54 protein-coding genes, 1 tRNA gene and 1 riboswitch (1 of these 56 cut by a window edge) are annotated in these 56,452 nt (G+C 64.5%); of the genes, 18 read left to right on the top strand and 37 right to left on the bottom strand.

The annotated features are described in order from the left end of the window. The 7 genes from AB6M95_RS06365 to thiS form a co-directional block, all read right to left on the bottom strand. On the bottom strand, positions 1 to 929 hold the 5' portion of the coding sequence (locus AB6M95_RS06365) for a 2,3-butanediol dehydrogenase (RefSeq protein ID WP_371385900.1). It extends 97 nt beyond the left edge of the window; the window shows 929 of its 1,026 coding nt (coding positions 1–929); the start codon lies at positions 927 to 929; its stop codon lies beyond the left edge, outside the window. Positions 930 to 1,334: 405 nt separating this feature from the next. Next, entirely contained in the window at positions 1,335 to 2,639 is a 1,305-nt protein-coding gene (gene thiC, locus AB6M95_RS06360) for a phosphomethylpyrimidine synthase ThiC (protein ID WP_371385899.1), read from the bottom strand. A 5-nt stretch (positions 2,640 to 2,644) separates the two neighbouring features. Continuing rightward, positions 2,645 to 3,298, bottom strand: a complete 654-nt coding sequence (gene thiE / locus AB6M95_RS06355) for a thiamine phosphate synthase (RefSeq protein WP_371385898.1) — start codon at positions 3,296 to 3,298, stop codon at positions 2,645 to 2,647. After that, positions 3,295 to 3,924, bottom strand: a complete 630-nt coding sequence (gene thiF / locus AB6M95_RS06350; RefSeq protein WP_371385897.1) for a sulfur carrier protein ThiS adenylyltransferase ThiF — start codon at positions 3,922 to 3,924, stop codon at positions 3,295 to 3,297. Before thiF ends, thiE begins: the two co-directional genes overlap by 4 nt. After that, positions 3,921 to 5,057, bottom strand: a complete 1,137-nt coding sequence (thiH, locus tag AB6M95_RS06345; protein ID WP_371385896.1) for a 2-iminoacetate synthase ThiH — start codon at positions 5,055 to 5,057, stop codon at positions 3,921 to 3,923. Before thiH ends, thiF begins: the two co-directional genes overlap by 4 nt. After that, positions 5,054 to 5,833, bottom strand: a complete 780-nt coding sequence (locus AB6M95_RS06340) for a thiazole synthase (RefSeq protein ID WP_371385895.1) — start codon at positions 5,831 to 5,833, stop codon at positions 5,054 to 5,056. The genes thiH and AB6M95_RS06340 overlap by 4 nt, the downstream gene beginning before the upstream one ends. A gap of 8 nt (positions 5,834 to 5,841) precedes the next feature. Further along, positions 5,842 to 6,042, bottom strand: coding sequence for a sulfur carrier protein ThiS (gene thiS / locus AB6M95_RS06335; RefSeq protein WP_371385894.1), 201 nt, complete (start codon positions 6,040 to 6,042; stop codon positions 5,842 to 5,844). Between the two features lie 78 nt (positions 6,043 to 6,120). Next, positions 6,121 to 6,224: riboswitch (TPP riboswitch) on the bottom strand. A 111-nt stretch (positions 6,225 to 6,335) separates the two neighbouring features. Between thiS and AB6M95_RS06330 the strand changes: the two genes are divergently transcribed. Continuing rightward, entirely contained in the window at positions 6,336 to 6,776 is a 441-nt protein-coding gene (locus tag AB6M95_RS06330) for a hypothetical protein (protein WP_371385893.1), read from the top strand. A gap of 68 nt (positions 6,777 to 6,844) precedes the next feature. Here AB6M95_RS06330 and AB6M95_RS06325 read toward each other — a convergent pair whose 3' ends face one another. The 22 genes from AB6M95_RS06325 to AB6M95_RS06220 all read right to left on the bottom strand — a co-directional run bounded on the left by AB6M95_RS06325 (position 6,845) and on the right by AB6M95_RS06220 (position 32,864). Next, positions 6,845 to 8,275 (bottom strand): SH3 domain-containing protein, encoded by a 1,431-nt coding sequence (locus tag AB6M95_RS06325; protein WP_371385892.1) that lies wholly within the window; start codon positions 8,273 to 8,275, stop codon positions 6,845 to 6,847. A 12-nt stretch (positions 8,276 to 8,287) separates the two neighbouring features. Next, the gene (locus AB6M95_RS06320; protein ID WP_371385891.1) at positions 8,288 to 8,797 is read right to left on the bottom strand and encodes an OmpH/Skp family outer membrane protein; all 510 of its coding nucleotides are present in this window, start codon (positions 8,795 to 8,797) and stop codon (positions 8,288 to 8,290) included. A 70-nt stretch (positions 8,798 to 8,867) separates the two neighbouring features. Further along, entirely contained in the window at positions 8,868 to 11,234 is a 2,367-nt protein-coding gene (gene priA / locus AB6M95_RS06315; protein WP_371385890.1) for a replication restart helicase PriA, read from the bottom strand. Positions 11,235 to 11,241: 7 nt separating this feature from the next. Continuing rightward, positions 11,242 to 11,967 (bottom strand): hypothetical protein, encoded by a 726-nt coding sequence (locus AB6M95_RS06310; RefSeq protein ID WP_371385889.1) that lies wholly within the window; start codon positions 11,965 to 11,967, stop codon positions 11,242 to 11,244. Between the two features lie 61 nt (positions 11,968 to 12,028). Further along, on the bottom strand, positions 12,029 to 12,901 hold the full coding sequence (gene galU, locus AB6M95_RS06305; protein WP_371385888.1) for a UTP--glucose-1-phosphate uridylyltransferase GalU: 873 nt from the start codon (positions 12,899 to 12,901) through the stop codon (positions 12,029 to 12,031). A 22-nt stretch (positions 12,902 to 12,923) separates the two neighbouring features. Beyond that, positions 12,924 to 14,276 (bottom strand): phosphoglucosamine mutase, encoded by a 1,353-nt coding sequence (glmM, locus tag AB6M95_RS06300; RefSeq protein WP_371385887.1) that lies wholly within the window; start codon positions 14,274 to 14,276, stop codon positions 12,924 to 12,926. Between the two features lie 31 nt (positions 14,277 to 14,307). Next, positions 14,308 to 15,213 carry a CdaR family protein gene (locus AB6M95_RS06295; RefSeq protein WP_371385886.1) on the bottom strand — a complete coding sequence of 302 codons (906 nt, stop codon included), beginning with the start codon at positions 15,211 to 15,213 and terminating at the stop codon, positions 14,308 to 14,310. Between the two features lies 1 nt (position 15,214). Beyond that, positions 15,215 to 15,964, bottom strand: coding sequence for a diadenylate cyclase CdaA (cdaA, locus tag AB6M95_RS06290; RefSeq protein WP_371385885.1), 750 nt, complete (start codon positions 15,962 to 15,964; stop codon positions 15,215 to 15,217). 9 nt (positions 15,965 to 15,973) lie between these two features. Then, positions 15,974 to 16,813 (bottom strand): dihydropteroate synthase, encoded by an 840-nt coding sequence (gene folP, locus AB6M95_RS06285; protein ID WP_371385884.1) that lies wholly within the window; start codon positions 16,811 to 16,813, stop codon positions 15,974 to 15,976. Between the two features lie 17 nt (positions 16,814 to 16,830). Next, positions 16,831 to 18,867, bottom strand: coding sequence for an ATP-dependent zinc metalloprotease FtsH (gene ftsH, locus AB6M95_RS06280; RefSeq protein ID WP_371385883.1), 2,037 nt, complete (start codon positions 18,865 to 18,867; stop codon positions 16,831 to 16,833). A 141-nt stretch (positions 18,868 to 19,008) separates the two neighbouring features. Next, the gene (gene argH / locus AB6M95_RS06275; RefSeq protein ID WP_371385882.1) at positions 19,009 to 20,394 is read right to left on the bottom strand and encodes an argininosuccinate lyase; all 1,386 of its coding nucleotides are present in this window, start codon (positions 20,392 to 20,394) and stop codon (positions 19,009 to 19,011) included. Positions 20,395 to 20,397: 3 nt separating this feature from the next. Continuing rightward, positions 20,398 to 21,630 (bottom strand): argininosuccinate synthase, encoded by a 1,233-nt coding sequence (locus AB6M95_RS06270; protein WP_371385881.1) that lies wholly within the window; start codon positions 21,628 to 21,630, stop codon positions 20,398 to 20,400. 25 nt (positions 21,631 to 21,655) lie between these two features. Then, positions 21,656 to 22,555 carry an ornithine carbamoyltransferase gene (gene argF / locus AB6M95_RS06265; protein ID WP_371385880.1) on the bottom strand — a complete coding sequence of 300 codons (900 nt, stop codon included), beginning with the start codon at positions 22,553 to 22,555 and terminating at the stop codon, positions 21,656 to 21,658. Positions 22,556 to 22,685: 130 nt separating this feature from the next. Next, positions 22,686 to 24,251: an AlbA family DNA-binding domain-containing protein gene (locus tag AB6M95_RS06260; RefSeq protein WP_371385879.1), complete on the bottom strand. Its 1,566-nt coding sequence runs from the start codon at positions 24,249 to 24,251 to the stop codon at positions 22,686 to 22,688. A 2-nt stretch (positions 24,252 to 24,253) separates the two neighbouring features. After that, positions 24,254 to 24,763, bottom strand: a complete 510-nt coding sequence (ybeY, locus tag AB6M95_RS06255) for an rRNA maturation RNase YbeY (RefSeq protein ID WP_371385878.1) — start codon at positions 24,761 to 24,763, stop codon at positions 24,254 to 24,256. Then, positions 24,760 to 25,689 carry a PhoH family protein gene (locus AB6M95_RS06250; RefSeq protein ID WP_371385877.1) on the bottom strand — a complete coding sequence of 310 codons (930 nt, stop codon included), beginning with the start codon at positions 25,687 to 25,689 and terminating at the stop codon, positions 24,760 to 24,762. Before AB6M95_RS06250 ends, ybeY begins: the two co-directional genes overlap by 4 nt. A gap of 52 nt (positions 25,690 to 25,741) precedes the next feature. Further along, on the bottom strand, positions 25,742 to 26,506 hold the full coding sequence (locus tag AB6M95_RS06245; RefSeq protein ID WP_371385876.1) for an ABC transporter permease: 765 nt from the start codon (positions 26,504 to 26,506) through the stop codon (positions 25,742 to 25,744). Beyond that, on the bottom strand, positions 26,500 to 27,234 hold the full coding sequence (locus AB6M95_RS06240) for an ABC transporter ATP-binding protein (protein WP_371385875.1): 735 nt from the start codon (positions 27,232 to 27,234) through the stop codon (positions 26,500 to 26,502). The genes AB6M95_RS06245 and AB6M95_RS06240 overlap by 7 nt, the downstream gene beginning before the upstream one ends. Positions 27,235 to 27,237: 3 nt before the next feature. Next, positions 27,238 to 28,164, bottom strand: coding sequence for an ABC transporter substrate-binding protein (locus AB6M95_RS06235; protein ID WP_371385874.1), 927 nt, complete (start codon positions 28,162 to 28,164; stop codon positions 27,238 to 27,240). Positions 28,165 to 28,283: 119 nt separating this feature from the next. Beyond that, positions 28,284 to 29,366 carry an SO_0444 family Cu/Zn efflux transporter gene (locus tag AB6M95_RS06230; RefSeq protein ID WP_371385927.1) on the bottom strand — a complete coding sequence of 361 codons (1,083 nt, stop codon included), beginning with the start codon at positions 29,364 to 29,366 and terminating at the stop codon, positions 28,284 to 28,286. Between the two features lie 80 nt (positions 29,367 to 29,446). Beyond that, positions 29,447 to 29,803, bottom strand: a complete 357-nt coding sequence (locus AB6M95_RS06225; protein ID WP_371385873.1) for an ArsR/SmtB family transcription factor — start codon at positions 29,801 to 29,803, stop codon at positions 29,447 to 29,449. Positions 29,804 to 29,918: 115 nt separating this feature from the next. After that, positions 29,919 to 32,864 carry an NAD-glutamate dehydrogenase domain-containing protein gene (locus AB6M95_RS06220; RefSeq protein WP_371385872.1) on the bottom strand — a complete coding sequence of 982 codons (2,946 nt, stop codon included), beginning with the start codon at positions 32,862 to 32,864 and terminating at the stop codon, positions 29,919 to 29,921. 228 nt (positions 32,865 to 33,092) lie between these two features. Here AB6M95_RS06220 and AB6M95_RS06215 point away from each other — a divergent pair, with 228 nt between their 5' ends. Both AB6M95_RS06215 and AB6M95_RS06210 read left to right on the top strand, forming a co-directional pair. Beyond that, a complete protein-coding gene (locus tag AB6M95_RS06215) occupies positions 33,093 to 34,037 on the top strand; it encodes a chemotaxis protein (RefSeq protein WP_371385871.1) in 945 nt (314 codons plus the stop codon). Further along, positions 34,034 to 34,435, top strand: a complete 402-nt coding sequence (locus AB6M95_RS06210) for an Hpt domain-containing protein (RefSeq protein ID WP_371385870.1) — start codon at positions 34,034 to 34,036, stop codon at positions 34,433 to 34,435. The genes AB6M95_RS06215 and AB6M95_RS06210 overlap by 4 nt, the downstream gene beginning before the upstream one ends. A 65-nt stretch (positions 34,436 to 34,500) precedes the next feature. On the opposite strand, the gene AB6M95_RS06205 is transcribed toward AB6M95_RS06210, so the two are convergent. From AB6M95_RS06205 to AB6M95_RS06195, 3 genes are all read right to left on the bottom strand, one after another. Further along, entirely contained in the window at positions 34,501 to 35,010 is a 510-nt protein-coding gene (locus AB6M95_RS06205; RefSeq protein WP_371385869.1) for a hypothetical protein, read from the bottom strand. Between the two features lie 11 nt (positions 35,011 to 35,021). Next, a complete protein-coding gene (locus AB6M95_RS06200; protein ID WP_371385868.1) occupies positions 35,022 to 36,866 on the bottom strand; it encodes a UbiD family decarboxylase in 1,845 nt (614 codons plus the stop codon). Positions 36,867 to 36,976: 110 nt separating this feature from the next. Then, positions 36,977 to 37,237: a hypothetical protein gene (locus AB6M95_RS06195; protein ID WP_371385867.1), complete on the bottom strand. Its 261-nt coding sequence runs from the start codon at positions 37,235 to 37,237 to the stop codon at positions 36,977 to 36,979. 248 nt (positions 37,238 to 37,485) lie between these two features. Here AB6M95_RS06195 and AB6M95_RS06190 point away from each other — a divergent pair, with 248 nt between their 5' ends. From AB6M95_RS06190 to AB6M95_RS06180, 3 genes are all read left to right on the top strand, one after another. Then, positions 37,486 to 37,890, top strand: coding sequence for a bacteriohemerythrin (locus AB6M95_RS06190; RefSeq protein WP_371385866.1), 405 nt, complete (start codon positions 37,486 to 37,488; stop codon positions 37,888 to 37,890). A 649-nt stretch (positions 37,891 to 38,539) separates the two neighbouring features. After that, complete coding sequence (gene cysC / locus AB6M95_RS06185) at positions 38,540 to 39,142, top strand: adenylyl-sulfate kinase (RefSeq protein WP_371385926.1); 603 nt, start codon at positions 38,540 to 38,542, stop codon at positions 39,140 to 39,142. 34 nt (positions 39,143 to 39,176) lie between these two features. Continuing rightward, the gene (locus AB6M95_RS06180; RefSeq protein ID WP_371385865.1) at positions 39,177 to 40,325 is read left to right on the top strand and encodes a hypothetical protein; all 1,149 of its coding nucleotides are present in this window, start codon (positions 39,177 to 39,179) and stop codon (positions 40,323 to 40,325) included. 159 nt (positions 40,326 to 40,484) lie between these two features. Here the strand turns inward: AB6M95_RS06180 and AB6M95_RS06175 are convergent. Then, a tRNA-Arg gene (locus AB6M95_RS06175) sits at positions 40,485 to 40,561 on the bottom strand. 140 nt (positions 40,562 to 40,701) lie between these two features. On the opposite strand from AB6M95_RS06175, the gene AB6M95_RS06170 reads away from it, so the two are divergent. Beyond that, positions 40,702 to 41,286: a UbiX family flavin prenyltransferase gene (locus AB6M95_RS06170; RefSeq protein ID WP_503366745.1), complete on the top strand. Its 585-nt coding sequence runs from the start codon at positions 40,702 to 40,704 to the stop codon at positions 41,284 to 41,286. Between the two features lie 10 nt (positions 41,287 to 41,296). After that, entirely contained in the window at positions 41,297 to 41,974 is a 678-nt protein-coding gene (locus AB6M95_RS06165) for a metal-dependent hydrolase (RefSeq protein ID WP_371385863.1), read from the top strand. A gap of 4 nt (positions 41,975 to 41,978) precedes the next feature. Here the strand turns inward: AB6M95_RS06165 and AB6M95_RS06160 are convergent, their stop codons facing one another. After that, entirely contained in the window at positions 41,979 to 42,824 is an 846-nt protein-coding gene (locus AB6M95_RS06160; RefSeq protein ID WP_371385862.1) for an aldo/keto reductase, read from the bottom strand. A 91-nt stretch (positions 42,825 to 42,915) separates the two neighbouring features. Next, the gene (gene uvrC / locus AB6M95_RS06155) at positions 42,916 to 44,730 is read right to left on the bottom strand and encodes an excinuclease ABC subunit UvrC (protein WP_371385925.1); all 1,815 of its coding nucleotides are present in this window, start codon (positions 44,728 to 44,730) and stop codon (positions 42,916 to 42,918) included. A gap of 280 nt (positions 44,731 to 45,010) precedes the next feature. Here uvrC and AB6M95_RS06150 point away from each other — a divergent pair, with 280 nt between their 5' ends. From AB6M95_RS06150 to AB6M95_RS06110, 9 genes are all read left to right on the top strand, one after another. Next, a complete protein-coding gene (locus tag AB6M95_RS06150; RefSeq protein WP_371385861.1) occupies positions 45,011 to 46,327 on the top strand; it encodes an outer membrane homotrimeric porin in 1,317 nt (438 codons plus the stop codon). A gap of 174 nt (positions 46,328 to 46,501) precedes the next feature. Next, on the top strand, positions 46,502 to 47,806 hold the full coding sequence (gene hisD, locus AB6M95_RS06145; RefSeq protein WP_371385860.1) for a histidinol dehydrogenase: 1,305 nt from the start codon (positions 46,502 to 46,504) through the stop codon (positions 47,804 to 47,806). 24 nt (positions 47,807 to 47,830) lie between these two features. Next, positions 47,831 to 48,727, top strand: coding sequence for a phosphoribosylaminoimidazolesuccinocarboxamide synthase (locus AB6M95_RS06140; protein ID WP_371385859.1), 897 nt, complete (start codon positions 47,831 to 47,833; stop codon positions 48,725 to 48,727). Positions 48,728 to 48,990: 263 nt separating this feature from the next. Further along, entirely contained in the window at positions 48,991 to 49,281 is a 291-nt protein-coding gene (gene rpsF, locus AB6M95_RS06135; protein WP_014321548.1) for a 30S ribosomal protein S6, read from the top strand. An 11-nt stretch (positions 49,282 to 49,292) separates the two neighbouring features. Further along, complete coding sequence (gene rpsR / locus AB6M95_RS06130; RefSeq protein WP_014321549.1) at positions 49,293 to 49,556, top strand: 30S ribosomal protein S18; 264 nt, start codon at positions 49,293 to 49,295, stop codon at positions 49,554 to 49,556. A 12-nt stretch (positions 49,557 to 49,568) separates the two neighbouring features. Continuing rightward, the gene (rplI, locus tag AB6M95_RS06125) at positions 49,569 to 50,108 is read left to right on the top strand and encodes a 50S ribosomal protein L9 (RefSeq protein ID WP_371385858.1); all 540 of its coding nucleotides are present in this window, start codon (positions 49,569 to 49,571) and stop codon (positions 50,106 to 50,108) included. Continuing rightward, the gene (gene dnaB / locus AB6M95_RS06120) at positions 50,080 to 51,531 is read left to right on the top strand and encodes a replicative DNA helicase (protein WP_371385857.1); all 1,452 of its coding nucleotides are present in this window, start codon (positions 50,080 to 50,082) and stop codon (positions 51,529 to 51,531) included. Before rplI ends, dnaB begins: the two co-directional genes overlap by 29 nt. Positions 51,532 to 51,554: 23 nt before the next feature. Continuing rightward, the gene (locus AB6M95_RS06115) at positions 51,555 to 52,844 is read left to right on the top strand and encodes a phenylacetate--CoA ligase family protein (protein ID WP_371385856.1); all 1,290 of its coding nucleotides are present in this window, start codon (positions 51,555 to 51,557) and stop codon (positions 52,842 to 52,844) included. A 9-nt stretch (positions 52,845 to 52,853) separates the two neighbouring features. Continuing rightward, positions 52,854 to 53,351, top strand: a complete 498-nt coding sequence (locus tag AB6M95_RS06110; protein WP_371385855.1) for a DUF456 domain-containing protein — start codon at positions 52,854 to 52,856, stop codon at positions 53,349 to 53,351. A 54-nt stretch (positions 53,352 to 53,405) separates the two neighbouring features. Here the strand turns inward: AB6M95_RS06110 and AB6M95_RS06105 are convergent, their stop codons facing one another. Both AB6M95_RS06105 and AB6M95_RS06100 read right to left on the bottom strand, forming a co-directional pair. After that, on the bottom strand, positions 53,406 to 53,756 hold the full coding sequence (locus AB6M95_RS06105; RefSeq protein WP_371385854.1) for a carboxymuconolactone decarboxylase family protein: 351 nt from the start codon (positions 53,754 to 53,756) through the stop codon (positions 53,406 to 53,408). 103 nt (positions 53,757 to 53,859) lie between these two features. Beyond that, positions 53,860 to 54,744, bottom strand: a complete 885-nt coding sequence (locus AB6M95_RS06100; protein ID WP_371385853.1) for a patatin-like phospholipase family protein — start codon at positions 54,742 to 54,744, stop codon at positions 53,860 to 53,862. A gap of 165 nt (positions 54,745 to 54,909) precedes the next feature. On the opposite strand from AB6M95_RS06100, the gene thrC reads away from it, so the two are divergent. Next, entirely contained in the window at positions 54,910 to 56,358 is a 1,449-nt protein-coding gene (thrC, locus tag AB6M95_RS06095; RefSeq protein WP_371385852.1) for a threonine synthase, read from the top strand. The last annotated feature ends 94 nt before the right edge of the window (positions 56,359 to 56,452 follow it).

Here is a 56,452-nt window from a genome sequence, read left to right as displayed (position 1 = left end):
CCCGTGATCAACGGTTCGGCCTTGAGCGCGCCGCCCGCCAGCAGGGCCGATACGCCGATGAAGTCCTCCAGGGTGTAGGCCAGGGTGCCGATGACGCGCTTGTCCGTGCCGCTCAGGCTGAAGAAGTTGAACTCGCTGGGCTCCTCGAAGATGCCCACGATGATGGCCCGGCCCGCGTTGCGGATGATGTCCACGGCCAGGGGGCCGGTCATCTTGTTGCCCACGCACTCGAAGGAGACGTCGGCCCCGGAGCCGTTGGTCATGGCCTTGACCTCGGCCACGGCATCGCATTCGCGGGGGTTGAGGACCACGTCCGCGCCGCACTCCTTGGCCTTGGCGACCCGGGCGGCGGACATCTCCAGGACGATGACCTTGCCCGCACCGGCGGCCTTGGCGGCCATCATGGTGCCCAGGCCGATGGTCCCCGCGCCGATGACCACGACCGTCTCGCCGAGGATGGACCCGGCCTCGCGCACGGCCTTGAACCCGGTGCCCAGCGGCTCGATGACCGCCCCGGCCTCCGGCGACACGCCCTCGGGCAGCACGAAGCAGAGTTCGGCCGGGACGTTGACGTACCGGGCGAACGCCCCGTCATTGTGCAGCCCGGTGAAGGCCAGCTTTTCGCAGACGTTGTAACGCCCGGTCCGGCAGGTGATGCACTCGCCGCAGTGCTGGCAGGCGTCCGGGGCGACCATGTCCCCGACCTTGACGTTGTTCACGCCCTCGCCGACCTCCACCACGATGCCCGTGAATTCATGGCCCAGAATAAGGCTGCCCTGCTTACCGGTCAGGGGATGGGGCGCGTCCACCGGGATGAAGATGGGACCGGCCACGTATTCGTGCAGGTCGGAACCACAGATGCCGCACCACTCGACAGCGATCTTGACCCAGCCCGCCGGGGGGAACGGGGGAACGGGAACGGTCTCCACACGCACATCCTTTCTGCCATGCCATACTGCGGCTCGCATTGTCTCAGTCATAGGTACTTCCTTTGATTTCAGGTTAAGGAATCCACGGTTGCGACCAGCGCGATTGTGACGGTACCCGCCGGATTGCACCCCTCATGCCGGGATGCGCGGGCGCGGCCCCTTGCCCACTCGTCCCGGGACGGGAACTCCAATGAAATCACGACACGAAAAAGACGGATTCCAATACCGGATTCAAACGGTCGACAATGCCGACCTGCCCGGAATTCGAACAGGGGAAGTGGAACTGTCTGCTTTCCGAACAAGTGACGATAACGGAGAATACTCCCGAAAATAATGCGCGGGCGCAAAAAAAAGACCCCGGAGGCGATGCCTCCGGGGTCGGATTCGATCTGGAAAGGGGCCGGGCTAGTCGTCCAGCTGGATGTCCTTGCCCTCGAGCACGCGGTTCATGTTGCGCACGGCGCACATCTTGCCGCACATGGTGCAGGAGTCCTTGTGCTCGGGCTCGGAGGACTTGCGGTATTCCACGGGCTTGACCGGGTCCATGGCCAGGGCGAACTGGGCGTCCCAGTCCAGGGCCGCGCGGGCCCGGGCCATGTTGTTGTCCCAGTCGGCCGCGCCGGGGTAGCCCTTGGCGATGTCGGCGGCGTGGGCCGCGATGCGGGTGGCCACGATACCCTCCTTCATATCCTCCAGGGTGGGCAGGCGCAGGTGCTCGGCCGGGGTGACGTAGCACAGGAAGTCCGCGCCGGACGCGCCCGCGATGGCCCCGCCGATGGCGGCGGTGATGTGGTCGTAGCCCGGGGCCACGTCCGTGACCAGCGGGCCCAGCACGTAGAACGGCGCGTTGTGGCACAGCCTTTTTTCCATCATCATGTTGCCGGGGATCTCGTTCATGGCCATATGGCCGGGACCCTCGATCATGACCTGGACGTTGCGCTCCCAGGCGCGCTTGGTCAGCTCGCCCAGGGTGATCAGCTCCTCCACCTGGCAGGCGTCGGTGGCGTCATACAGGCAGCCGGGGCGGCAGCCGTCGCCCAGACTCAGGGTCACGTCGTACTCCTCGCAGATGTCCAGCAAACGGTCGAAGTGCTCGTAGAACGGGTTCTCGGCGTTGTTGATCTCCATCCAGGTGAACAGCAGGGAGCCGCCGCGCGAGACGATGTTGGTCAGCCTTTTCGCGGTCTTGACCTTCTCGGCGGTGTGCTTGTTCAGGCCCGCGTGGATGGTCAGGAAGTCCACGCCGTCCATGACGTGGCGCTCGACCACCTTGAAGAACTCGTCCACGGTGATGTCCTGGAGGTTCTTGTCGTAGAAGCCCACCGCGTCGTAGATGGGTACGGTGCCGATCATGGCCGGGGACATCTCGACCAGTTTCTGCCGGAATTCCTGGGTCTTGCCGTAGCAGGACAGGTCCATTATGGCCTCGGCCTTCATGCCCAGGGCGGCCCGGACCTTGTCCAGTTCGGGCTCCACGTCGCAGCAGTCCTTGGAGATGCCCAGGTTGACGTTGATTTTGATGCGCATGCCCTCGCCCACGGCCTCGGCGTCCAGGTTCTTGTGGTTCTTGTTGGCCGGGATGATCACGGACCCCTTGGCCATCCGCTCCATGAGGTCTTCGACGCGGATGTTTTCCTTGCGGGCCACGGTCTCCATCTGGGGGGTGACGATGCCCTTGCGGGCGGCGTCCATCTGAGTGGTATATGACATTGGTTCTACTCCTTCGCCGCTTCCATCTGATTGCGGAGGGCGGTTATTTTGGCTGCGATATTCGCGTCCCCGACGATCTCGGTGACCAGGGCGGCGCAACGCGCGCCGTGCCGGACCACCTCGCCGAGGTTGTGTTCCTTGATGCCGCCGATGGCGACAAAGGGGATGTCGTGGTTGGCGACCACGTAATCGAGGTATTCGAGGCCCACCGGGTCGACCACGTCATCCTTGGTATAGGTCCGAAAGATGGGCCCCACGCCGATGTAGTCCGCGCCGCGCCGGATGGCGTCGCGAGCCTGCTCCGGGCCGTGGGTGGACAGGCCGATGGCCATGTCCGGGCCGACCAGTTGGCGCACGCACTCCACGGGCAGGTCCTCCTGGCCCACGTGCACGCCGTCCGCGCCCACCAGGATGGCGATGTCGATGTCGTCGTTGACGATGAAGGCGGCCCCGGCCTCGCGGGTCATCTCGCGGATGATGCGGCACTCGGCCAGCTTCATGCCCGCCTTCTTCTCCTTTTCGCGGTACTGGACGAGCCTCACGCCCGCGTCGAGCATCTCGCGGACCACCTCGATATTGGACCGTCCGTTGGAGAACTTCTCGGCGGTCAGGCAGTACAGGTCGGTGTCCAGGATGTTGTGCCGGTTGAAGGGGGTCATGCGCCCTCCTTGCTGTTCATGGGCCCGAGAAAATGGGCCAGGATGACGTCCGCCTGCTTGGCGGCGGCGATGCCCACCCTCGGCGACAGGGGCGGCGTGTCCAGGGAGCATTCGGTCACGCCGTCGCCGATGAGATAGAAGTTGTCGCGGACCTTGCGCGTGGCCAGCGCGTCGCCGTCGCCGCACCCGCCGATGCCGGAAGCCGAGACCACCAGCCTGCCCAGGGGCAGCAGGGCCTCCACCAGCCTCTTCTTGGCCGCGGCACGGTCGAAGGCCTCGACCACGGCGTCGCAGTCGCCGAACAGTTTTTTCACCCGGGCCACGTCGACCCGCTCGACATAGATGTCCAGGTCCAGGTCGGGGTTCACGGCGCGCATGTTGGCGGCCAGGGCCTCGGCCTTGAACTGCCCCACCTGGGAGCCGAAGAAGGCCTGGCGGTTGAGGTTGGAATACTCCACGCGGTCGAAGTCCACCAGGGTGAACCGGGTGAATCCGCTGCGCACCAGATGCATGGCGCAGTTGGAGCCCAGCCCGCCGCACCCGGCGATGCCGATCTTCACGCCTTGCAGCCGGGCCAGCCTCTCCTCGCCGATGTGGGCGGCGATCCCCTCTTCCACCTTGTTCATGCGCCTTCTCCCGTGGTTTCGAATATGGGCTCCCAGTCCTTGAAGACCGGCTGGTACCCCTTGTCGCGCAGAGCGGCGCAGACCTCTTCCACGCTGCGCGCGTCGCTGATATCGAACTGGCCGGTGTTCTCCTCGTCCATGGTCTCGTCCGCGTGGCCGCCCACGGCCGTGGACACGCCCGCCGACATGCGGGTCACGCCCAACGGCAGGATATTCTCACGGAACTCGGCATTCTCGCGGGTGGACATGGTGATGCCCACCCGGGGCATGAACAGCCGCAGGGCCATGAGGAACTGGACCATGTCCCGATCCGAGACGATGGTCGCGGGCTCCCAGTCGCCCACGTGCGGGCGCATGCGCGGCAGGGACACGGCGATGTCCGTCTCCGGGTACTTATGCATGAGGTATGCCGCGTGCAGGCCGGTCAGCAGCGCGTCGCGCCGCCAGTCGCCCAGCCCGAGGAGCGCGCCGATGTTGACCACGCGCATGCCAGCCTTGCAGGCCCGCTCCGGGGCGTCCAGCCGGAACCGGTAGTCCCGCTTGGGCCCCTTGGGATGGAGCACGGCGTAGAGCTTTTCGTCGTAGGTCTCCTGGAACATGGTCATGCCGTCCACGCCCGCCCGGACCAGCCGGGCATACTCCTCCTCGGTCAGGGCGAAGACCTCGATGGACACGGAAGGAAAGTGCCTGTTCAACACCCGGGTGCAGGCCTCCAGGTAGTCCACCCCGGTCTTGGCCGGGGCGTCGCCGGTGAGGATGAGCAGGTTCTTCAGCCCGGTGGCCGCGATGACCGCACCCTCCGCGTCCACCTCCTCCAGGCTGAGCATGGAGCGGTGGATCTTGTTGGTGCAGTTGAAGCCGCAATAGACGCAGTGGTTGGTGCAGATGTTGGCCAGGTAAAGCGGCGTGAACAGGCTGACGGTCCGGCCGAAGTGCTGGACGGTCAGCCGGCTGGCCTTCTGGGCCATCTCTTCGAGCAGACCGGACGCGGCCGGGCTCATCAGGGCCATGAAGTCCTCCACCGTGACCGTGGTCCGGTTAATGGCCCGGCGCACGTCCTCCTCGGAGAAATCGTCGAACCGCGCGTCGGGCAGCCCCTTGGCGTACGTCTCCACGAGCGGGTAAAAACTCATGCCGCGCCTCCCAGAAAGCCGGTCAGGGGCGAAGAGGCGTCGGCCAGGACGCGCTTGGCGCCGGGGCCGGAGAGATAGGCCTCGCGCCCGGCGCGGACCGCGCGGCCGAAGGCGCGGGCCATCATGACCGGGTCGCTGGCCGTGGCGATGGCCGTGTTGACCAGGACCGCGTCCGCGCCCATCTCCATGGCCTCGCAGGCCTCGGACGGACGGCCGATGCCCGCGTCGACCACGATGGGCAGGTCGATCTCCTCGATGAGGATACGGACCATCTCGCGGGTCTTGAGCCCCCGGTTGGTGCCGATGGGCGCGCCCAGCGGCATGACCGCGGCCGCGCCCGCATCCACCAGCGCCTTGGCCACGTAGAGGTCGGCGTTGACGTAGGGGAGGACGACGAAGCCCTCTTTGGCCAGGATCTCCGTGGCCCTGACCGTCTCGTAGCCGTCGGGCAGCAGGTAGCGGTTGTCCGAGATGACCTCGATCTTGATCCAATTTCCGCAGCCCATGGTCCGGGCCAGCCGGGCGATGCGCACGGCCTCGTCGGCGGTGCGGGCGCCCGAGGTGTTGGGCAGAAGCTGCATGTGTTTGGGAATGAAATCCATGACGTTGCCGGTGGAGGACTCCAGGTCCACCCGGCGCAGGGCCACGGTGACGACCTCTGAGCCCGAGGCCTCGCAGACGCCCGGAATGACGCTGTCGTCGCCGTATTTTCCGGTGCCGGTGAACAGGCGGCTGGTCAGGGTCCTGCCGCCGATCTCGAAAGTATCCTTGCTCATGTTTGCTCCTACCCCCCGCCCACGAAGCGGAGGACTTCCAGATGGTCGCCGTCGTCCAGGCTCACTTCGCCGAACAGCTCGCCGGGAACGATTTCCCCGTTGCGTTCGACGACCACCGCCCGGGGCGCGATCTCTCTTGATTCAAGCAAGGCGAGAATGGTCAGGGGCTCGTCAAGCTCCGCCGCCTTGCCGTTGATGGTGACGATCATGATGGTCTCCTTGCAGGCGCGGTGCCAAAAAAAAGCGCCTGCCTCTGATGTGGGGCAAGCGCGGCATGATGACGAAATCTCATCCTGTGGCAGCTTCCCTCCGTCGGTATTGCCCGAATCAGGTTCAAAGGGTCGGATCGACTCGATCCATCTCAGCCACAAGGGCCCCCCTAGCTGATGGAAACCCTATGCGGTTTTGCAAGACCTGTAAAGTTATTCATAAAGGCTAAAGTCTCGGCCCAACCCGGCCGATAAGGCACCCGTGGCATATAATACAACGGGGGATGTTGTTCATGTTTTCCACACTGTACCAGGCAACCGGTTTCAAGCGGGCTCTCGACCTGTTCGAGGCGGGCCGGTTCGACGAAGGAAAGGCGTTGCTCAAGAGCCTGCAGGACGAGTTCCTGGCGGTCTGCGACGAAAACCAGGCCCTGAAACAACAGCTGGCCGAGGTGGCGGAAGTCCTCGATCTGGCTGAAAAAGTCCAGTTCGACGGCCAGAAGTACTGGCTCGAGGAGGACGGCGAACGCAAGGGGCCGTTCTGCCAGGTCTGCTACGACCGCGACGGGTTGCTGGTCCACCTGCACCAGCGCGAAAACCACTGGGAATGCCAGAGCTGCCAAGGCTTGTACATGCTCCCCCGCGAAGCCGAAAAGTCTCCGCAGAAGAAGCCGCGCATGCGCACCGCCCAGGAAAAGACCGTTCCCCTGTTCCTTGAGCAGGAAATGGGCTGATCCGACCCGATGGAACGAAAAAGCCCCCGCACGAAGACCGTGCGGGGGCTTTTTTCCGTGGCTTCCTGCTACATGAACTTGGTCCCGAACAGGGTGGCCCGCCGGGTCCAGAGTTCGATCATGCCGTCGTAGTCGAACTTGACCACGCCCCAGGACAGGTCGTCCAGGTCCATGCCCGGCAGGTAGACCTCCACCAGCACGTTCTTGGTCACCCGCCGATGGTCCTTCCATAGGCTGGAGGCGAAGTCCTTCAGCGCCGCGCGGTCGGGCAGCTTGGAGGTGTCCAGGAAGACCTTGAGGGTGATCCAGACGTGGCCGTACGCGCGGTTCTCGGACTTTTCCAGGAACTTGTAGCGGTAGCCGTGGGCGTTCTGATCCGGAGAGGGATCGGGCCGCCTGGCGTTCTTGAAGGCGGACCGGTCGATGACCAGGGTCTGCTGCTTGCCCGTGGACAAAGGCCTGGCCTCGAAGGCCGGTTCGGGCGCGGCCGCCGGAGCCGGACTCGGGGAGCGATCGGCCTTGAGCGCCTCGGCCTTGAGGGCTTCGGCGGAGATCTCGGGCTTGGCGGGTGCGGACGGCGCGGCAGGTGCGACGGCCTTGGCGGGCGCGGGCGGCGTCACGGGCGAAACCACCACGCCCGCCTCGCGGGAATTGGCGTCCATGGCGGACTGCAGGGCGTAGCCGATGGAGCTGCTCTCCGACCGGATCATGTCGCTGGCCTTGAAGACCGCGTACCAGCCGTTGCGCAGCAGCCCGAGCTGGACCACGTCGCCGGGCCGCAGGGTCTGGACCAGCGGGGAATTGGTGGTCCGGCTCTGGTGCACGTTGACCTCGTTGGCCAGGGCCACCCGCCGGATGGCCGTGGACGGCTCGGGGACGCGCTCGGCAGGGGCTTGCGCAGCCGGTTCCACCGGTCGGCGGACCTCGGTCGAGGCGGGCGCGGGAGCCGGTTCCGGCTCAGGGGCCGGTGCGGGGGAGGCCGCTCCGGCCGGCTCCAGGTACTTGGTGCTGGCGTAGCCGATGCCGTTCAGCTTGGAGCGGATGGTGGCGCCGGAGGCGAAGACCACGGTCCAGTCGTCCTCGGGAAAGTCGACGAGCACGCGCTCGCCGGGTTGCAGGGTCCGGACCTTTTCGCCCCGGACGTTCGGTTTGGAGCGGATGTTCAGCTTGGTGGACGAGACGACCAGGTCGCCCCACTCCTTGGGCTCGTAACGACCCCGAGTGGGCTTGAGGAATTTGCTGTTGGAATAGCCAGCCGCCTTGGCCTCGCTCGGGTCCGTGGCGTCGGGCTCGTACACGGCCACCCAGCCGTCCTTCTCGTGGGCCACCCGGACCTTCTGCCCGGCGTAGAGGCTGCCGACCCATTCGGCTTTGGGGGAGCGGCCGTCGCGCAGGTTGAGCGGACGGTCCGCGTACAGGATCTGGCCGAAGGCGAAGGCCGGAGCGGAGGACAGGACCAGACAGGCGACGGCTACGATGAGGAAGGGAATTCTGCGCATGGATGTCACCGCCTAGTTCATGGAGTTGAGTTCTTTGATGACCCGATCGGTGATGTCCATGGAACTGTCCACGTAACCGATGATCTCGGGGTCGGTCAGGATCATGGTGAACCCCTGCTCCTTGGCGATGCCCTTGAGGATGGAGTCGGCCCGGCGCATGACGAACCGGATGAGCTGCCGCTCCTCCTGCTGGATCTCCTGGTTGCTGTTCTGGACCAGCTGCTCGTAGTCGCGCGCGGCCCGGCGCAATTCGGTCTCGCGGCTCTGCTGCTCGCTCACGGACAGGGCGTCCTCCTTGAGACCTTCCTGGAGCCTGTTGACCTTGTCCATGGCCTGGCGGACCAGGCGGTCCTTTTCCTTGCCCAGCCGGGCCAGGTCCTCCTGGGCTATCTTGCCTATCTTGGACTCGTTGATGATCCGCTGCGGGTTGACGAACCCGACCTTGGAGGCTTGGGCCAGGGCCGGAACCGCCGACAGGAGCAGGGCGGCGGACAGCCACAGGGACAGGGAAAGACGCTTCATAGGGGGTGATTACCTCATTGTCGTTGAAGAATTGGGACAGCCTAGCCGACAACCCGGCCCCTGTCGATACCTACAGGGTGGACAGGGGATCGAGGTCCAGGCCGGTGCGCACCGCGCGGGGGTCGGGGTTGGCCCGGACCATGGCCGCGTACAGCCCCCGGACCTTGCCCCAGTCGTCGGACTTGAGCAGGCAGTTGAACCGCTTGCGCCCGCGCAGCATGGACAGGGGCGCCGGGGCCGGACCGAGCACGTCGATGCCGAGCGCCCTGCCCTGCTCCCGAAGGAGCTGGCCCATGAGGGTCACGGCCGCCCCGCCGCCCTCGAAGTCGGCCGGAAAACTGATGCGCACCAGGGCCATGTGCGAGAACGGCGGGTAGCGGAACAGGGTCCGCCGGGAGACCTCGCGGTCGAAGAACCCCTGGTAGTCGGCCCCCAGGATTTCCTTCCAGATGGGATGGTCCGGGTTGCGCGTCTGGATGAGCACCCGGCCCGGATGCTCGCCGCGTCCGGCGCGGCCCGCCACCTGCACGAGCAGCTGGAAGGTCCGCTCCGAGGAGCGGTAGTCGGGCAGGTTCAGGCCGAGATCGCCGTCGGCCACGACCACCAGGGTCACGCCCGGAAAATGGTGCCCCTTGGAGATCATCTGGGTGCCCACCAGGACCTGGGCCTCGCCCCGGCCGAAGGCCCCAAGGATCTCCTCCAGCCGCTCCTGCCGCCGGGTCGCGTCGCGGTCCAGGCGCAGGACCTTGGCGTCCTCGGGCAGGAGCTCGGCCAGGGCCTCTTCGAGCTGTTCCGTGCCCTCGCCCATGGGGATGAAATTCACGCCGCCGCACTTGCGGCAGGTCAGCGGGTAGGAGTACGTCCGGCCGCAGTAGTGGCAGACCAGCCGCTCGCGGCCCTTGTGGTAGGTCATGCCCACCTCGCAGTCCGGGCAGCGCACGGTCTCGCCGCAGTCCAGGCAATACATGAGCGGCGCGTATCCCCGCCGGTTGAGCATGACGATGACCTGCTCCCCGGCCTTGACGGTCTCGGTGACCGCCTCGCGCACGCGGTTCGAAAGCAGCTGCTTGGATTTGCCGAGCTCCGCGATATTGACCAGTTCCACTTCGGGCAGCCGGGCGTCGCCCACCCGCTCCTTCAGGGTGGAAACCCGGATGCGTCCCGCGCTGGCGGCCTGGAAGGTCTTGACGTCGGGCGTGGCCGAGCCGAGCAGGAGCAGCCCCTTGCTCCTTCCGGTGCGGAACCAGGCGACCTCCTTGGCGTGGTATGCCAGCCGGTCCTCCTGCTTGAAGGACTCGTCGTGCTCCTCGTCCATGACCACCATGCCCAGGTCGGGCAGGGGCAGGAACACGGCGGACCGGGTGCCGACCACCAGAACCGGGTCCTGGCCACCGGCCAGCTCGCGGAAGGAGGCCTCGCGCTTCTTGGGGCTCTGGTAGCCGTGGTAGAAAATGGTCCGGACATGGGGGAACCGGCAGGCCACGTTGCGGTAGAGTTGGCAAGCAAGGGCCACCTCGGGCGCGAGGAAAAGCACGGACCGGCCCCGCTCGAGCAGCCGCCGGGCCATCTCCATGTAGAGCACGGTCTTGCCGCTGCCGGTCACGCCGTGGACCAGGTGCGCCCCGCCGCCGCCATCGAGGGTCTCGGTCATCTCGTCCAGGGCTGTCCGCTGTTCGTCGGTCAGGGAAAATTCGCAGCCGGGGTCCTCCGCCCCGTCCCGCCCCGCCCCGTCGATCTCGGCCAGGTGGTCGGCGGTCAGCTCGCCCAGCCGAACCACGCCCGCCCCTTCGAGCTTGGCGGCCGCCTCCGGGGCCCAGTCGCCCAGGGTATGGCGCAGGGAGTACAGGCTCTGCGGCCCGTTCTCCATGAGGTGTTCCAACAGCCTGAGCTGGCGCTTGGCGTTGGGCCGCACGGCCCACGGCGGGTCGGATTCCAGGGAGACGTACCGCTCCTCGGCCTCCTTCTTGGCGTTGATGCGCACGCGCATGCGCCCGTCCAGCCACAGCTCGACGAGGGCGGCCCGGTCCTTTTCCCCGGCCCTGACGATGTCGGGCGGACGCAGGGACGCGGGCAGGTTCCGTTCGGTCATGTGCCGGTCCACCTTGAAGGTCACGGCCGCCGTGCGCAGGCCGCGCGGCAGGGCGATCTCCAGGATGCGGCCCACGTGGACCATCTGCCGGGCGGCCAGGTTCACGGCCATGTCCACGAAATCCTTGTCCAGCAAGGGCGAGAGCTCCAGCGGCCAGATCATGTTCTTGATCTCGACGCCTTCGGGCGCGCGCTCGGCCGGACCGACCACCACGCCCGCGCGGTGTGACTTGCCGAAGGGAATGATCACCCGCTGCCCCGGCGAAAGGGGCGGGAAATGCGAAGGGAGCCCGTAGGTCCACGTCTCATAGGGCGGACTGACGAGCGTTACCTGCCAGAGATCGGCCATGGCGGATTTACTGGGCCCGGGGATAGCGGAAGGTCTGCCGCAGGAGGTCGAACGGCATGGGCGGCTCGGCGCACAGCGTGGGGTCGAGGGCGTCGCGGGCGTACAGCTCCTCGCCGTCCGCGCCGTTGATCCGGACCCACTCCACCCGGGCCGCGAGTTCGCCCAGGCTCGAGCGGACCGCAACCTGCTGCGGCACGGGGTAGCCCGCATAGGTCCGGTAGTCGGAGAATTCCACGGTGATCATGCCCGCGTCCGAAGGATAGCGGACCGTGAGCGGGGCCAGGTCTTCATTGTTCAGGTAGACCGTGGGCTTGGTCTCGTCGGCGGGGTCCGCGCCGAGCATGAGGCACGGGGCCTCGCCGCAGAAGCCGTAGCTGCCCGAGGTCACGTCCACGCCCCAGGACTGCCAGGTCTTCACCGGATGGGGGACCAGCCAGACGAACAGAGGCGACAGGGGAAAGGAACCCGCGGTGCACGCCCCGGCCACGTTGCCGAACGACCCCACGGCCACGGCCTTGTCGCCCGCCTGCCACTGCTGCCGCCACTTGCCGCGCGCGTACCACAGTTCCACGGACACGCCGGGATAGTCCGGGAAGGTCATCCTGGCCTGCCAGGAACGCAAGGGGCCGTAGCTCTTCTGCAACCGCGCGGCCAGTTCCTCGCCGTCGGGCACGAAGGCGAAGGCGGGCAACGCGGTCAGACTCAGCATAAGTATCGTCAACAGGGTCTTCATGTTCTCTCTGGATTCCGGATCGAAAAGACGGGCGCCCGCGCGCCCGCCGGTTCATTGCGCGTTAGGACGAGCAGGAAAGCAGTTCCTGCAGCCGCTTGACGAGGTCGTCGCGCAGCTCCTCGTCCTGGAGGGCGAAGTAGATGTTGGCCGTGAGATATTCCACCCAGTCGCCCGCGTCAAACCGCTGACCGGCCAGCCGGACCGCGATGAGCTTGTCCCGGTCGGCCAGTCCCTGGAGGGCGTCGGTCAGCTGGATCTCGCCGCCCACGCCCGCGCGCTGGTCTTCGAGGATGTCGAAGATCTCGGGCAGCAGGACGTAGCGGCCGATGATGGCCAGATTGGACGGGGCCTCCTCGGGCTTGGGTTTCTCCACCAGGTTGGTCACACGGTAGGTGTGGGAGTCGATGGGCTCGCCCTTGATCACGCCGTAGCGGCTGACCTTGGCCCTGGGCACCTCGATGACGCCGACCACGGCCTTGCCGGTCTCCTTGGCGGCCTTGAGCAGCTCGCCGATGCCGGCCTGCACGCCGAACATGAGGTCGTCGCCGAGCATGACCGCGAACGGCTCGTTCTGGCAGACCTCGCGGGCGGTGAGCACCGCGTGGCCCAGGCCGAGCTGCTCCTTCTGGCGCACGCCGATGACGTTGACCAGGCTGGCCACGCGCCGGACCTCTTCGAGCATGGAGGTCTTGCCCGCCCGCTCCAGGAGCTGCTCCAGGAGGAAGTTGCGGTCGAAGTGGTCCTCGATGATGGTCTTGTTCTGGTTGGTGATGAAGACCACGTCCTTCAGGCCCGCGGCGATGCCCTCCTCCACGATGTATTGCACGATCGGCTTGCGGAAGATGGGCAGCATCTCCTTGGGAACGTTTTTCGTGGCCGGGAGTGAACGGGTGCCCCAGCCTGCGACCGGGATGACGGCTTTGGTGATTTCCATATGATCCTCCGCTGTGGTTGTCCTACTTCAGATACTTTTCGCATGCCTCGACGATGTCGCCGGTATACTGCTCCACCAGCGCCGTGTCCTGTCCCTCGACCATGACGCGGCAGACCGCCTCGGTGCCGGAGTAGCGCAGGAGCACGCGGCCCTTGCCCTTGAGGGCGGCCTCCGCCTTGCGCACGGCCTCCTGGACCTCCGGGGCCTGGTCAAAGGGGATCTTGCGCTTGACGTGGACGTTCCGGAGCACCTGGGGAAACGGTTCGAGCAGTCCGGCCAGTTCGGACAGGGGCCGCTCCCGCTCACGCATGATGCGCAGCAGCTGCAGGGCGGCCAGCAGGCCGTCGCCCGTGGTGGCATGGTCCATGAAAATAAGGTGGCCTGACTGCTCGCCGCCCAGCGTCGCGCCTTCGCGGCGCATGGCCTCGACCACGTATCGGTCGCCCACGTCGGTGCGCAGCAGCTGCCCGCCGTGCTCCTTCATGAACAGTTCGAGCGCCATGTTGGACATGACCGTGGCCACGAGCATGTTGCCCGGCAGCCCGCCCTTCTCCATCAGCTCCAGGGCGCACAGGGCCATGATCTGGTCGCCGTCCAGGATGCGGCCGTTCTCGTCGCAGACGATGAGCCGGTCCGCGTCGCCGTCCAGGGCGATGCCCATGTCCGCGCCCTCCTCCACCACCATCCGGGCGATAACCTCGGGGTAGAGGGAGCCGCACTTCTGGTTGATGTTCAGGCCGTCCGGGGCCACGCCCACGGTGATGACTTCGGCCCCGAGCTCCTCGAGCACGTACGGGGCCACACCGTAGGCCGCGCCGTGGGCGCAGTCGAGCACGATCTTGACCCCGTCCAGGGTCAGGTGCTGGGAAAAACTGTTCTTCAGGTAGACGATGTACCGGCCGGGCGCGTCGTTGATGCGGTGGGCGCGGCCCACGTCCTCGGCCGGGGGGTAATCCCACTTGGTCTTTTCGCCCAGGACCAGTTCGCTGATCTCGTCCTCCACCTCGTCCGGCAGCTTGAAGCCGTTGCGGTCGAAGAACTTGATGCCGTTGTCCATGAACGGATTGTGCGAGGCGGAGATGACCACGCCGAGGTCGGCGCGCATGTTTCGCGTCAGGAAGGAGATGGCCGGGGTGGGCATGGGACCGACCAGGAAGACGTCCATGCCGTTGGCGCACAGGCCGCTGGTCAGCGCGGTTTCGAAGACATAGCCGGACAGCCGGGTGTCCTTGCCGATGACCACGCGGTGGTGCTTGTTGCCGTTGCGGAAATATTGTCCCGCGGCCAGGCCGAGCCTGAGCGCGATCTCGGGGGTCATGGGGAAGATGTTCCCCTGCCCCCGCAGGCCGTCGGTTCCGAAGAGCCTTTGTTTCATGGGATACTCCAACTTGCCGCCATGCGGGCGGCTAATTCTTCTTGATGACGATCGTGACCGTCTCCGGATTCTTTTTTTCGAGCCTGCACCCTTCGGGGAGAGCCACTTCGTAGTTCAGCTCGAACTGGCCTTCGGTCACCTTGCCGCCGAAGATCACCGAAGCCAGGATGGACTTGCGGTATTCGTCGTCGTGGAACAGGAAGACCGGGCCCTCGATGAGCAGGCGGACGTATCGTTGCTGGACCGAGACCTTGTACCCTTCCGGGTCCTGATACTCGATGGGCACCTTGACCCATATCTCGCGGGTCTTGGGTGCGAAAAACGCCTCCACGCTGACCTGGCCGGGCGAGGCCTCGATCTCGTCAGGGACCTCCAGGGCCACATTCTCGGCCCAGGACCGGGGCACGTCCTCGGGAAAATCGCCCTTCAGGACCACGCGGGTCTTGGAAATCTTGCGCAGCAGGGTCTCGGGCCCCCGGATGGTGACCACGTCGGGCGAGGCCGTGACCTCCTGGAGCTTGTAGTCGGAATTGAGGTTGCCCGCCCAGGCGGCCTCCACGGTGATCTTCTTGGAGATACGCCGGTCCACCGTGAGCCGGAGGCGGTTGGGCCTGACCTCGATGATCTCGTAGGTGGAGGACAGCGGAATCTTGGCCGGGTCGATGTCCACCACCTGCTCGCCGATCTTCAGGTTGCTGACGTTGATCGGGTAGGCCAGGTTCTGGGAAGCGAGGTTGCCGACCAGTCCCTTGGGCCCGCGCAGGCGCACCTGGATCTTGTCCACCAGCCCGTCCTCGATGATCAACCCCTCGGGCGGATTGGTCATGACCACGGGCATGTCCACCCAGGTCTCCACCACCTCCCGGCCGGTGACCAGGAACCAGGTGAACACGGCCAGGGCTATGGACAGCAGTATGGTTTGCCAGTTCTTGAGCATATCAGCGCCCCAAAGCGTTCTTGAGCACGCGCCGCAGGCGCGTCTCGTCCAGGCTGGTGGTCAGGCGGCCGTTCATGGCCACGGACACTTCGCCCCGCTCCTCGGAGACCACCACGGTGATGGCGTCCGAGCCCTCGGAGATGCCGAGAGCGGCCCGGTGCCGGGTGCCGTACATGGGCTGGCCCCGCAGCTTGTTGGACAGGGGCAGGATGCAGGCCGCGGCCACGATGCGGTCGCGGCGGACGATGACCGCCCCGTCGTGCAGGGGGGTGTCGGCGAAAAAGATGGTCTCGAGGAGTTCCTTGTTGACCTTGGCGTCCAGCTCGATGCCGCGCTCGATGATGTCGCCCAGCGGCATGTTCTTCTCGATGACGATGAGCGCCCCGGTGGAGGTGTGCGACATGGTCATGACCGCCTGGGTCAACTGGTCCAGGGTGTCGTCGCGCACGTCGGACTTGTTCCAGAACCGCTTGGTGCCCACCGAGGCGAGCGCCTTGCGGATGTCGGTCTTGAACAGGATGACCACCACCAGGAACAGGGAGGTCAGGAACTCGCCGAGCAGCGCGTTCAGGGTGTAGAGGTTGAACTTCTCGGCCACGTAGTAGACCACCAGCACGACCACCAGGCCGTAAAGCACGGCGGCGGCCCGGGTCCCCCGGACGAGCACGATGATGTTGTAATAGATGAAGGCCACCAGCCCGATGTCGAGCAGGACCCTCCAGGTGACTTGAATACCGAAAAGCTCAAACATGCGCTTTAACTACGCCAATTCACGAGCTATGGTCAATGTCTGTCGCGTTAATTGCACTTCATGCACGCGATGAATGGGCACGCCCCTGGCCGCGAGCACGGCCGTGGCCGCCTGGGTGGCGTTCTGGCGCTCCCCGGGCCCGGCGCCGACCAACCCCTGCCAGACGGCCTTGTTGGACAGCCCCATGTAGATCGGCAGGCCGAATTCGTTGAACCGCTCGATCTCCCGGAGGATGGCCAGGTTGTGCTCCAGCTTCTTGCCGAACCCGATGCCGGGGTCCAGGACCACCCGGTCCAGAGGCAGCCCGGCCCCTTCCAGAACCCCCAGCCGCTCCTCGAAAAACGCCATGATCTCGTCGACCACGTCGTCGTACCTCGGCTCGACCTGCATGTCTTCGGGCCTGCCCAAGGAATGCATGAGCACGTAGCCGGGCTTGTATTCGGCGAGCACGTCCAGGAGCTCCGGCTCGAAACGGAACCCGGACACGTCGTTGATGATAGCGGCCCCGGCGTCCAGGCAGCGGGCGGCCACACCGGCCTTGTAGGTGTCCACGGAGATGACCGCGCAGGTGCGGGCCTCGACGAGGCCCTCGACCACGGGCAGGACGCGGGCCAGTTCCTCGGCCTCGCCCACCGGGTCGCTGTACGGCCGGGTGGACTCGCCGCCGATGTCCAGGATGTGCGCGCCCTGCCGGGCGAGCTCCAGGGCGTGGGCCACGCCCGAAGCCGTGTCGGCATGAGCCCCGCCGTCATAGAAGGAGTCCGGGGTCACGTTGACGATCCCGGCAATGAAGAAGGGGGAAGGTCCCAAGACCTTGCCCCCCTTAACTGTCCATGTAGTATCGTTCATGATCTGCCGTCGACCGCTTATTGCAGCTTGTTTTCGCCACCGTCTCCGTCGGGTTCGTCCCCTTCACCCTCGTCGAGGATGAAGTCATCGCCGGAGGATTTCCCTGAATCGCCGGGCTTCTCGCTCACGGGTTCATAGCCGGGGCCCGAATCCGTCGCGGCCCGGCCGGTGGCGGTGTAGCCCGACGGGGTGCCGGAGCCGTTTGCGCCGGACGAACCGGAACCGGAGTTGTGGTTCAGTTCCACGGGCGGCAGCTCCTTGCCTTCCATGAGCAGGTCGATGTCGTGGCCGGTGATGGTCTCGCGCTCCAGCAGGGCCATGGCGATGGCGTCGAGGAGTTCGCGGTTTTCCTTGATCAGGGTGGTGGCCCTTTCATGGGCCTCCTCCACGAACCGGCGGACTTCGGAGTCGATCAGCTTGGCCGTCTCCTCGCCGTAGTTCTTGTTGTGGATGAGCTCACGCCCCAGGAAGACCTGCTCCTGGTTGTCGCCGAAGCTCATGGGGCCAAGCTTGTCGGACATGCCCCACATGCAGACCATGTTGTGGGCGGTCTTGGTGGCCCGCTCGATGTCGTTGCTGGCGCCGGTGGTCAACTGGCCCAGGACGACCTCCTCGGCCACGCGGCCGCCCATGAGCACGGCCATATTGTTGCGCAGGAATTCCTTGGAATAGTTGTGGCGGTCCTCGCCGGGCAGCTGCATGGTCACGCCGAGCGCGCGCCCGCGGGGGATGATGGAGACCTTGTGCACCGGGTCGGTGCCGGGCAGGAACTTGGCCACCAGGGCGTGTCCGCCCTCGTGGTAGGCCGTGGTCCTCTTGTCGTCCTCGGAGAGGATCATGGAACGCCGCTCGCGGCCGCCCATCATGACCTTGTCCTTGGCCTCCTCGAAATCCTCCATGTCCACCCGGTCCTTGCCCAGCTTGGCCGCGCCCAGCGCCGCCTCGTTGACCAGGTTCTCCAGGTCCGCGCCCGAGAAGCCGGGAGTGCCCTTGGCGATGATCTCCAGGTCCACGCTCGGGGCCAGCGGGGTCTTGCGGCTGTGCACCTTGAGGATGCGCTCGCGGCCGCGCAGGTCCGGGCTGGGCACGACCACCTGGCGATCGAAACGGCCTGGCCGGAGCAGGGCCGGGTCGAGCACGTCCGGGCGGTTGGTGGCGGCCACCAGGATGACGCCCTCGTTGGACTCGAAGCCGTCCATCTCGACGAGCAGCTGGTTCAGGGTCTGCTCCCGCTCGTCGTGGCCGCCGCCGAGGCCTGCGCCGCGCTGGCGCCCCACAGCGTCGATCTCGTCGATGAAGATCAGGCACGGGGCGTTTTTCTTGCCCTGGGCGAAGAGGTCGCGCACGCGGGACGCGCCCACGCCGACGAACATCTCCACGAAGTCCGAACCGGAAATGGAATAGAACGGCACGCCCGCCTCGCCGGCCACGGCCCGGGCCAGCAGGGTCTTACCCGTGCCGGGGCCGCCCACCAGGAGCACGCCCTTGGGGATACGGCCGCCCAGACGGGTGAACTTGCGCGGTTCGCGCAGGAAATCGACCACCTCGGAAAGCTCTTCCTTGGCCTCGTCCACGCCTGCCACGTCGTCGAAGGTGACCTTGGCGGTCTCCTCGTTGATCAGGCGGGCCTTGGACCGGCCGAAGCTCATGGCCCCGCGTCCCCCGCTGCCGCCGCCCTGCATCTGGCGCATGAAGAAAATCCAGACGCCGATGAGCAGGATCATGGGGAACCAGGACAGGAGCAGGGTCAGATACCACGGCGACTCGTCCGGCGGCTCGGCCTTGACCTCGACGCCCTTGGCAATGAGGGTCTCGATCATCTTCGGATCGTCCGGGGCGTAGGTCTGGAAGGCCTCGCCGGAGCTCTTCACGCCGGAGATCTTCGGCCCCTGGATCTTGACCGAGGCCACGGCGCCGCTGTCGACCATGGACAGGAATTCACTGTAGGACGGCGTGTCCTTGGGGACCGGAGGCTGGTTGAAAAGGTTGAACAGGACGACCATCAAAATGAAGATAATCGCCCAGATGACAAGATTTTTCATATGGTTGTTCAAAGGAGAGTCCTCCGTAAGGGTCAATTGAACGGCCCGGGGGGCCCGCTGGAAACCGCAAGCCGCGATTTCAGAAATCTAGAGTAATGCCGTTGTTTGAAAAATCAAGTGAATCGGCAAAAAAACTCGGATTACGGACACCCCCTACAGGGAGCCAAGCCAATCCCTCAACGCTCCGATCTGCGCGGCCACGGATTCGGGGCCCGTGCCGCCCGGGGTGATCCGCCGCCGGATGGCGGCCGAGTAGTCGAGCACGGCGTAGACGTCTTCCCCGATCTCGCCGGAGAAACGCTTCAGTTCGTCCAGCCCGAGGTCTTCCAGGCCGACGCCCTTGCCCTCGGCATAGGCCACGGCCGCGCCGGTGATGTGGTGCGCCTCGCGGAAGGGCACGCCCTTGGCGGCCAGATAGTCGGCCAGTTCGGTGGCGTTCAGGAAGCCGCGCTTGACGGTCTCGGCCATCTTTTCGGGCACGAACTCCATGAGCCGGAGCATGTCGGCCATGATGCCCAGCGACGCCGTGACCGTGCGGTCCGCGTCGAAGAACGGCTCCTTGTCCTCCTGCATGTCCCGGTTGTAGGTCATGGGCAGCCCCTTGATCAGGACGAGCAGGCCCATGAGCGAGCCGACCACGCGGCCGGTCTTGCCGCGCATGATCTCGCAGGCGTCGGGATTCTTCTTCTGGGGCATGATGGAGGAGCCCGTGGAATACTGGTCGGGCAGCTTGACGTAGCCGAAATTCGGGTTGGCCCAGATGATCAGCTCCTCGCACATGCGCGACAGGTGGACCATGACCAGGGAGCTGGCGAACACGGCCTCGAGCACGAAGTCGCGGTCGGACACGGCGTCCATGGAGTTGGCGAAGGTCGCGGGGAGCCCGAGGTCGTCGGCCACGGCGCGCGGGTCCACCGGATGGGTGGTCCCGGCCAGGGCCGCCGCGCCCAGCGGCATGACCCGGACCCGCTTCAGGGCGTCGGTCACGCGCTCGAAATCGCGCTTGAACATCTGGCAGTAGGCCAGCAGGTGCTGGCCCAGGGTCACGGGCTGGGCGGGCTGAAAATGGGTGCAGCCGGGCAGCATGGTGTCCCTGTGCTCCTCGGCGCGGTCGACGAAGACCGTGACGAGCGTGGCCAGGTACTGCTGCCAGGCGGCCAGCCGGGCGGCCACGTGCAGGCGGAAGTCCAGGGCCACCTGGTCGTTGCGGCTGCGCGCGGTGTGCAGCTTGCCGCCGAGCGGCCCGATAATTTCGGTCAGCCGGGACTCGACGTTCATGTGCACGTCTTCCATCTCGGTCTTCCAGACGAACGCGCCGGACTCGATCTCGGACCTGACCTTGTCCAGCCCGTCGCAGATGGTCCGGGTCTCATCGGCGGCCAGGAAGCCCTGCCTGGCCAGCATCCGGGCGTGGGCCTGGGAACCGCGTATATCCTCGGCGTAGAGAAGCCGGTCAAAGGACACGGACTCGGAAAACGCCTCCATGGACGCGGCGGTCCCTTGCGCAAACCGCCCGCCCCACATCTTCTTGTCTGCCATAACTTACTCGCAGGAGTCTTCGGTCTCTTTCCCGCCCCATTTGGACTGCTGCATGCGGCCCTTCAGGCGCAGGCCCACCAGCTTGATGAAGCCGGCGGCGTCGGCCTGGTCGTACACGTAGTCTTCCTCGAAGGTGGCCAGCTCGGAGTTGTAAAGCGAGAACGGGGACTTGCGGCCCAGCGGCACGCAGTTGCCCTTGTACAGCTTGACCCGCACGGTGCCGGTGACCTTTTCCTGGGACTTGTCGATCATGGCCTGCAAGGCCTCGCGCTCGGGCGAGAACCAGTACCCGTAGTACACCATCTCGGCGTATTTGGGAATGAGGGAGTCGCGCAGGTGCATCATCTCGCGGTCCATGCACAGCCCTTCCAGGTCGCGGTGGGCGGCGGCCAGGATGGTCCCGCCGGGGGTCTCGTACACGCCGCGCGATTTCATGCCCACGAAGCGGTTCTCGACCATGTCCACCCTGCCGATGCCGTGCCTGCCGCCCAGCTCGTTGAGCTTGGCCAGCAGAGCCGCCGGGGAGTACTTCACGGAGTTGATGGCGATGGGATCGCCGGCCTCGAAGTCGATGGTGATCTCCTCGGGCTGGTCCGGGCACTTCTCGGGCGGGGTGATGTTGCGGTAGCAGTCCGGGCCGGGCGCGTTCCACGGGTCCTCCAGCTCGCCGCCCTCGAACGAGGTGTGCAGCAGGTTGGCGTCGATGGACCACGGTTTCTTGCGGCTGACCGGGATGGGAATCTCGTTTTCCTGGGCGAAATTGATCAGGTCGGTGCGGGACTTGAGCTCCCACTCGCGCCACGGAGCGATGGTCGTCAGCCGGGGGTTGAGAGCCATGGTGGCCAGCTCGAAGCGGACCTGGTCGTTGCCCTTGCCGGTGGCGCCGTGGGCGACGGCCTGGGCGCCCTCCATCTCGGCGATCTCGACCATGCGCTTGGAGATCAGTGGCCGCGCGATGGCCGTGCCCAGCAGGTAGCGGCCCTCGTACAGGGCGTTGGCCCGGAACATGGGGAAGACGTAGTCGCGCACGAACTCCTCGCGCAGGTCCTCGACGTAGGCCTTGACCGCGCCGGTCTTGAGCGCCTTGGCCTCGATGCCGTCCATCTCCTCGCCCTGGCCGAGATCGGCGGTCATGCAGATCACGTCGCAGTCGTAGTTGTTCTTCAACCATTTGAGAATGATGGAGGTGTCCAGCCCGCCGGAGTAGGCCAACACGACCTTGTCTATCTTCTGCATTGTATATTCCTCGTACTTATTGAAATTATTTAAAGATCCACTCAAGGATCGCCTTTTGCGCATGGAGCCGGTTCTCGGCCTGGTCCCAGACGATGGAGGCCGGGGACTCGAACACGGCCTCGGAGACCTCCTCGCCGCGATGGGCGGGCAGGCAGTGCATGAAACTCGCGTTCGGCGCGGCCAGGCCCATGAGGGCTTCGTCCACCATGTACCCGGCAAACGCGGCCTCGCGCTTCTTCTGCTCTTCTTCCTGGCCCATGGACGCCCACACGTCGGTGTTCACGTAGTCCGCCCCGGCCACGGCGACCTTGGGGTCGTCGGTCAGGGTGATCTTCGCGCCGAGGCTGACGGCCTTGTCCAGGATGGCCTGGTCGGGCTTGTAGCCCTCGGGGCAGGCCAAACTCAGCTCATAGCCGAAGGCGGCAGAACCGTTGATGAAGGAGTGGGCCATGTTGTTGCCGTCGCCGACCCATGCCACCTTGACCTTGTCCAGGTCCGGGGTGCGCTCGTACATGGTCAGGATGTCGGCCATGACCTGGCACGGGTGGTATTCGTCGGTCAGGGCGTTGACCACCGGGATGTCGCCGTAATCGACCAGGGTTTCCAGCTTCTCCTGGCCGAAGGTTCGCACGATGAGCCCGTCGGCGTATCGGGAGAGGACGCGGGCGGTGTCCTTGAGCGGTTCGCTGCGCCCCAGCTGGGAGTCGCGGGCGGCGATGAACACCGGGTCCCCGCCCAGCTGGCGCACGCCCACCTCGAAGGACACGCGGGTCCGGGTGGACGCCTTTTCGAAAATCAGCAGCACGGTCTTGCCGTCCAGGAGATCGGTGCGGACCTTGGCGTCCTTCATCTCCTTGGCGCGCAGGATGACCTGCTTCACTTCATCCCTGGGGATGTCCAGAATGGTCAGAAAATGTTTGGGCATCGTACGTTTACTCCATCAGCGATTGCCATGATATCAGGAAAGAGATGGAGTTTGGCCCATATTAATTTGAATGTAAAGGAATTTGGCCGCCGGAAATCCCGGAAAACCAAGGCGGGCCACGGACGCGGGGCTACTGGTGCCTGCCGAGCCAGTCGTGGAACTGCTTGAGCGTCAGGCACCGGCTGGCCGGCCCGCTGCGCACATAGAACTCCTCGCCCTTGGCCGCGTCCAGGATGGCCGGGGCCGCGGCCGGGATGCAGTGGATGCGCAGGACCCGCTTTTCCCCCATCTCGATGACCCTGCTGTCGATGTAGCGCGAAAACTCGGTGCCGATGTGCCGGTCCACCAGGTTGTTGAAGTGCAGCAAGGCCTTGTCGTCGCTCTCGAAATTGTCCTCGTCGAAGCCGGTCACGGTGCCGTCGTCGGCCACGCCGATGAGCAGGGTGCCGCCCTCGGAGTTGAGGAAGGCGGACACGGTCTTGAGGCAGGCGTGCTCGATCTCCTTGCCGTTCTTGCCGGACTTGAGGTTGAAGCGCAGGGTCTGCTTGAATTCGAGCCTGCCGCCCTCCCCCGACCGGATGAGGTCGAGGATGTCCCCGGCGGAACCGGCGGCCTCGCGGCGCAGGCCCAGGGATTCGATGCGGCTCCGGCTGCGGTGCAGGATGAAGAGCACGCCGAAGGCCATGAGGATGAGGACCACGGCCCCGGCCTGGAGGAAGGAGTCGCTGGTCAGGGTGGACAGGACGTTCTTGCGCGGCACGGCCACGCCCAGGGAGAGGGTGTCGCCGAAGATGGACAGGGGCATGGCCCAGGTCCACCAGACCTCGCCGCCCGAGGTGAAGGAGAACGGTTTGTCGGGGGTCCCGTCCTCCAGGGCGGCCAGCCCGGTCACGGCCTTGCGGACCACCGGGTCGGTCAGCTTGTCCGGGGGAAGCGCCTGCCCGGCCAGATCCGGGGCCACGTCGGTGCCCAGCCCGCTCACGGGCATGGCCCGGCCGTCGCCCCAGTAGAGGAAAATCCGTTCTGCCCCGCCGTGCTCGGCCTCGCTGAGCTGCGACAGGATGGCCTCGGCCGGGAAGGCGAAGGAGAGCATGAGCCGCTGGCCCGAATCGGACTCCACCAGGGAGGAGGCCGTGATCCAGGCCACCTTGACGTGATGGAACCGGCCCGCGCTGCGCCAGTTGACCTGGCCTGGGTCCAGGTGGCTGAATTCGTTGGACAGGGTACGGTCCACCTCGCCCAGGTCCAGGGCCCAGCCGGTGAACGGCTGGTCGCTGGCCTTGCCGTCCTTGAGCAGCTCCCAGTTCAGGACCGTATGCATCTCGTCGGGCACGGCCTCGACCATGCCGCCGAAGCGCCGGGTGAGCAGGTAGCGCAGCCCCTGCCCGTCGCTGAGCAGGATCGCCTCCAGGTTCTGGTGGTCCTTGAGGACCGCGCTGAACTCCTTGCGCAGGGCGCCCGGCTTGAGGCTCTTGAGCAGCCCCTGGCCCATCTCCTGGTTGGAGTTGCGCACCGCGTTGAGAAGCACGGTGACCGCGCCGGACAGGCCGCGCGCCGAGTTCTCCACGGCCACCATGGCCGCGTCGTGACGGATCTCGCGCACGCCCATGTAGGCCAGCGCGCCCACGGCCGACACCGCGAAGATGACGCCGTAAAAAAGCAATTGATACAGCTGTCTGCCCTTGATGCCGCGCATGACTACCCCGCCGCTCCGGCGTATTCGTCCAGGACCCGGTCCACGGCCGCGTCGGTCATGTCGAACATGATCTCGCCGTGGTCGAACCCGGCCAGATGGAGCAGCCCGTGGGCCAGCAGCCGGGCCAGGTGCTCCAGGGGGAGCTGACCGTACAGGTCGGTCTCGCGGGCCAGGGCATCCACGGACAGGGCCAGCTCGCCGAGAAAGGTCTGGTCGCCGGGCTCGCCGACCTCTCCGCCCGCGCCGTATTCCGTTTCTTCCGCATCTTCCGCGTCGGCCTCGTCATGGGCCGGAAAACTGAGGATGTTGGTCGGCCCGGAGCAGCCCAGGAACTCCCGGTTGAGCCGGGCGATCTCGCGGTCGTCCACCAGCTTGAGCTCGAAGGTGCGGCCGGTAAGCCCCAGGGCGTCCAGCAGGATCGCGGCCAGCTCCCGGAGCTCGCACCGGGACAGGGGGAACCTCGGGTCGAGCCGGGTTTCCCTGATGATCTCCACCGGGGCGGTCACGCTCATTCCGCGTTGCCCTCGTGGACGTCGTAGGCCCGGACGATGCGCCCCACCAGCGGATGGCGGATGACGTCCTTCTCGTCGAAGGTGATGAACTTCACGCCCTTGACCCCGTCGAGGACGTGCCGGGCGTGGAGCAGGCCGGATTTGGCGTGGACCGGCAGGTCGATCTGGGTGACATCGCCGGTGACCACGGCCTTGGAGCCGAAGCCGAGCCGGGTCAGGAACATCTTCATCTGCTCGGGCGTGGTGTTCTGGGCCTCGTCCAGGATGATGAAGGCGTCGTTCAGGGTGCGCCCGCGCATGAAAGCCAGCGGGGCCACCTCGATGACCCCGGACTCCTGGTAGTCCTGGACCTTGGCGAAATCGAGCATGTCGTGCAGGGCGTCGTAGAGCGGCCGCAGGTACGGGTTGATCTTCTCGGCCAGGTCGCCGGGCAGGAAGCCGAGCTTCTCGCCCGCCTCCACGGCCGGTCGGGTCAGGACGATGCGCTTGACCTCGCGCCGGGTCAGCGCGCCCACGGCCATGGCCACGGCCAGGTAGGTCTTGCCCGTGCCCGCCGGGCCGATGCCGAAGGTCATGTCCGACTCGCGGATGGCGTCGAGATATTCCCGCTGGTTCAGGGACTTGGGCGAAACGGTCCGTTTGCCCGAAGTGGCGTAGACGTCGCCCTTGAAGACCTCGCACACGTCGGCCGAGGGCTGGCGCTCGAGGATGCGGCAGGCGAAGTCCACGTCCTGCGGGTACACGGCCTTGCCGCGCCGGATCATGGCGTAGAGCTGGGTCAGGACCTGGGCGGCCAGGTCGCCCTTCTCCTCCCCTTCCGGGGAGTGGATGATCAGGGTGTTGCCCCGGCTCTCGATGCGCACGCCGAGGCGTTCGCCCAGGAGTTTCAGATGCTGGCCGTGGGGGCCGAAGAGCTGGCTGGCCATATGGCCGTCGTCGAATTCGAGTTTGGTGACGGGCAGAACGGTTTCCTCCGAATTAATCCTTGGCGCGCAAGAACATCCATTTGCATGCCTTGCGCTCCATGACGTTGGCGATCTCGTACAGGGCCGCGCCCATGATCGACATGCCGAGGATGCCGGAGAACATGGTCAGGTAGTCCATGGCCCCCCAGGCGTCCATGATCATATAGCCCAGCCCCCTGGTGGTGGCAAAGGATTCAACGAAAAAAAGAACGGCCACGGACACGCCGGTGCCCAGGCGCAGGGCCGTGAACCCGTGCGGCAGGGCCGCCGGAAGCAGGACCTCGCGCAGGACGTCCCAACTCCCGCCGCCCAGGGAGCGGACCGAGTCGAAATACTTGGGATGGATGGAGCGCACCCCGTCGCGGGTGGTGACCAGGATCTGGTAGCCGAGGATGAGCGCGATCATGGCGATCTTGGAGGTGTCGCCCAGGCCGAGCAGGAGCAGGAACACGGGCAGGAGCACGATCTTGGGCACCGGATAGGTCAGGAAGACGAAGGGAGCCAGGATGTCGTCCACGCGCTTGACGCTGCCCATGACCAGGCCCAGCGGAAAGGCCGTGACCCAGGCCATGGCCATGGCGCTCACCGAACGGTACAGGCTGACCCCGAAGTGCTCCCAGAATATCCGCGTGGTCATGGCCCGGCCCAGGGCCGCCAGGGCGTCCTCGGGGTTGGGCAGGATGACCCCGCCCAGGGCCATGGCGGCCAGCTTCCAGAGCACGCCCACGACCAGGATGACCAGGCCGTAGCGCAGAATGGCGCTGACCGGCCTCACCACTGGGCCTCCACGGTGTGGCGCAGTTCCTTCAAAAGCGCGAAGCACGCCTCGGTGTCGCGGATGCGCGCGTCGCCGAAGCCGGGGTTGTCGAACACGGCCACGGGCCTGGCCGGGCGCGCGGACATGACCATGATCCTTTGGCCGAGCGTGACCGCCTCTTCGAGCGAGTGCGTGACCAGGACGTAGGGCACCCGGCGCGCCTGCCAGGCCTCGAGCAGGGCCAATTGCAGCCGCTCGCGGGTCAGGGCGTCCAGGGAGGAAAAGGGTTCGTCCAGCAGGGTCAGCCGGGGCCGGGTGACGAAGGCGCGGGCGATGGCCACCCGCTGCTGTTCCCCGCCCGAGAGGTTGGCCGGATAGTCGTTGTCGCGCCCGATGATGCCCACCTCGGCCAGCTGGGCGCGCGCCCGATCGAGCCGCTCCCTGCGGCCCACGCCCTGGATCTTGAGGCCGAGCGCCACGTTGTCGATGACCGTGCGCCAGGGCAGCAGGCCGTAGTCCTGAAGAATGATGGAGATGTCCGAAGAGGGACCGGTGACGGGCCTGCCGTCGAGCAGCGCCCGCCCGGCGTCGGGCGTGGCCAGGCCGCTCAGCAGATAGAGCAAGGTCGTCTTGCCGCAGCCGGACGGACCGACCACGGCCAGTGTCTCCCCCTGCTCCAGGGTGAAGGAGACATCCGTGATGACGGTCTTGCCGTCATAGGATTTGCCCAGGTTCTCGGCGGTCAGCATGGGCTACTTGTGCGCGGGAGGCAGGGCCGCGGCGTGGGGCACCCGCTTCTTGAGCAGCCCCTTGGCGATCATCCAGTCCTGGACCTCGTTCAGCTCCGCGGCGGCGGGCAGCGCGGGCGCCGGGAAGGGATAGACCGGGAACCGGGAGACCAGCGGCTTGGGGATGCGGCAGGCCTCGGCCATGAGCATGCGGTAGTTCTCCGGGGTCTCGGCCAGCCGCCGGACCGCCTCGCGGTAGGCCGCCAGGAATTTGCCGTAGGCCTCGCCGTTGTTCTCGAAATAGCGGTTGTGCAGGCAGAGCACGGTCAGGGGCAGGTTCAGGTCCTCGGCCGTGGCCAGGACGTTTCCGCCCTTGAGCCGGGCCAGGGAGAGCAGCGGCTCGGGCAGGAGCGCGGAATCCACTTGGTCGGTCAGGAGCATCTGCAGCCGGATGGGCATTTTCTTGACTTCCAGCCGCTCGAAATAATTGCGCTTCACTCCGAGGTGGTCCTCAAGCTTGTCGGCCAGGAACTCCATGACCGTGGACCTGGACAGGGCCAGGGAGCGGCCCCGCATCCCGGCCAGGTCCCTGTCCCGGTTGGCGGGCGACAGGGCGATGCCGAACATGGGGTAGCCCGGCGTGGTCCGCCAGGAGGTCAGGGCGATGTGCATGGGCACGCCCCGGTCCAGGAGCAGATAGGTGGCCACCAGGTCGCCGAAGTAGCCGTCGATCTGGCCGGTCTGCATGGCCGTGTCGCGCTCCAGCGCGGACATGAACCGCACCAGGGTCACGTCCAGGCCGTTCTCGGCGAACAGCCCTTCCCTCTCGGCCACCTGCAACGGCAGGGTGTCTATGACCGGCAGGATGCCGAAGCGGATCTTGATGTTCTCTGCGCGGGCCGTGGTGGCCAGGGCCAGGATCACGGCCAGGGTGAGCAGGATTTTCTTCATTCCGATTCCCCTTGGATTTGCTGGCGGGCTTTTAGCATGATGCGTCGAGAAAAGAAAGACGCGACAGCCCGTTGCCGCCGCGTCCGGAAAGCGGGAACCGACCGGTCCCGAGCTTAGCTTCAACCGCCGTGGGAATGGGAACCGCCGGACAGAAGTCCGCCCAGGAAGCTTTTGGCCACCAGGGCCACCGTGAGCACGGCGGCGGCCACGCCCACCCAGTGGGGCAGCAGCTCGCCCACGTCCGAGACCGTGGCCCGGATGTCCAGGCCGAGTCCGGCGTACAGGTGGTCCGTGGCCCAGGCCAGGGCCAGGGAGCAGACCATGATGGAGGCCACGTAGAGCCCGGCGGCCCGCTTGCCCAGGGTCTTGAGCATGACCGTGATGGTCGCCCCGTTGGTGGCCGGACCGGCCAGGAGGAAGACCAGGGCCGCGCCGGGCGAAAGCCCCTTGAGCAGGAGCGAGGCCGCGATGGGCGTGGAGGCCGTGGCGCAGACGTACAGCGGCATGGCCACCACCAGCATGGCCAGGTAGGAGAACAGGCCGGTGCCCACCCAGCGGTCCAAGGCGTCCGCCGGGATGGCCGCCGAGATGATCCCGGCGACGAGCACGCCCACCAGGAGCCAGCGGCCGATGTCCTCGATCATCTCGCCGAAGGCGTAGCGCATGCCCGCCGAGAAGCGGCCCTTGAAGGTGGGCGGCGGGGAAACGGCGCAGGAGCCGCCGCAGCCGCAGCCGGTGCAGGCCGCCGCGCTGTCGGACAGCCCGGCCAGGGGCTGGGGTTCGGCCTTGTTGTCCGGGAAGGCGTTGATCAGCACCCCGGCGAAAATGGCGGTGATGGAGGCGGCCACGGGCCGGATGACGGTCATGATCGGATCGATGAGGGCGTAGGTCACGGCCATGGAGTCCACCCCGGTCTCGGGGGTGGAAATCATGAAGGCCGTGGTCGCGCCCTTGCTGGCCCCCTGCCGGCGCAGCCCCAGGGCCGCGGGCAGCACGCCGCAGGAGCACAAAGGCAGCGGCACGCCGATGACGGCGGCCTTGAGCACCGCGCCGAAGGACTTGCCGCCCAGGTGCCGGGCCATGAACGAATCGGGCACGAATCCCTTGAGCAGCCCGGCCACGAAAAACCCGAAAAGCACGTACGGTGCGGCCTCCACCAGCACGCGCCAGGACTCGATCAGAACATTGGCGATGAGATCAATCATGCAACAACCTACAAAGACGTTTTATTCATATGTGAATACTTATTCATATCACTGGACAAAAAAAAGGAGGAGGCGGGCTACGCCTCTTCCTTGATGTGGTCCAACCCCTGGGAGACCAGGTTGCGCACATGGTCGTCGTCCAGGGAGTAAAAGACGTTCTTGCCCTCCTTGCGGTAGCGCACCAGCTTCGCGGCTCTGAGCAGCCGGAGCTGGTGGGAGATGGCCGACTGGGACATGTCCAGGACCTCGGCCAGGGCGCATACGCACAGTTCGCCTATGGACAGGGCGAACAGAATGCGCACGCGGGTATAGTCCCCCAGGGCCTTGAACAGTTCGGCAAGGAACAGGAATTCCCGCTCGGAGAGCATGGATTCTCGTGCGGCGGCGACGTTTTTTACGTGCTGCTCGGTATCACTGCAAGCGATGTTCGACATTTCTTCCCTCACATGAATAATCACTCATTTGTTATAACAATACGTACTGACACCTCGCTTGTCAAGCCCGGCACCCCCGTGGCGGGGGATGCCGGGGATCGTTGCGCCGTCCGCCCTACCCCAGTCCGAGGCGGTCCAGGGTCAGGAGCTTGCGGCCCGAGAAGTCCAGGATGCGGTCGATGAGTTCGGCGTGTTCCAGGCCCGCGCCGCGCACCTCGGCCATGAGCCCGGCCACGACCTTCTCCTGTGCGAGGTAGCCGAAGACCACCTCGCGCACATCGCGCAGGGAGACCAGCCGGTCGGCCCAGCCCAACCCCTCCTGGTAGAGCATCTTGGCCGAGATGAACGAGGCCAGCAGGGCCAGCTGGTGGGGACGCGGCAGGTCGTTCACGATCCGCTCGCGGTATTTCTCGACCAACACGGCCGGGCAGTAGGACAACAGGACCTCGACCAGTTCCGGGTCGTCGCCCACCCTGCCCACGGACTCCATGAGCACGGCGTCCACGCGGTCGGCCAGGGTATTGATGGACTCGGACAGGGCGTAGGAGAGCTGCGTGATGGTCCGCTGCCCTCCGGCCAGCTTGTACTCGCGCATGAGCAGGCGCGCCTCGGACCGGGCCCGCAGCCGAAGGATGTCCAGGAGCTGGGCGATGTAGTCCTGCTTGATGCCCAGGAACTCGTCCTCGCTCAGGATCAGCCCGGCCAGGATCTCGTAGGACGAGCAGATCACGCCGGTCTTGTTGGCCGACGGGCCCGGAACCACCGGGACCCCGGCCTTTTCGAGCATGGCGCGGGCGTCGGTGGAGATGAAGATGTTGGCCCCCTCGACGATGCCCTTTGCCGAGGGCGTGCCGTCCTTTTGCAGGAACTCCTTCCAGTTGGACATGTTCACCGTGTCCGGCCTGCCGCCGGACGGGATGAAGATGTCGGCCACCACGGTGTTGTGCAGGGAGTTGCGGATGCGCGTTCCCCTGGGCTCGGCCGTGGTGACCACGAACGCGCCCTCCCCCTTGAGCCGGGCCTGGTCGAAATCCGAGGTCCGCAGGTCGTTGTCCATGAGCCGGAGCAGCTCGGCGTGGTCCATGCCGTCCGGATCATAGACCGCGCCGTGGCCGTCGGACATAGCCAGTATCCGGGCGTTGTCGCCGTACTCGCGCATGAGGATGCGCATGACGTTGGAGGCCACGTCCCCGGCCGGGCCGCCGGTCAGCTTGACCGTGAACGGCTGGTTTCTCGGGTCGATGCCCAGCGTGTGCAGCAACTCCTCGGCAAAGACGATGACCCCTTCCGAAGTCACGCCGTACTTCTTGTGGGCGATGCCCGCGCCGGGCTTGGAGCTCATGAAGGCGCTGGGCCACTTGTAGCCGCGCCGGGCCGCCCGGTCCGCCATCCACTGGATGTGCGCCGGGGTGATGTTCTCGTCCGGGCCCAGGAAGATGATCTCCTCGCGGTTCAGATAGTCCACGATGCCGGGCTGGACGAACCCCTCGGCCCCCTCCGGGATGACAAGCAGGTCCAGGAAGGAGTCGACCATGGACTTGATGGCCAGGTCGATATCCCCCTCGGGGCCGAGCAGGATGACGGCCTTGGAGCCGCCCTCGGGGATGTCCTTGTTCTTGAACTGCTGGGCGCGGGCCAGCTTGGTGACCTCGTCGAGCAGCCGGTTGGACTCCACCTCGAACTGCTCTTGGCTCCAGGTCCGGACCACGCGCACGCCGCCGCGCGCCATGTCGCGGTAGCGCACCTGGAAGGCCCAGCTGTATGGGCCGTGGAAGCAGTACACCCCGAAGGGCCGCTCCTTGCGCGGCAGCGGGGCCAGGATGAGCGGGTCGAGGCGGAAGCTCAGGCCCAGCTTATGTTCCAGGTAGTAGTTGGTCCGCAAGGTGTAGCGGAAGAACTTGTAGATGTAGGTCAGGATGTCGCGGTGGATGGCGTTGTCCACGTCCTTGATAGCCGCGCGGACGCGGTCGCGGAGCTCGCGCACCGCCTTGGGCCGGTCGCCCGTGAAGGCCGGGTTGCAGCGCACGTCGAAGTACTCCATGAGCAGCCCGGCCACGTCCCGGTGCTTCAGGATGGCGTAGACGATGCGCGAGGAGGTGTAGGCGTGCAGGTCCTTGCGGATCAGGAACTGGTGGGCGAATTCGCCTGCGGCCTGCATGAGCATGACCTGACCGAGCTCCCAGCCTTCCTCGTAGGCCAGGGCGTCCAGGCCGTGGGGCGCGAACCATTTGCACATCTCCAGCTGGCGCTTGAGCCGCAGCCACTGCGAGCCGCCCTCCTCCAGGTCCACGCGGTTCTGGTCGAGGTAGAAGCTCATGATGGAGATGGCGGGCAGGCCGGGGCGCTCGAACTCGTCGGCATAGGCCCGGTCCACGGGGATGCCCTCCCGGGCGATGACGTTGACGATGGTGTGCAGCAGCCCCTTTTTCGGCGGCTGGAGCATGGCGATGCCGATGCGGTCGAAACCGGGATGGACGTCCTTTTCGAGCTGCACCTGGACCCGCTCCTCGTTCTCCAGGCAGCCGCAGGTCTTGAAGTGGCGGATGGCCCGGGCGGGCTCGAACTTCTCCATGTAGTCCTCGCTGACCCAGCCGAGGAACTGTTCGAAGCCGTTCAGGTCGCCGGGGTCGAGGTCCATCTCCCCGGCGCGGGCCTTCTCCAGTACCTCCTGCACGCCCGCGTTGTCCGCCGCGCACAGCGGCTGCGGGCCGAGGACGAAGGTGTCCAGCCGGATGGTGTCGTCGTGGCTGGAATAGATGCGCGCGTGCTGGATGTCCTTGTTGCGGTATTGCTTGAGCACCCAGCCCAGGGTGTCCATGTCCCCGCTCGGCGAGATGTGCGTCACCCTGGACCCGCACGGGCTGTGCAGGGCGATGGACTGTTTTTCCTCGCGGACCATGCCGGAGATGAGCGCCATCAGGTGCTTGATCTGCTCATCCTCGCCGTGGGTTTGAAAATAGTATTCGGGCATGTCGCCGTAAAACCACGGAACCAGCGTGGACGCCGATTCTTCCAGGGTCTTGAGGAGCTTTTTCCGAATCTTCGCCGGGTCAACAGGCATATTCCCGTCCATCATGCATCTCCCTTCCGTTTGGGTAAATTTTCCACGTGTCTCTCTTGTGCATGGGCGGAGCCACCGCGTCAACCCCGCGGGCTCGACTTCCGCATCGTGCCGACACGTTATAAATGTCTTACTTATCAATCTAATGGCGTGGACATAAACGGTGTGACAGCGTAAGGAAACGAATACGGACACCCTGGAAAGACAATCCGATAAGGGAGTAGGGATATGAGTAAAAGCGCCATAGATACCGGGATCCTCCTGGAGACGGGAACCAACGAGCTCGAAATACTCGAGTTCTACATCAACGAGATCCGCGAGGAAGGAAAGGACCCTGTTCCGAACTTCTTCGGCATCAACGTGGCCAAGGTCATGCAGGTCATCGAGACCCCCAATCTCGAACCGCCCGAATCGGCCCCCCACCCCTCGTTCATGGGGACCATCCCCCTGCGCGACCTCATCCTCCCGGTCCTGGATCTGTCCGTCTGGCTGGAGCTGGACATGCCCAAGACCGAGCGGGACATCGTCATCGTCACCGAGTTCAGCAAATCCGTGACCGGGTTCCTGGTCTCGGGCGTGACCGAGATCCACCGCGTGGGCTGGGGCGAGGTCATCCCGCCGTCGAGCATCATCTCCACCAACACGGACGCCATCGTCGGCCTCATCGACAAGGGCGAATACTTCGTTCAGCTCCTGGACCTGGAGACCATCCTGTCCCAGTTCGAGCCCGACGACGGCGTGGAGATGGCCGTGTCCGCCAACGAGTACAGGGTCCTGGTCGCCGACGACTCAGCCACCATCCGGGCCATGATCAAGTCCAACCTGACCGAAGCCAATTTCCACCCGATCATCACCAACAACGGCGACGAGGCCCTGCGCACCGTCCTGGACCTCAAGGCCAAGGCCGAGGCCGAGGGCAAGGACATCACCGAATACGTCGACCTCGTCATCTCCGACATCGAGATGCCGCTCATGGACGGATTCAGCCTGACCAAGAACATCAAGCAGGATCCGGTCTTGCGGAAGCTCCCCGTTATCCTGTATTCTTCCATCATCACGAATGAACTGCGGCACAAGGGCGAGTCGGTGGGCGCGGACATGCAGATATCCAAGCCCGACCTGCACACCATCCCGCAAGTGGCGCTCGAACTCATCGAAGGTGGTGCGGATTGATCCAGCGAGGCGACCAGGTCCTCGAAATCTTTCTCGAAGAGACAGCGGACCGGCTCGACGCCGTCGAGTCGGGTCTGTTGCATTTGGAAAGCTGTGGCGAGGATTGCGACCCCGAGATCATCAACTCCATCTTTCGCGACGCCCATTCGGTCAAGGCGGGCTCCAACCTGCTCAAGCTGAACACCATCGAGAATCTGGCCCACAAGCTCGAGAACGTCCTCGAAATGATCCGCAAGAAACAGATCGTCCCCTCGGAGATCATCGTCACCGCCTGCCTCGAATCCGTGGACAAGCTCCGCGAGCTGATCGAAAACATCGAGCGCAGCGACACCATCTCCATCCGGCTGCACACGCGCATGCTCGAAATGGCCGTCCAGAAGACCCTGCAGGGGGAATAGCGACGCAAAAACGAAAAGCGGCCGCACCCGACAGGGCGCGGCCGCTTTTTTCGTGCTGCGAAAGGCTAGTTCTCCAGGGTCGCCAGGAACTCCTGGGCCTCGCTCATGCGGGCGAACGAGGTGTTCTTGAAGACCTCGCTCTCCACGGCCTTGACGAACTCGTCGTAGGTCAGAACGCGGAAATCCAGCATCATGCCCTTGATCCTGAAATACAGCTCCAGGAAGGCGAAAACCGGCTCGTCGGACAGGGTCCTGGCCAGTTCCCGGCCGTTGTTCAGGGTGGTGTACGGCTTGTTCATGCCGCCCAGGTAGAACATGTCCAGGCCGGACTTGCCGTCCGTGACCACCCCGAGCAGGTTGAAGGTCTGGAGCCGGGAGACGAACTCCTCGGTCATGTTCGGCATCTCCATCAGGTCCTTCTTGGGGAACATGCCCACGAAGACCATCTGCCCGCCCTCCTCGGCCATGGTGTGCCGGAAGACGTGCTCATCCCGGTTCTTCCGGGCGGCCTTGACGGTTTCGTAGAGGTCCAGGGAAAAGGCGAGCTTCAGTTCCTGTGCGACTTTTTCGTCCATGTGGTTCTCCGTTAGATGATTCCGTGCAGCGGGCCGCCCTTGGCGCCCAGTTCGTCCACCCGCTTCTCCACCTCGGGGTCGTCCTCGAGCGGCGGCGCATGGTAGGTCTTCAGTCTCGCGTCCACGACCAGGGCCTTTTCCGCGCCCCAATGCTTGGCATGGGTAAACGCGCCCGCGCCGTAGATGTCCGTGGCCGGGTCGGACCGGGTGAAGGTCACCCACAGGAAGTTGTCCCAGTTCTCGGCCGTGAAGCGCGCGTCGTCGGCCACCACGATCAGGGGGAACCCCTCGATGCCGGGGACCCTGGCCAGCGTCTCGCCCAGCCGCTCCAGGGCCGGGTCCTGCTGGTCCCGCTTGCGTTGGTGCTTGGGTCCCTTGATGACCAGCATGCCCGGCGCGAAGACCCTCGGGTCGCGGAAGCCGCGCGGCAGGTCGAGCCCGGACGGGACCTCGGCGCCCAACTCGCGCTTGCGGCTCCCGGCCACGGCGAAAATCAGCTTGGAGCCCTGGTTCAGGCTGATGCCCGAGTAGTCCAGGGTGTCGATGGTTGTCCGGGTGATGAAATGCAGGTCTCGGGTCAGGTCCGCCCGCTCCAGCAGATGCCGGAAGAACGCCGGCACGTCGTGGCAGCCCAACCCCTGGGGCAGGTCCTCGCGGGCCGCGATGAGCACGTACTTGGACAGCGAGGTCTGGGTGTTGCCGAGCAGTGCCATGGCGTTGGTCAACAGCTCCTGGGGCTGGCGCTCGGCCGCGTACGGCACGTAGCGCTCGCTGCCCACGGCCAGGAGCAGCGGGTGCACCCCGGCCGCGTCCACGGCGTGGACCTCGTGCACGCCCGCGAAGACCGACGGCACCAATTCGGCCGTCAGCTCGTGGACGAACTGGCCGAACAGGGTATCCTCCTGGGGCGGACGGCCCACCGTGGTGAACGGCCAGATGGCGTCGTCGCGGTGATACACCTTGTCCACCTTCAGCACCGGAAAATCGTGGGCCAGGCTGTAGTAGCCCAGGTGGTCGCCGAACGGTCCCTCGGGCTTTTCCCCGCCCCGGACCACGGTGCCGCAGATGCAGAAGTCCGCCTCGGCCGGGATGGGCAGCCCGCCCGGCCGCATGACCATGGAGATGCGGTGGCCGCCCAGGGCCCCGGCGAAAAATATCTCGGCCAGCCCCTCGGGCAGGGGCATCATGGCGGCCAGGGTCATGGACGGCGCGCCGCCCACCGCGATGTTGACCTTGAGCGGCTCGCCCCGGCGCAGGGCCTCTGCGTGGTGGTGGCCGATGCCCCGATGGATCTGGTAGTGCAGCCCCACTTCCCTGTCGCGGACGTAGTCGTTGCCCGACAGCTGGACGCGGTACATGCCGAGGTTGGACCCGGCGAAGCCCGGCGCGGCCGGGTCCTCGGTGTAGACCTGGGGCAGGGTCACGTAGGGGCCGCCGTCCATGGGCCAGGACTGGAGTTCCGGCAGGCTGGAGACCACGGTCTCGTTGGCCATGACCGGTCCGTTCGAGACCTTCCTGGGCAGGGTGTGCCAGGCGGTCCGGGGCGCGCCCAGGTATTGCCACGGGCGGCGCAGGCACTCCATGGGGTCGAGTTTCAGCTTCATCAGCCGCTCCACCGTCTCCAGGGTGTCGCGGAAGATGAAGCGCATGCGCTCCCGCGTGCCGTAGAGGTTGGCGGCCATGGGGAAGCGGCAGCCCCGGACGTTGGCGAAGAGCAGTGCCGGGCCCTTGGCCCGGAAGACCCGGCGCTGGATGGCGCCGATCTCGAGCTTCGCGTCCACGCACTTGTCGATGCGGACGAGCTCTCCCCGTGCCTCGAGGGCATCGAGGCATTCACGCGTGTTCCTGTATCCCATTGCGGTTCCCGTTTGTTGACTTTGTGGCGAGCCAATCTAGACGGAAAAGGCGGAAAAGTTAAGCGGAGAATCGATCTGCGCGGGAACCTTGGAGCGGGAGCCGCCGGGGGCTAGTTCGTGGCCGAGGGAGGTTCCCAGACGCAGGCGTACCGCGCCGGGGACAGATGGCGGTAGCCCGGCTGCAGCTCCTCGTCCAACGGCTTCATCCAGCGCGAGGCGAGGTTGCGGCAGGTGTTGCAGAACTCATCGGGGAAGTTGCACACCAGGCAATAGGGTTGATAATCGTCGCAGGTCGCGGCGTTCCAGGGGCGTTGGTGCCCGAGAATGCACTTCTTGTGATGGAAGACGCATTCCTGGCAGTTGTTTGACATCGTTAACATTTTCCGCATTGTTCAATCCTCCGAACCGGGTATGATCTCAGTATTGCCTGTAAGCACGGAGGCGGCATTTTTTGTATTATAATCTGTGCGGGCCCTGCTGATAGATCACGCGGCGGACACACGGCCGGGGCCAACCCGCGGAAATCGCGGCACTCTGTCCACGGCCATTCCCGCCTTGTCATTTAGCGGGTATCTGCTAGTCTCCCCCGAGTACTCAAACCCGCGTTCGGAGGATAGCGATGCCCCTCATTCAATGGGACGAGACCATGTCCGTCGGCATGGACGAGCTGGACGACCAGCACAGGGAACTCATCGACCTGATCAACGAGGCCTATGAGGCCATCCAGCGCCACGACGAACCGCTCATGGCCTCGCTCATCGACAAGATGCGGGACTATTCCGAGGTCCATTTCCGGGCAGAGGAAGCGGTCTTGCGCAGCCGCAACTACCCCGACAGCGAAGCCCACGCCGAACAGCACCGCACCTTCTCGGACAAGGTGGACGACTTCCGGCGCGACATGTTCGTCAAGACCAACCTCTCCCAGATCTTCATCTTCCTCAGCCGCTGGCTGACCAACCACATCATGCACGAGGACCGCAAGTTCATCCCCTGGCTCCCGGAAACGGACGACGAAGGGGCATAGCAAAAAAAGCCCCCGCACTTGTGCGGGGGCTTTTTTTTGCGTGGCGGGCCATGCGGAATTCCGGGGGCCGGATATCGGATATTCACGGCAATGGCGTGAAGATCGCCGCCCCCGTCAGACTTGCGCTCATATACCCATTCCGTATCCCCCCTGCTATGCCTGGAAGACGACAGAATTGATCGATATCAGCGAGGACATCCGCCGATTCAAACGCTCTTCATCACCCCGTTGAGACCGAGCCAGATTGGCTACTTTATCCTCAAGAAAGCTTTTGAAATGTGACCTAATGCCCCTTTCGTCGGATATATAAGAAGGCAACCGATTAGGCGAGATTTTTGAAAAGCCCGTCGGTAACCGCCCTCAAAAATTACACTATAGCCATCTCTGATCGGCCAAATGGAAATCAAATATGATACTGCATATCCCACCGTTTTTATAGACTAAAGGCGATTGACCTTTCTTTTTCGTGTGCTAAGTTCACCACACTTCAAGCCGGACGGCCGCGCATTCACTCGTCCGTCGCTCTCTCCCGAGAGGGACCCTCAGGGAGCGCATGACAATGCCTGGCAGTCATAAAGGACACTTACTGTTGCTCATTCAACCGGACACAACCAATCGAATAGATACATTGGATAAGACCGTTACAGCCATGCCCTCGCAAAGACACATCTGTAAATATCGAGGCAATCTCTGTCGTAGCGACAGGGAAAAAAGAAATATGTTTCGCGCCACGACCCTCTGGTTTTCCGGACTCTCGGGAGCAGGGAAATCAACCATAGCCCACAAGGTCGAGGAGCGCCTCTTCGATATCGGCGCGCAGGTCTACACATTTGACGGCGACAATGTCCGCACCGGACTGTGCGAGGACCTGTCTTTCAGTGCGGAGGACAGGAAGGAAAGCATCCGCCGCATCTGCGAAATGACCAAGCTGTTCATGGACGCCGGAACCATTTGCCTGGCGTCGTTCATCACGCCGACCCACGAAATCCAGCAGCAACTCATGAACGCCTACGGCCCGGGCGACTTCCACCTCATCCATGTCGACTGCCCCATCGAGGGATGTGAAGCCCGAGACGTCAAAGGATATTACAAGTTGGCGAAAGAAGGAGTCATCCCGAACTACACGGGTGTGAGCAGTCCCTATGAAGCCCCCCTGGCCCCGGCACTTCGCCTGCGCACCGACAGGGAAACCGTCGAGGAATGCGTGGACAAAGTTGTCGGTTTTCTCCTCGATAAAACCCGGCTGGAATAGCCGAAAACACAGTCAGAATCTTACAAGCAACCACATGAAAGAAAGAATAGTCCTCCACATAGGGATGCCCAAAACCGGCTCCACGGCACTCCAGCACTTTTGCGAACTGAACAGTTCCGCCCTGCAAAAACACGGCGTTGAGTATTACCCCGAACGTTATTGCGACGCCTGGGCGAGCGGGAAATGGGAAAATGAAGAAGCCATACGATTCATTGATTCCCATATAGGGAGCAGAAAAACGCTTCTGATCAGCGATGAAAGCATTTCCTCATTGTTCGCCTCGGATCCGAGCCGGCTGGGGATCAAGGAACGATATCCATCTCAGGACTTCACGATTATCGTGTATCTCAGACGACAGGACCGGCATCTCGAATCCCTGGTCAACTTTCTGCGTCACCAAGGCCTGACGAACACGGAGTTCAAATGGATAGAGTTCCCCTCGTCCTTCAACGAATTCAGCCCGCGGGCATCCGCCTCCCTATATGAATACAAGACCTGGCTGACCGCCCTGGCCGACATGTTCGGCAAGGAGAACATCATCGTCAGGAGGTACGAACCAAGACGTTTCGTGGGCGGCAGCATTTTTGCCGACTTTCTCGAAGCCCTGGGGATCCCCTTCACTGAGGAATTCTCCCGCTTCCCGGCGTGGAGCAACGACAGCCTGGATCAGCGGTTTACCGAGCTGCTTGAAAACACCCGCAAAGTCATGTCAGCGCCCTTGTACTTCGAGAAATCCACATGCCAACGGGCCCTCCTCGCGCTCAACGAGACCATGGGTTTCACGAAGAAACGGCCCATCTTCACCGTGGAAGAGCAAAAGGCCATCATGGAGTACCACAGGCAAGGGAACGACTTCATCGCCCGTGAATATCTCGGCGAAGAAGGTCCCTTATTCGATCAGACCCTCAAGCCCTTTGAGAAGGACACCTTCAGGGAGGGCGAACTGGAGCTGCTTCCTGGTGTGCTCAACAAGATCTGGTTTGAATCCCTGGTCGACATGGATCCGGGAACATTCAACGCCATAAAGATGAGAGGGTACCAGGATCGATTCCATGCCGGAGACAGGACCGCACGCTGGCCGTACCTGAAGCACAAATTCATCAACAGCATCAGGAAACGGATTGGGAAAAGGTTTTCACCGCATATCGAATTCAAAAAGATCGACATCCCAAAGATTCGATGAATAGGATGCTCACCCAGTTGAAAAGGCGTTTCGGACAAAACCGAAACGCCTTTTCATTTGGCAAACGCCATGGACATCGACAAACGGACAAGCTGGAAATGGGGTATAAAAAAAGAAAAAGGACCGACGCGAAATGATCGCGCAGGTCCTTGATTTCTATGGTGGGCTATGCAGGATTCGAACCTGCGACCTCTTGCTCCGGAGGCAAGCACTCTATCCAACTGAGCTAATAGCCCACGGGAAGAAAGTAGCTATACTTCCCCTACTCCTTTGTCAAGGCTATACTATCAACCGCAAAGATGAAACAAGGGACGAGGGACCGCGTCTGGCGGTTTTTTCTTGCAAAAAAGTCTAAAAAAAGTCTATACGCTCAGGTATCAGCCGGGCGGGAGAACACATGGAACCTAAACGCATCATCCTGGCGGTCAGCGGCGCGAGCGGCAGCCTGTACGCCGCATCCCTGATCAAGGGGCTCGCCGATCACGACGACGTGGACCTGCACGTCATCATCTCCGACGCCGCGAAAAAGGTGCTGGCGCTCGAAACCGACCTCGCGCCCGGGGACCTGACCCGCGGGGCCACGGTACACGCCGCCGACGACATCGCCGCACCGCCCGCCAGCGGCTCGTGGAAGCACGACGGCATGATCATCTGCCCCTGCTCCATGGCCACCCTGTCCGCCGTGGCCACCGGCTTCGGCCACAATCTCATCCACCGGGCCGCGGACGTGACCCTCAAGGAACGCAGGAAGCTGATCCTCGTGCCGCGCGAGACCCCGCTCTCCACCATCCATCTGCACAACATGCTCACGGCGACCCAAGCCGGAGCCGTCATTCTACCGGCATGCCCGGGCTTCTACCATCGCCCGGCAACCATTGCGGACCTGACCGACCAGGTGGCCGGCAAGGTCCTCGACCAACTGGACATCCCCCATGCCCTGTTCAGGCGGTGGGGAGAGTAGGAGAAACGCCATGGAGATTACCTGGTTCGGCCACGCGAATTTCAGAATCAAGGCCGCCGACGCCACCCTATTCATCGACCCGTTCTTCGTGGGCAACCCCAGCGCGCCCAGTTCCTACAAGGACGTGGACGAGTGCAACCTCATCCTGGTGACCCACGACCACCACGACCACATCGGCCAGACCCTGGAGCTGGCGGTCAAGCACGACGCCGAGGTGGTGGCCATGTTCGACGTCATCCAGAACCTGATGAAACAGGGATTGCCCGAGCATCTGGGCGTGGGCATGAACATCGGCGGCACGGTCACCCGCAGGGGGCTGGACATCCAGATGGTCCAGGCCGTGCACTCCTCGTCCACCGGTTTCCCGGCGGGCTTCGTCATCACCGAGCCGGGCGGCCTGTGCGTCTACGACTCGGGCGACACCGGCCTGTTCGGCGACATGGAGCTGATCGGGAAATTCCACGCCATCGACGTGGCCATCCTGCCCATCGGCGGCCGGTTCACCATGGACGCGAGGCAGGCGGCCTACGCCTGCAAGCTGCTCAAGTGCAAGAAGCTCATCCCGCAGCACTGGGGAACCTGGGGCATCCTGGAGCAGAACACCCGGTCCATGGCCGAGCAACTCGCCCTGGTGGCCCCGGACACCGAGATGATCGAGCTCGCCATCGGCGAGCCCATGACCATCTAGCGGCCTAGTACTCCTCGTAGACCGCCGGGTCCTGCCCCTTCAGGCGGCCGTCCGGACGCGCCAGCGCGTCGATGGTCGCCATGTCCGCGTCGCACAGCTCGAAATTGAAGACGTTCATGTTCTCCGCCTGTCGCTCGGGCGAGGCGGACTTGGGCAGGGGCACCGTGCCGGACTGGACGTGCCAGCGCAGGATGACCTGCGACACGGTCTTGCCTGTCGTTCCGGCGATCTCGAGCAGGGCCTTCTCCTTCATGATATGGATCGTCCTGGCCAGCGGACTCCACGCCTGGGTGACGATACCGTGCCTGCGGTCGTAGGCGACCTGCTCCTTCTGCGAAAAATAGGGATGCAGCTCCACCTGGTTGACCACCGGGGCCACGCCGGTCTCCCGGACCAGGGTGTCCAGGTACTCGGGCAGGAAGTTGCACACGCCCGCCGAGCGGATCAGCCCGCGCTCCCTGGCCTCCAGCAAGGTCCGCCACGCCTCGACGTACAGCCCTTGCCTCGGGTTGGGCCAGTGGATGAGATAGAGGTCCCAGTAGTCGAGCCCGGCCCGGTACAGGGATTCCTCCACGGTGCGCAGGGCCTCCTCGCGCCGCTGGTGGCGGCCCGGCAGCTTGGAGACCAGAAACAGCTCCTCGCGGGGAACGGACGCCCGGCGCACGGCCCGGCCCAGCGCGCCCTCGTTCTCATAGTTGAAGGCCGAGTCCAGGAGCCGGTACCCGGCCTCGACGCCGCGCACCAGGGCCTCCACTCCGGCCGAGCCGTTGAGCCTGTATGTGCCCAGCCCCAGGGCGGGCATGGTCCGGCCGTCGTTCAGGGTGATGTCGGGAATGGCGATGTCGTGCATGGGATATCTCCGGGTGAATGAGGTGAACAGGTGGGGCCGATGGCCGTTTCGTTCAGCATACGGCATTTCCGCCGCGTTTCAACCCGCCTGATCAGGATTCCCGCGACGTCTTCAAGGCCTGGAGAGCGGCGTGAATCTTGTCCGCCCGCTTGGGGCCGATGCCCGACAGCGCGCCGATGGCCTGGGGCCCGGCCTCGAGCATGTCGTCCAGGGATTCGAAACGGTCCCAGAGGATGCGCGCCGTCTTGGGGCCGATGCCGGGCAGGGAGGTCAACTCGCTGCTCAGAACCGCCTTCTTGCGCGCCTTCCGCTGCCTGCCCAGGACGAAGCGGTGGGCCGCGTCGCGGATCTTCTGCAGAAAGAGCAGTTCCGGGCTGCCGGGCTTGAGCGGCATGGGGTTCTTGCGTCCGGGCCGGAAGATCAGGTCGCCGAGCTCGCCCGCGCGCCGGGTCTCGCCCTTGGCGATGGAGGCCAGCTCCCAGCCGCACTCCTCGGTGCACTCGGCCAGCCCCTTTTCCACGGCCGATATCTGGCCCCGGCCTCCGTCGATGAGCACCAGGTCCGGCCACGGCGGGCCGGACTCCATGCGCCGCCGCGCCCATCCGGCCAGGGCGGCGTAGTCGTCGCCCGCCCCCTCCAGGTCGGGGAAGGCGTACACCCGCGAGGCATCGGGGTTGCGCCGCCCGTCCTCGAAGACCACCTGGCCCACGCGCATGTCCCGACCGCCCAGGTGGGAGGCGTCCACGCACTCGATGCGCACGGGCTCCTCGGGCAGGCGCAGGACCTTCTGCAGCCGGGAGGTGATGGTCTCGCGGACCTCCATGGACCGCGCCGCCACGTTGCGGGCGATGCCGAGAAGCTGCTTCTCCTGGGTGTTGCGGGGCACGACGATATGCACGTTGCGCCCCGCGCGCTCGGCCAGAACCTCGGGTAGCGGAGATTCCTCCAGGTCCATGGGCACGACCAGGGTGGACGGGATGAACCGTCCCGGACCGTAAAACTGGCCGATGAAGCTCTCGACCACCTCCGGTCCCTCCTCCAGGGTCAGGCCGGGCCAGAAGAACTGTTTCTGGTCGAGCAGCCGCCCCTGGCGCACGAAGAGCAGCCCGAGGCCGAGCCCCTGGCCGTTCTCGGCGATGCCGACGATGTCGCGGTCGCGGTTGTCGTGGATCACGGCGGCCTGCCCTTCCACGGTCTTCCTCACCGCCCGGATCTGGTCGCGGAACTCGGCGGCCCGCTCGAACTCCATGTCCCTCGAGGCCGCCTTCATCTGGCGGGTCAGGTCGTCGACCAGCTCCAGGCTACGGCCGGACAGGAGCATCTCCACCCGGTGGACCATCTCGGCGTAGGCATCGCGGTCCACGTCCTTGACGCACGGGGCCCAGCACTGGCCGATGTCATGGTACAGGCAAGGGCGCACCCGGTTGCGGAAGGCGGTGTCCTTGCACTTGCGCAGGGGAAAGACCTTGCCGAGCAGCTTCCAGACCGTACGCGCCGCCGTGGCCGAGGTGAACGGGCCGAAGTAGACCGAGCCGTCGCGGACCACCTTGCGGGTCATGGACAGGCGCGGGAACTCGTTCTGGCGGTCCAGGCGGAAGAGGACGTACTGCTTGTCGTCCTTGAGAACCACGTTGTAGCGCGGACGGTGCTTCTTGATCAGCCCGGACTCCAGGAGCAGGGCCTCCTTCTCCGTGGCCGTGAGCAGGGTGTCGATGTGCCGGATGCGGGCGACCAGGGCGCGGGTCTTGGGGGTCTGCCCGGCCGGGTTGCGGAAATAGGAGGCCAGCCTGCGGCGCAGCTTCTTGGCCTTGCCCACATACAGGATCCGGCCGCGTCCATCTTTCATTAGATAGACGCCCGGGGTATCCGGAAAACGGTCGGCAAAAAATTTGTACTCGGTGTCCATGTCGGTGAGGTCTTTTTTCAACATAATTTGCGTCGGAAAGGACTATACGGGATTTTCGGCCACAAATCACTCTTGCGCTTTATACATATAACTATTCAAATTAATAGAGTTTAATATGAAAACGGCACTCCCTAAAGTTCAATTTTTTGGTCGGTAAAAAAATTTTTACCATTGCTATAATTTTGCCCAAAAAACCTTGCCAAACCACCTGACCTGCGATAAACGGGATGCAGTTTAGGCGTTAACTTGGTCTTTAACTGCAAAAAAAGGAAGAAAACAAATGAAACGTTTGTCTCTGCTCGCAGCCGCCCTGGTTCTGGTCCTGGGCATGGCTGTGTCCGCTTCCGCGGCTCCCGAGGTTTCCATCTCCGGTAACCTCCTCGTGAACGCCGTCTGGATGAACAACTGGGATTTCCGTGATGGTACCAACAACGGCGCCGCGATGGACATCGTCCAGCGTGCCGACCTGTACTTCACCGTCACCGCCAACGAGAACCTGAAAGGTGTCCTCGGCCTGCGTTCCGACAAGGACAGCTGGGGTGACGCCGACTTGGGTCTGGATCGTCCCGGCGGTCGTGACCGCGCTCAGCTGAACATCCGTGACGCTTACATCGACTTCAACTGGCCCGGTACCGACGTCAACGTCAAGGCCGGTGTCTACACCATCGCCCTGCCGCAGTCCGTTGGTTCCGCTTCCATGATCGTGGCCGAGCGCGCTGGCGCCGTCATGGTCTCCACTCCGGTTACCGACAACGTCTCCGTGCTGGCCGGTTACACCCGCCTGTGGAACGACAACAACACCACCGGCAACGCGCTGAACGCCAGCACCTTTGGTGAGGACTTCCTGGACGGCTACCTGCTGGCCCTGCCCCTGTCCTTCGAAGGCGTTTCCGCCACTCCGTTCTTCCTGTACGGCAACGGTGGTCAGAACTACCTCGCCGCTGGCGAAGAGATCTCCGCTTACTGGACTGGTACCAACTTCACCATGTCCCTGTTCGATCCCTTCATCATCAAGGCTGACGTGAACTATGGCAAGCTCGACGCCGACACCCGCGCCAACGACGCTTCCGGCTGGTTGTTCGACCTGGGCCTGGACTACACCGGTTTTGACTTCATGACCGTGTCCGCCTTCTTCGCCTACACCACTGGTAACGACGACGACTCCACCAATGGCCAGGAGCAGATGCCCATCCTGAACGGCGACTGGGCTGTCGGTTCCTTCTTCTTCGGCGGTGGTTCCATCACCTCCGACGATATCAACGGTGGCGACACCCCCATGGGCTTCTGGACCGTTGGCCTGTCTCTGACCGACATCCAGTCCTTCGCTCAGGGCCTGACCCACGACTTCCACGTCCTGTACGTCAAGGGCACCAACGATAAGGATGACACCGTCAACCTCGGCACCCTCGGCAGCTACCTGACCGAAGACGACTCCCTGTGGGAAGTTGACTTCAACACCGCTTACGCCGTGTACGACGAGCTGACCCTGTACGGCCAGCTGGGCTACATCAACTCCGACTTCGACGAAGACGTCTGGGGTTCCACCGTCGACAACGACGCTTGGAAGGTCGCCACTGGTGTTGTCTACAAGTTCTAAGCTCGCTTAGAACCCTAAGCTGAAAAGCTTATCCGCCAAGTAACGCCAGAGGGCCGGGGAGTGCAAACCCCGGCCCTCTTTCTTTGCCTTGCCGCCCTCGACTTTTGATCGGCGCTCGGCTATAAAATTTTCCTTTGGATGAACAATAAGACAACCGCCTTTCTTGAGGTCGACATGAACTGCAGAGATCTGACTTACACGAACCGGGACGACTGGAACGCCATCGGCCGGTGGCTGGAACAACGCAAGGACCCGGACACCAAGGTGGACGGCGTGGTGCGGGACATCCTGGCCGACGTCCGCGAACGCGGCGACGAGGCCCTGGCCGAGTACACCCGCAAATTCGATTGCCCGGACTTTGACGCGGCCGCCCTGCGCGTGCCCCAGGCGGCCATAGCCGCCGCCCTCTCCGAGATTCCGAACGACGACGTCGAGATACTGAAGGAAGCCATCCACCGGGTGCGCGACTTCCACCTGAACCAAAAGGAAAAATCCTGGTGGGTCACCGCCGAGGACGGTACCATCCTCGGCCAGATGGTCCGGCCCGTGGACCGCGTGGGACTCTACGTTCCCGGCGGCCAGGGCGGCGAAACCCCGCTCATCTCGAGCCTGATCATGAACGCCATCCCGGCGCAGGTGGCCGGGGTCGGCTCCATCGCCGTGACCTCGCCCCCGCGCAAGGACGGCACGCTCAATCCGTACATCCTGGCCACCGCCGCCCTGCTCGAACTGGACGAAATCTTCCTGACCGGCTCCGCCTGGGCCATCGCGGCCCTGGCCTTCGGCACCGAGACCATCGCGCCGTGCGACGTGCTGGCCGGTCCGGGCAACATCTTCGTGGCCACGGCCAAATCCCAGCTCATCGGCCAGGTGGGCATCGACATGGTGGCCGGTCCGTCCGAGATCGTCATCCTGGCCGACGACACGGCCACCCCGGCCTGGCTGGCCGCAGACATGCTCTCCCAGGCCGAGCACGACCCCCTGGCCGCGTCCATCCTGGTCACCCCGAATGCGGGTCTGGCCGCCAAAGTCCGCGAGGAACTGAACACCCAATGCGCCGCCCTGCCCCGCTGCGACATCGCCTGCAAATCCCTGGATGATTGGGGCGCAATCGTCACCGTCCCCGACATCGAGACCGGAGCCGAACTGGTCAACCTGCTCGCCCCCGAGCACCTGGAGCTGGCGGTCGGCGACCCGTGGGCCCTGCTCGGCTCCATCCGCCACGCCGGGGCCATCTTCATGGGCCACAACTCGCCGGAGCCCGTGGGCGACTACTTCGCCGGGCCCAACCACGTGCTGCCCACCCTGCGCACGGTCCGTTTTTCCTCCGCCCTGTCGGTGCAGAACTTCTGCAAAAAATCCAGCGTGATCGCCGCCAGCCCGAGCTACGTGGCCGAACACGGCGCCAAGATCGCCCGGTTGGCCCGGCTGGAAGGACTCGAAGCACATGCCCGCAGCGTGGAACAACGCAACAAGTAACAATTCATTAATAGAGGGAATATCATGGCTGCCGTTCTTGAAACCAACATCACCGAATACCCGCTCATCTCCCGCGGCAAGGTCCGCGACATCTACGAGATCGACGCGGATACCCTGCTCCTGGTGACCACCGACCGCATCTCCGCCTTCGACGTGGTCATGCCCGACCCCATCGAGGACAAGGGCAAGGTCCTCAACCAGATCACCCTGTTCTGGATGAAGATGATGGAGGACCTGGTCCCCAACCACATCATCGCCACCAATGTGGACGACTACCCCGAACCGCTGCGCAAATACCGCGACCAGTTGCAGGACCGCTCGGTGCTGGCCAGGAAGGCCAAGCCCCTGCCCATCGAATGCATCGTGCGCGGCTTCATCACCGGCTCGGGCTGGTCCGACTACCAAAAGACCGGCGAGGTCTGCGGCCACAAGCTGCCCGAGGGGCTCCGCGAATCCGAGATGCTCGAAAAGGCCCTGTTCACCCCGTCCACCAAGGCGGACCTGGGCGAGCACGACGAGAACATCACCCTGGACAAGGCCGCCGACCTGCTCGGCGAGGAGATGATGCGCAAGGTCGAGAAGCTGGCCCTCGACATCTACACCCGCGCCCGGGACTATGCCAAACAGCGCGGCATCCTCATCGCGGACACCAAGTTCGAGTTCGGCATCCTGGACGGCGAACTGCTCTTCATCGACGAGGCCCTGACCCCGGACTCCTCCCGCTTCTGGCCCGAAGAAGGCTACGCGCCCGGCAAATCCCAGCCGAGTTTCGACAAGCAATACTTCCGCGACTGGCTGCTGGAGATCGGCTTCAACAAGCAGCCGCCCGCGCCGCACGTGCCCGAAGACATCGCCGCGCGCACCCGCGAGAAATACCTCGAAGCCTACAAGCTCCTGACCGGAGAGGACCTGAAGGTCTAAGGAGGGCTCATGCCCGAATGGCTGCAACTCATTGCCCTGGTTGTCGTGGGCCTGGCCATAGGCCGGTTCCTGCGTGGCAAGTTCGGCGGCGGTTGAGGTCCGTCGAACCAATGCGGCTGGACGCCGCCCGACGACAAGGATAAGAAATAGAGGGTTCGGGACCCGGGCCGCCTCTTGACAGGCGGACCGATTCCCAATATGTAACCCCTCTTGCCTTGCTCTCCCCCAGGTGGAGGAGGGCCAATGACCAAAAGGAGTATGAAATGGCAAACAATTACGAGACGCTCGTTCTGCTCTCCCCGGAGCTGGCTGCAGAGGACAGGACCACCATCCTGGACACTCTGACCGGCATCGTGGACCGCGAGGGCGGCAAGATGGTTGAGACCGACGACTGGGGCATGCGCCAGCTGGCCTACCCCGTCCAGAAGCAGACCCGTGGATACTACGTTCGCCTGGTGTACGACGCCCCCGGCGCGCTGGTTGCCGAACTCGAGCGCAACATCCGCATCACCGACGGCATCTTCAAGTTCATGACCGTCAAACTGGCTGCCTAGGAGGTTTCACCATGGCTTTCCGCAAAAAATTCACCCCGAGGAAGAAGTTCTGCCGCTTCTGCGCGGATGCAGAGCTGCCCCTGGACTACAAGCGCCCGGACATCCTGCGCGACTTCGTCACCGAGCGTGGCAAGATCATCGCGCGGCGCATCACCGGCACCTGTGCCAAGCACCAGCGCCGGTTGACCAATGAAATCAAGCGCGCCCGTCAGATGGCCCTGCTTTTCTACACCACCGTTCACAGCACTGATGTGAAGAAACGGAGCTCCATGTAGGAGGGAGGACCCATGAAACTTATCTTACGCGCTGACGTCGACGCACTGGGTCGACTCGGAGACATCGTTACCGTCAAGCCCGGTTACGGCCGCAACTACCTGATTCCTCAGGGACTGGCCAAGCCAGCTACCACCGCCAACCTGAAAGCCTTCGAACTGGAACGCCGCAAGCTGCAGGAACATGCCGACTCCCTGCGCGCCCAGGCCGAGGGTCTGGCCGATCGCATCGCTTCCGCACCCATCGAGATCGAAGTGCGCGTGGGCGACGGCGACAAGCTGTACGGCTCCGTGACCACCTCCAACATCGGTGACGCCATGGAAGCCGTCGGCATCGAGATCGATCGCCGCAAGATCATCCTGCCCGAGCCCATCCGCTCCCTGGGTGAGTACGACATCGAGATCCGCCTGCACCCGGACGTGCACGGCGTGCTGAAGCTCTCCGTCGTCCGTCACGGCGGCCCCGTCGTCGAGGAGATCGAAGAAACCGAAGAAGTGGCCGAGGCCGTCGAGGAATCCGTAGAGAATGTCGACGCCGAAACCGAAGAGGCCTAAATCAGGCCAATACGCAGATAATCCGGAAGAGGCCCTGGACAGGGCCTCTTCCGATCTCCTACGCAAGGTCCCCCCCCACTCTTTCGAAGCCGAACAGGCCGTCCTCGGCGGCGTGTTCCAGTCCGAGTCCATGTTCCACCAGCTGGTGGACATCATAGGTCCAGACGATTTCTATTCTCCCGTCCACCGGGACATCTTCAAGGCCTTCACCCAGCTCTACGACGACCACCAGCCCATAGACGTGGTCACCGTGGCCAACCAGTTGGCCAAGAACGGCACCCTGGACACGGCGGGCGGGCCGGTCTACCTGGCCGAACTGTCCGACTCCGTGGTCAGCGCGTCCAACGCCCTGCACCACGCCCAGATCGTCCGCGACAAGTGCATTCTGCGCGAGCTCATAGACATCTCCAGCGGGATCATCTCCAACTGCTTTTCCTCCGCCGACGTGGGCGAGGTCCTGGACGAATCCGAAAAGGAAATTTTCCGCATCGCGCAATCCAAGGAAATGCGCGGCATGCAGTCCAGCGGACAGCTGATGTCCAAGGTCTTCGACGAACTGACCGCCCGGTTCAACAACAAATCCGTGGTTACGGGCATCCAGACCCACTACCACGAGTTCGACAACATGACCGCCGGTCTGCAGAACTCGGACCTGATCATCATCGCGGGCCGCCCGTCCATGGGCAAGACCGCCTTCGCCCTGAACGTGGCCCTGCGCGCAGCGGCCCGGTCCGAATGCCCCACGGCCATCTTCTCCCTGGAAATGTCCATGGAACAGCTCATGACCCGTCTGCTGGCCGTGCAAAGCAAGGTGGAGCTGTCCAACCTGCGCACCGGCTACCTCGACGACTCGGACTGGAACAAGCTGTACGAGGGCGCGGACGTGCTCAGCAAGGCCCCGATCTTCATCGACGACACCCCGGCGCTCTCCACCCTGGAGCTCCAGGCCCGCTGCCGCCGCCTCAAGGCCGAGCACAACCTCGGGCTGATCGTCATCGACTACCTCCAGCTGATGCGCTCCAGCGCCCGCCCGGACTCCCGCGAACAGGAGATCTCGGACATCTCCCGCCACCTCAAGGCCCTGGCCAAGGAACTGAACGTGCCGGTCATCGCCCTGTCCCAGCTCAACCGCAAGGTCGAGGAGCGCACGGACAAGCGGCCCATGATGTCGGACCTGCGCGAGTCCGGCGCCATCGAGCAGGACGCGGACATCATCATCTTTCTCTACCGCGACGCCGCGTACAACAAGAGCGAGGACAACCCGCTCAAGAACCACGCGGAAGTCATCATCGGCAAGCAGCGCAACGGCCCCACCGGGCGGTGCGAGCTCTTCTTCAAGAAGGAATACACCCTGTTCGAGAACATGGACGCCACTGCCTATCCCTCGGAGCTGCCCGAGGGATTCCACCAGGACTCCGACTAACTTTTCAAGCCTGCGGGACAGCTATGTATTACGATCCGGTTGAAGCCATGGACCGCGTCGCCCTGGAACAGCTCCAGGCCGAGCGCCTCAGAGAGACCATCGACATCGCCAGGCGCTCCCCCTTCTACGCCGAGCGCCTCAAGGGCTTCGACCCGGACGAAATCAGGACCCCGGCCGACGTGGTCAAGCTGCCCTTCACCACCAAGGACGACCTGCGCAGCCAGTACCCCCACGGGCTGCTGGCCCGGCCCCTGGACGACTTCGTGCGCCTGCACGCCTCCAGCGGCACCACCGGCACCCCGGTAGCCATATTCTACACCCAGAAGGACCTGGACACCTGGGCCGACCTCATGGCCCGGTCCATGTACTGCTGCGGCTGCCGCCGGTCCGACGTGCTGCAGAACACCTCGGGCTACGGGTTGTTCACCGGGGGGTTGGGCATCCACTACGGCTCCGAACGGCTGGGCATGCTGACCATTCCGGCGGGCGCGGGCAACACCAGGCGCCAGATCAAGATGATCCTCGACCACCAGGTCACGGTCCTGCACATCATCCCGTCCTTCGCCCTGTATTTCGCACAAAAGGTCCGCGAGGCCGGATACGCCCCCGAGGACATGCCGTGGCGCATTGCGCTCATCGGGGCCGAGCCTCACACCGAGCAGGCCCGGGCCAAGATCGAGGAGCTCATGCACATCAAGGCGTACAACTCCTATGGCCTTTCGGAGATGAACGGCCCCGGCGTGGCCTTCGAGTGCGTGCACCAGCAGGGCATGCACCTGTGGGAGGACGCCTACATCGCCGAGATCATCAACCCCGAGACCGGGGAGCACGTGGCCGAGGGCGAGATCGGCGAGCTGGTCATGACCACCCTGCGGCGCGAAGGCATGCCGATCATCCGCTACCGGACCCGCGATCTGACCCGGTTCATCCCGGGCCAGTGCGAGTGCGGCCGCACCCACCGACGCATCGACCGCATCACCGGCCGGGCCGACGACATGATGATCCTCAAGGGCGTGAACATCTACCCCATGCAGATCGAGCAGTGCCTCATGGCCATGCCCGAGGTGGGCCAGAACTACCTCATCGAGCTCATCCGCGAGGGCGTGTCCGACCAGATGCGCGTCAAGGTGGAGATCAAGGACGAATTCTTCGTGGAAGACATGCGCGCCCTGCAGGGCTTGCAGAAGCGCATCGCCAAGAATCTGTGCTCGGAAATCCTGGTCACCCCGCGCGTGGAGCTGTGCCAGTCGGAATCCATCCCCAAGGCCGATGGCAAGGCCGTCCGCGTGGTCGACCTGCGCGGCAAGGAGTAGGACCGGCACATGGAATACGTCTGGGCCGTTCTGCTCATCCTGGGGCTGATGCTCTCCCAGGTCCTCCAGATCTTCAGCATGCCCGCCAACTGGGTGGCGCTGGCCCTGGTGGCCCTGTGGAAGTACATCTACCCCGAGTCCATGACCTGGAACTTCGTCATCGTCTTCGCCGTGGCCGCTGCCGCGGGCGAGGCCCTGGAGTTCGGCCTGCAGGCCTGGGGCGCGGGCCGCTACGGCGCGTCCGCGCGCGGCAACGTGGGCGGCATTGTCGGCGCGGTTGCCGGGGCGATCTTCGGCGCGCCCTTCTTCCTGGGCCTGGGCGCCCTCATAGGGGCCCTGGCGGGGGCCTGGCTCGGCTGCTTCCTCGCCGAGTCGCCCGGCCGCACCCGGCCCGAGGCCATGCGCGCGGCCAAGGGCGCGTTCGTGGGCAAGGCGCTGGGCTTCACGGTCAAGACCGCCATCGGCGCGACCATGGTCATCCTGTCCATTCCGCGCGTCTGGCCCTGAGCCCGCCGAACCGGACCGGAGGCGGAACCATGTCCGCACCCCGGCCCTTCCGTACTATTCGGGCAGAAGCCCACGCTCCCGCAGATAAGCCATGACCCTCGTGGTCTCGCCCATGCCCGTGGTCCCGCGCAGGGCCAGGGTCACAGAACAGGTCTCCAGAATCTCGTCCACCGTGGCCCCCAGTTCCAGGGCCTGTTCCATCTGAAACAGGATGCACGCCCGGCAGCCGATGCACAAGGAGGCGGCCAGGGCCATGAGCCGCTTGTGCTTACCGCTGACCGCTCCGTCCTTGTAGACCTCGCGGTTCAACTCGTCATAGGGCTCGGCCACCTCGGGCATGAGCTTCTTGAAGGCGGCCGCATTGGCCTCGTTGGCGTCCCTTAATTCCATCTGCGTCTCGATCATGACTGTCTCCTTGTTTGTTGGAGGGTACAGCATGACGCGGGTACGTCGAGCGGACAATCGGAAATTCCCGATACGGGCCATCATCGGGCCCGATGCCTGCGGGCTATCTCGACGTGAAGACCTTGGGCAGCCGCTCTTCGGCCAGGTTGTAGCCGTGCTCGATGAGCGGGGCGGCCTTGTCGAAGTCCAGCAGGCTGGACAGGTTGATGGGGATTTCCAGAACCGCGTCGGGCGGGTAGGCCGCGATCTTCTGCCGGGCAATGGAGCCCTGCATGGCGTCGAAGGACTTGTAGAGGATGTCGTAGGCGCGGATGTCCTTGCGCTTCTGGGCGATCTTGTCGGTCACGGAGCCGATGAACTCGGTCACGGCGTGGGACACCCCGGAGCCGTTCTCGTCGCCGTTGTGCTTGTCGGCCTTGATTTCGGCCCCCTTGACCGGGGGCGCGCACAGGTTCACGGCGATGGTGAAATCGGTCTGGTCGCCGAAGGTCGGGGCGATGGGTACGGGGTTGAGGATGCCGCCGTCGATGATGTCCTCGCCGTCCACGACCACGGGCTTGAAGATGAGCGGCAGGGCGATGGACGCCTTGATGGCGTCGAAGAGCGGCCCCTTGCGGATCCAGACCTCCTTGCGCCGGGAGATGTTCGCGGCCACGGCCGTGAAGCTGATAGGCAGGTTCTCGATGCGCTCCTCGCCGACCACGTTGCGCAGGGTGTCGATGAGCCGGTCGCCCTTGATCAGCCCATCCATGCCAAACGACAGGTCCATCAGGGCGAGCATGTCCCGTTTGGTGATGCCCCGGGCCCACTGTTCGTACTCGTCGAGCTTGCCGATGGCGTGGATGCCGCCGACCAGCGCGCCCATGGAGCAGCCCGCGATGGACTTGATGGCGCAGTTGTGTTCCTCGAGCCAGCGGATGACCCCGATGTGCGCGAGCCCGCGAGCCCCGCCGCTGCCCAGGACCAGGGATATGGTTTTCTTTTTCATGCGATGAATCTCCGATACGGGCCGGGCCGGAAAAGGCCCGTCTCCCCGTTGTTTGCGAGGCCAGACTACACAATTTTGACTTGCCATACACTACCTTTTAAGCGAACCTTTGGTCCCTTTCGAGGCGAGTGTGACGAGAGAACCTTATTCCCATCGGGTGAGACAATGACTGCCGATCTTTTTCCCTCCTACCGCGGCCACATGGAATACTTCTGCCTGGGCTGCGGCAAGCGATTCCCCACGGACGAGCTGTATTACACCTGCCCCGACTGCGGCGGCGTGTTCCTGCTCGACAACCTGAATTTCGATGAGCTGAAGAAGACCTCCGGCGAGGAGTGGCGGGCCATCTTCGACCGGCGCGCGGCCTCCAAGAAGACCGCCCTGCGCGGCATATTCCGCTTCTACGAGCTCATGGCCCCGGTGCTCGAGGAGGAGGACATCGTCTACCTCGGCGAGGGCAACACTCCGCTGGTGGCCTCCAGCCCGGCGCTGAACGCGGCCACCGGGCTGACCACGGCCTACAAGAACGACGGCCAGAACCCGTCGGCCTCGTTCAAGGACCGTGGCATGGCCTGCGGCTTCTCCTACCTGCGCTCGCTGATCCGCCGCCACGGCTGGGACCAGATCCTGACGGTCTGCGCCTCCACCGGCGACACCTCGGCCGCAGCCGCGCTCTACGCCTCCTACGCGGGCGGTGCCATCAAGTCCGTGGTCATCCTGCCCCACGGCAAGGTCACCTCGGCCCAGCTGGCCCAGCCCCTCGGCTCCGGGGCCGTGGTCCTGGAAGTGCCCGGCGTGTTCGACGACTGCATGAAGGTGGTCGAGCACCTGGCCGACAACTACCGCGTGGCCCTGCTCAACTCCAAGAACGCCTGGCGCATCCTGGGCCAGGAGTCCTACGCCTTCGAGTGCGCCCAGTGGTACGACTGGGACATGTCCGGCAAATGCATCTTCGTGCCCATCGGCAACGCGGGCAACATCACCGCGATCATGGCCGGTTTCCTGAAGCTGTACGACCTGGGCATCATCTCCGAACTGCCGCGCATCTTCGGCGTGCAGTCCCACCACGCGGACCCGGTCTACCGCTACTACGCGGTGGACGATCCGAAAGAGCGCGAATACCACCCCATGAAGGTCAGCGCGTCCGTGGCCCAGGCGGCCATGATCGGCAACCCGGTGTCCTTCCCGCGCGTGAAATACTTTGCCGAGAAATTCGAGGCAGTGGGCGGCAAGCGCGCCTTCCAGGTCCTCCAGGTGACCGAGCAGCAGATCATGGACTCCATGATCCAGGCCAACCGCAACGGCCACATCGCCTGCACCCAGGGCGGCGAGTCGTTCGCCGGGGCCAAGCGCGCCCTGGAGCTGGGCCTGGTCACCAAGGACGAACTGTGCATCCTCGACTCCACGGCCCACCAGCTCAAGTTTGTGGATTTCCAGAACATGTATTTCGACAATTCCTTCCCGCCCGAGTTCGGCGTCAAGCCGGACATGGCCCTGGCCAACAAGCCGGAACTGGTCATCTCCCCGGAGGAAAAGGAAACCCTGTCCGAAGCGGACTTCACCCGCAAGACCGCCGACAAGGTGGTCGCCAAACTCGGCCTCGAAAAGAAATAATCACTCCCCCGCCCTTTTCTTCCCGCGAAGCGGCACAAAAAGTTTAGGAAAAGGGAGGGATGGGGGTCCGGGGGAAGGGAGGGAAAGAACCCTT

Source organism: Pseudodesulfovibrio karagichevae, assembly GCF_041414475.1.
Taxonomy (GTDB): domain Bacteria; phylum Desulfobacterota; class Desulfovibrionia; order Desulfovibrionales; family Desulfovibrionaceae; genus Pseudodesulfovibrio; species Pseudodesulfovibrio karagichevae.
Note: the sequence above shows the minus strand (reverse complement) of the source record. Positions and strands in the feature narration are given on the sequence as shown.

Coding starts and splice junctions, on each gene's coding strand:
- thiC (WP_371385899.1), bottom strand. CDS start 2,639: ATGTCATATACCACTCAGATGGACGCCGCCCGCAAGGGCATCGTCACC.
- thiE (WP_371385898.1), bottom strand. CDS start 3,298: ATGACCCCCTTCAACCGGCACAACATCCTGGACACCGACCTGTACTGC.
- thiF (WP_371385897.1), bottom strand. CDS start 3,924: ATGAACAAGGTGGAAGAGGGGATCGCCGCCCACATCGGCGAGGAGAGG.
- thiH (WP_371385896.1), bottom strand. CDS start 5,057: ATGAGTTTTTACCCGCTCGTGGAGACGTACGCCAAGGGGCTGCCCGAC.
- AB6M95_RS06340 (WP_371385895.1), bottom strand. CDS start 5,833: ATGAGCAAGGATACTTTCGAGATCGGCGGCAGGACCCTGACCAGCCGC.
- thiS (WP_371385894.1), bottom strand. CDS start 6,042: ATGATCGTCACCATCAACGGCAAGGCGGCGGAGCTTGACGAGCCCCTG.
- AB6M95_RS06330 (WP_371385893.1), top strand. CDS start 6,336: ATGTTTTCCACACTGTACCAGGCAACCGGTTTCAAGCGGGCTCTCGAC.
- AB6M95_RS06325 (WP_371385892.1), bottom strand. CDS start 8,275: ATGCGCAGAATTCCCTTCCTCATCGTAGCCGTCGCCTGTCTGGTCCTG.
- AB6M95_RS06320 (WP_371385891.1), bottom strand. CDS start 8,797: ATGAAGCGTCTTTCCCTGTCCCTGTGGCTGTCCGCCGCCCTGCTCCTG.
- priA (WP_371385890.1), bottom strand. CDS start 11,234: ATGGCCGATCTCTGGCAGGTAACGCTCGTCAGTCCGCCCTATGAGACG.
- AB6M95_RS06310 (WP_371385889.1), bottom strand. CDS start 11,967: ATGAAGACCCTGTTGACGATACTTATGCTGAGTCTGACCGCGTTGCCC.
- galU (WP_371385888.1), bottom strand. CDS start 12,901: ATGGAAATCACCAAAGCCGTCATCCCGGTCGCAGGCTGGGGCACCCGT.
- glmM (WP_371385887.1), bottom strand. CDS start 14,276: ATGAAACAAAGGCTCTTCGGAACCGACGGCCTGCGGGGGCAGGGGAAC.
- AB6M95_RS06295 (WP_371385886.1), bottom strand. CDS start 15,213: ATGCTCAAGAACTGGCAAACCATACTGCTGTCCATAGCCCTGGCCGTG.
- cdaA (WP_371385885.1), bottom strand. CDS start 15,964: ATGTTTGAGCTTTTCGGTATTCAAGTCACCTGGAGGGTCCTGCTCGAC.
- folP (WP_371385884.1), bottom strand. CDS start 16,813: ATGAACGATACTACATGGACAGTTAAGGGGGGCAAGGTCTTGGGACCT.
- argH (WP_371385882.1), bottom strand. CDS start 20,394: ATGGCAGACAAGAAGATGTGGGGCGGGCGGTTTGCGCAAGGGACCGCC.
- AB6M95_RS06270 (WP_371385881.1), bottom strand. CDS start 21,630: ATGCAGAAGATAGACAAGGTCGTGTTGGCCTACTCCGGCGGGCTGGAC.
- argF (WP_371385880.1), bottom strand. CDS start 22,555: ATGCCCAAACATTTTCTGACCATTCTGGACATCCCCAGGGATGAAGTG.
- AB6M95_RS06260 (WP_371385879.1), bottom strand. CDS start 24,251: ATGCGCGGCATCAAGGGCAGACAGCTGTATCAATTGCTTTTTTACGGC.
- ybeY (WP_371385878.1), bottom strand. CDS start 24,763: ATGAGCGTGACCGCCCCGGTGGAGATCATCAGGGAAACCCGGCTCGAC.
- AB6M95_RS06250 (WP_371385877.1), bottom strand. CDS start 25,689: ATGGCCAGCCAGCTCTTCGGCCCCCACGGCCAGCATCTGAAACTCCTG.
- AB6M95_RS06240 (WP_371385875.1), bottom strand. CDS start 27,234: ATGCTGACCGCCGAGAACCTGGGCAAATCCTATGACGGCAAGACCGTC.
- AB6M95_RS06235 (WP_371385874.1), bottom strand. CDS start 28,164: ATGAAGAAAATCCTGCTCACCCTGGCCGTGATCCTGGCCCTGGCCACC.
- AB6M95_RS06225 (WP_371385873.1), bottom strand. CDS start 29,803: ATGTCGAACATCGCTTGCAGTGATACCGAGCAGCACGTAAAAAACGTC.
- AB6M95_RS06220 (WP_371385872.1), bottom strand. CDS start 32,864: ATGCCTGTTGACCCGGCGAAGATTCGGAAAAAGCTCCTCAAGACCCTG.
- AB6M95_RS06215 (WP_371385871.1), top strand. CDS start 33,093: ATGAGTAAAAGCGCCATAGATACCGGGATCCTCCTGGAGACGGGAACC.
- AB6M95_RS06205 (WP_371385869.1), bottom strand. CDS start 35,010: ATGGACGAAAAAGTCGCACAGGAACTGAAGCTCGCCTTTTCCCTGGAC.
- AB6M95_RS06200 (WP_371385868.1), bottom strand. CDS start 36,866: ATGGGATACAGGAACACGCGTGAATGCCTCGATGCCCTCGAGGCACGG.
- AB6M95_RS06195 (WP_371385867.1), bottom strand. CDS start 37,237: ATGTCAAACAACTGCCAGGAATGCGTCTTCCATCACAAGAAGTGCATT.
- AB6M95_RS06190 (WP_371385866.1), top strand. CDS start 37,486: ATGCCCCTCATTCAATGGGACGAGACCATGTCCGTCGGCATGGACGAG.
- cysC (WP_371385926.1), top strand. CDS start 38,540: ATGCCCTCGCAAAGACACATCTGTAAATATCGAGGCAATCTCTGTCGT.
- AB6M95_RS06180 (WP_371385865.1), top strand. CDS start 39,177: ATGAAAGAAAGAATAGTCCTCCACATAGGGATGCCCAAAACCGGCTCC.
- AB6M95_RS06165 (WP_371385863.1), top strand. CDS start 41,297: ATGGAGATTACCTGGTTCGGCCACGCGAATTTCAGAATCAAGGCCGCC.
- AB6M95_RS06160 (WP_371385862.1), bottom strand. CDS start 42,824: ATGCACGACATCGCCATTCCCGACATCACCCTGAACGACGGCCGGACC.
- uvrC (WP_371385925.1), bottom strand. CDS start 44,730: ATGGACACCGAGTACAAATTTTTTGCCGACCGTTTTCCGGATACCCCG.
- AB6M95_RS06150 (WP_371385861.1), top strand. CDS start 45,011: ATGAAACGTTTGTCTCTGCTCGCAGCCGCCCTGGTTCTGGTCCTGGGC.
- hisD (WP_371385860.1), top strand. CDS start 46,502: ATGAACTGCAGAGATCTGACTTACACGAACCGGGACGACTGGAACGCC.
- AB6M95_RS06140 (WP_371385859.1), top strand. CDS start 47,831: ATGGCTGCCGTTCTTGAAACCAACATCACCGAATACCCGCTCATCTCC.
- rpsF (WP_014321548.1), top strand. CDS start 48,991: ATGGCAAACAATTACGAGACGCTCGTTCTGCTCTCCCCGGAGCTGGCT.
- rpsR (WP_014321549.1), top strand. CDS start 49,293: ATGGCTTTCCGCAAAAAATTCACCCCGAGGAAGAAGTTCTGCCGCTTC.
- rplI (WP_371385858.1), top strand. CDS start 49,569: ATGAAACTTATCTTACGCGCTGACGTCGACGCACTGGGTCGACTCGGA.
- dnaB (WP_371385857.1), top strand. CDS start 50,080: ATGTCGACGCCGAAACCGAAGAGGCCTAAATCAGGCCAATACGCAGAT.
- AB6M95_RS06115 (WP_371385856.1), top strand. CDS start 51,555: ATGTATTACGATCCGGTTGAAGCCATGGACCGCGTCGCCCTGGAACAG.
- AB6M95_RS06110 (WP_371385855.1), top strand. CDS start 52,854: ATGGAATACGTCTGGGCCGTTCTGCTCATCCTGGGGCTGATGCTCTCC.
- AB6M95_RS06105 (WP_371385854.1), bottom strand. CDS start 53,756: ATGATCGAGACGCAGATGGAATTAAGGGACGCCAACGAGGCCAATGCG.
- AB6M95_RS06100 (WP_371385853.1), bottom strand. CDS start 54,744: ATGAAAAAGAAAACCATATCCCTGGTCCTGGGCAGCGGCGGGGCTCGC.
- thrC (WP_371385852.1), top strand. CDS start 54,910: ATGACTGCCGATCTTTTTCCCTCCTACCGCGGCCACATGGAATACTTC.